This window comes from Leptolyngbya sp. PL-A3, from assembly GCF_039962325.1.
In the GTDB taxonomy this organism is placed as follows: domain Bacteria; phylum Cyanobacteriota; class Cyanobacteriia; order Elainellales; family Elainellaceae; genus Vacuolonema.
On sequence record NZ_JAMPLB010000028.1, the window covers coordinates 1 to 57,671 of the forward strand.

The 57,671-nt window shown below is 51.6% G+C and carries 51 protein-coding genes and 1 tRNA gene (1 of these 52 running past the window's edge); 26 read left to right on the top strand and 26 right to left on the bottom strand.

Annotation, left to right across the window (positions count from 1 at the left end; genetic code table 11):
• Positions 1–624 precede the first annotated feature (624 nt).
• Positions 625–1,686 (top strand): pentapeptide repeat-containing protein, encoded by a 1,062-nt coding sequence (locus tag NDI52_RS19805; protein WP_190770754.1) that lies wholly within the window; start codon positions 625–627, stop codon positions 1,684–1,686.
• 555 nt (positions 1,687–2,241) lie between these two features.
• Positions 2,242–2,382, top strand: a complete 141-nt coding sequence (locus NDI52_RS19810; protein ID WP_190770755.1) for a hypothetical protein — start codon at positions 2,242–2,244, stop codon at positions 2,380–2,382.
• 504 nt (positions 2,383–2,886) lie between these two features.
• Here NDI52_RS19810 and NDI52_RS19815 read toward each other — a convergent pair.
• Positions 2,887–3,036 carry a hypothetical protein gene (locus NDI52_RS19815; RefSeq protein WP_206758166.1) on the bottom strand — a complete coding sequence of 50 codons (150 nt, stop codon included), beginning with the start codon at positions 3,034–3,036 and terminating at the stop codon, positions 2,887–2,889.
• An 82-nt stretch (positions 3,037–3,118) separates the two neighbouring features.
• On the opposite strand from NDI52_RS19815, the gene NDI52_RS19820 reads away from it, so the two are divergent.
• On the top strand, positions 3,119–4,783 hold the full coding sequence (locus NDI52_RS19820; protein WP_190770822.1) for a HAMP domain-containing sensor histidine kinase: 1,665 nt from the start codon (positions 3,119–3,121) through the stop codon (positions 4,781–4,783).
• 51 nt (positions 4,784–4,834) lie between these two features.
• Here NDI52_RS19820 and NDI52_RS19825 read toward each other — a convergent pair whose 3' ends face one another.
• Positions 4,835–6,160 carry a recombinase family protein gene (locus NDI52_RS19825; protein WP_190770756.1) on the bottom strand — a complete coding sequence of 442 codons (1,326 nt, stop codon included), beginning with the start codon at positions 6,158–6,160 and terminating at the stop codon, positions 4,835–4,837.
• Between the two features lie 149 nt (positions 6,161–6,309).
• Here NDI52_RS19825 and NDI52_RS19830 point away from each other — a divergent pair, with 149 nt between their 5' ends.
• The gene (locus NDI52_RS19830) at positions 6,310–7,650 is read left to right on the top strand and encodes a metallopeptidase TldD-related protein (RefSeq protein WP_190770757.1); all 1,341 of its coding nucleotides are present in this window, start codon (positions 6,310–6,312) and stop codon (positions 7,648–7,650) included.
• Between the two features lie 397 nt (positions 7,651–8,047).
• On the opposite strand, the gene NDI52_RS19835 is transcribed toward NDI52_RS19830, so the two are convergent.
• Both NDI52_RS19835 and NDI52_RS19840 read right to left on the bottom strand, forming a co-directional pair.
• Positions 8,048–8,938, bottom strand: coding sequence for an ABC transporter ATP-binding protein (locus tag NDI52_RS19835; RefSeq protein WP_190770758.1), 891 nt, complete (start codon positions 8,936–8,938; stop codon positions 8,048–8,050).
• Between the two features lie 2 nt (positions 8,939–8,940).
• Positions 8,941–9,735: an ABC transporter permease gene (locus NDI52_RS19840; protein ID WP_190770759.1), complete on the bottom strand. Its 795-nt coding sequence runs from the start codon at positions 9,733–9,735 to the stop codon at positions 8,941–8,943.
• Positions 9,736–10,051: 316 nt separating this feature from the next.
• On the opposite strand from NDI52_RS19840, the gene NDI52_RS19845 reads away from it, so the two are divergent.
• Positions 10,052–12,010 carry an FAD-dependent oxidoreductase gene (locus NDI52_RS19845; RefSeq protein WP_190770760.1) on the top strand — a complete coding sequence of 653 codons (1,959 nt, stop codon included), beginning with the start codon at positions 10,052–10,054 and terminating at the stop codon, positions 12,008–12,010.
• A gap of 12 nt (positions 12,011–12,022) precedes the next feature.
• Positions 12,023–13,093, top strand: a complete 1,071-nt coding sequence (locus NDI52_RS19850) for an aromatic ring-hydroxylating dioxygenase subunit alpha (protein WP_190770761.1) — start codon at positions 12,023–12,025, stop codon at positions 13,091–13,093.
• A 227-nt stretch (positions 13,094–13,320) separates the two neighbouring features.
• Here the strand turns inward: NDI52_RS19850 and NDI52_RS19855 are convergent, their stop codons facing one another.
• On the bottom strand, positions 13,321–14,097 hold the full coding sequence (locus tag NDI52_RS19855; RefSeq protein WP_190770762.1) for an MliC family protein: 777 nt from the start codon (positions 14,095–14,097) through the stop codon (positions 13,321–13,323).
• Between the two features lie 330 nt (positions 14,098–14,427).
• On the opposite strand from NDI52_RS19855, the gene NDI52_RS19860 reads away from it, so the two are divergent.
• Entirely contained in the window at positions 14,428–15,870 is a 1,443-nt protein-coding gene (locus NDI52_RS19860; protein WP_190770823.1) for a protein adenylyltransferase SelO family protein, read from the top strand.
• 126 nt (positions 15,871–15,996) lie between these two features.
• Here the strand turns inward: NDI52_RS19860 and NDI52_RS19865 are convergent, their stop codons facing one another.
• The 4 genes from NDI52_RS19865 to NDI52_RS19880 form a co-directional block, all read right to left on the bottom strand.
• Complete coding sequence (locus NDI52_RS19865) at positions 15,997–16,188, bottom strand: NAD(P)H dehydrogenase subunit NdhS (protein ID WP_190770763.1); 192 nt, start codon at positions 16,186–16,188, stop codon at positions 15,997–15,999.
• 176 nt (positions 16,189–16,364) lie between these two features.
• Positions 16,365–17,624: a rod shape-determining protein RodA gene (rodA, locus tag NDI52_RS19870; RefSeq protein WP_190770764.1), complete on the bottom strand. Its 1,260-nt coding sequence runs from the start codon at positions 17,622–17,624 to the stop codon at positions 16,365–16,367.
• 14 nt (positions 17,625–17,638) lie between these two features.
• Positions 17,639–18,691, bottom strand: a complete 1,053-nt coding sequence (locus NDI52_RS19875; RefSeq protein WP_190789288.1) for an Mrp/NBP35 family ATP-binding protein — start codon at positions 18,689–18,691, stop codon at positions 17,639–17,641.
• Between the two features lie 189 nt (positions 18,692–18,880).
• Positions 18,881–19,468, bottom strand: coding sequence for an SRPBCC family protein (locus tag NDI52_RS19880; RefSeq protein ID WP_242035690.1), 588 nt, complete (start codon positions 19,466–19,468; stop codon positions 18,881–18,883).
• Positions 19,469–19,887: 419 nt separating this feature from the next.
• Here NDI52_RS19880 and hemF point away from each other — a divergent pair, with 419 nt between their 5' ends.
• From hemF to NDI52_RS19915, 7 genes are all read left to right on the top strand, one after another.
• Positions 19,888–20,931, top strand: a complete 1,044-nt coding sequence (hemF, locus tag NDI52_RS19885) for an oxygen-dependent coproporphyrinogen oxidase (protein ID WP_190770824.1) — start codon at positions 19,888–19,890, stop codon at positions 20,929–20,931.
• A 658-nt stretch (positions 20,932–21,589) separates the two neighbouring features.
• Positions 21,590–21,949, top strand: a complete 360-nt coding sequence (locus tag NDI52_RS19890; RefSeq protein WP_190770766.1) for an STAS domain-containing protein — start codon at positions 21,590–21,592, stop codon at positions 21,947–21,949.
• A gap of 130 nt (positions 21,950–22,079) precedes the next feature.
• Positions 22,080–22,787, top strand: coding sequence for a photosystem II biogenesis protein Psp29 (gene psb29, locus NDI52_RS19895; RefSeq protein WP_190770767.1), 708 nt, complete (start codon positions 22,080–22,082; stop codon positions 22,785–22,787).
• Between the two features lie 313 nt (positions 22,788–23,100).
• Positions 23,101–24,147: a class 1 fructose-bisphosphatase gene (fbp, locus tag NDI52_RS19900; protein ID WP_190770768.1), complete on the top strand. Its 1,047-nt coding sequence runs from the start codon at positions 23,101–23,103 to the stop codon at positions 24,145–24,147.
• A gap of 47 nt (positions 24,148–24,194) precedes the next feature.
• Positions 24,195–25,724 carry a glucose-6-phosphate dehydrogenase gene (gene zwf / locus NDI52_RS19905; protein WP_190770769.1) on the top strand — a complete coding sequence of 510 codons (1,530 nt, stop codon included), beginning with the start codon at positions 24,195–24,197 and terminating at the stop codon, positions 25,722–25,724.
• Positions 25,725–25,827: 103 nt separating this feature from the next.
• Positions 25,828–27,159 (top strand): glucose-6-phosphate dehydrogenase assembly protein OpcA, encoded by a 1,332-nt coding sequence (gene opcA / locus NDI52_RS19910; RefSeq protein ID WP_190770770.1) that lies wholly within the window; start codon positions 25,828–25,830, stop codon positions 27,157–27,159.
• A 350-nt stretch (positions 27,160–27,509) separates the two neighbouring features.
• A complete protein-coding gene (locus NDI52_RS19915) occupies positions 27,510–27,965 on the top strand; it encodes a GNAT family N-acetyltransferase (RefSeq protein ID WP_190770771.1) in 456 nt (151 codons plus the stop codon).
• A 132-nt stretch (positions 27,966–28,097) separates the two neighbouring features.
• Here NDI52_RS19915 and NDI52_RS19920 read toward each other — a convergent pair whose 3' ends face one another.
• The 4 genes from NDI52_RS19920 to NDI52_RS19935 all read right to left on the bottom strand — a co-directional run bounded on the left by NDI52_RS19920 (position 28,098) and on the right by NDI52_RS19935 (position 32,168).
• The gene (locus NDI52_RS19920) at positions 28,098–28,643 is read right to left on the bottom strand and encodes a DUF4340 domain-containing protein (protein WP_190770772.1); all 546 of its coding nucleotides are present in this window, start codon (positions 28,641–28,643) and stop codon (positions 28,098–28,100) included.
• 93 nt (positions 28,644–28,736) lie between these two features.
• Positions 28,737–30,296: a Gldg family protein gene (locus tag NDI52_RS19925; RefSeq protein ID WP_190770773.1), complete on the bottom strand. Its 1,560-nt coding sequence runs from the start codon at positions 30,294–30,296 to the stop codon at positions 28,737–28,739.
• Positions 30,297–30,326: 30 nt separating this feature from the next.
• Positions 30,327–31,127, bottom strand: coding sequence for an ABC transporter permease (locus NDI52_RS19930; protein ID WP_190770774.1), 801 nt, complete (start codon positions 31,125–31,127; stop codon positions 30,327–30,329).
• Positions 31,128–32,168, bottom strand: a complete 1,041-nt coding sequence (locus tag NDI52_RS19935; protein ID WP_190770775.1) for an ABC transporter ATP-binding protein — start codon at positions 32,166–32,168, stop codon at positions 31,128–31,130.
• Positions 32,169–32,732: 564 nt separating this feature from the next.
• Between NDI52_RS19935 and NDI52_RS19940 the strand changes: the two genes are divergently transcribed.
• A complete protein-coding gene (locus tag NDI52_RS19940) occupies positions 32,733–33,827 on the top strand; it encodes an acyltransferase (RefSeq protein ID WP_348256509.1) in 1,095 nt (364 codons plus the stop codon).
• 219 nt (positions 33,828–34,046) lie between these two features.
• Here the strand turns inward: NDI52_RS19940 and NDI52_RS19945 are convergent, their stop codons facing one another.
• From NDI52_RS19945 to lipA, 3 genes are all read right to left on the bottom strand, one after another.
• On the bottom strand, positions 34,047–34,187 hold the full coding sequence (locus tag NDI52_RS19945) for a hypothetical protein (RefSeq protein ID WP_190770777.1): 141 nt from the start codon (positions 34,185–34,187) through the stop codon (positions 34,047–34,049).
• A gap of 82 nt (positions 34,188–34,269) precedes the next feature.
• On the bottom strand, positions 34,270–34,629 hold the full coding sequence (locus NDI52_RS19950; protein ID WP_190770778.1) for a DUF6464 family protein: 360 nt from the start codon (positions 34,627–34,629) through the stop codon (positions 34,270–34,272).
• Complete coding sequence (gene lipA / locus NDI52_RS19955; protein ID WP_190770779.1) at positions 34,622–35,509, bottom strand: lipoyl synthase; 888 nt, start codon at positions 35,507–35,509, stop codon at positions 34,622–34,624. The genes NDI52_RS19950 and lipA overlap by 8 nt, the downstream gene beginning before the upstream one ends.
• Positions 35,510–35,778: 269 nt before the next feature.
• Between lipA and NDI52_RS19960 the strand changes: the two genes are divergently transcribed.
• Positions 35,779–35,852, top strand: a tRNA-Pro gene (locus NDI52_RS19960).
• 15 nt (positions 35,853–35,867) lie between these two features.
• Complete coding sequence (locus tag NDI52_RS19965) at positions 35,868–36,662, top strand: hypothetical protein (protein ID WP_190770780.1); 795 nt, start codon at positions 35,868–35,870, stop codon at positions 36,660–36,662.
• A 135-nt stretch (positions 36,663–36,797) separates the two neighbouring features.
• Here the strand turns inward: NDI52_RS19965 and NDI52_RS19970 are convergent, their stop codons facing one another.
• The 3 genes from NDI52_RS19970 to NDI52_RS19980 all read right to left on the bottom strand — a co-directional run bounded on the left by NDI52_RS19970 (position 36,798) and on the right by NDI52_RS19980 (position 39,051).
• Complete coding sequence (locus tag NDI52_RS19970) at positions 36,798–37,937, bottom strand: 5-(carboxyamino)imidazole ribonucleotide synthase (protein ID WP_190789291.1); 1,140 nt, start codon at positions 37,935–37,937, stop codon at positions 36,798–36,800.
• A 6-nt stretch (positions 37,938–37,943) separates the two neighbouring features.
• Entirely contained in the window at positions 37,944–38,459 is a 516-nt protein-coding gene (locus tag NDI52_RS19975) for a pentapeptide repeat-containing protein (protein WP_190770782.1), read from the bottom strand.
• A gap of 70 nt (positions 38,460–38,529) precedes the next feature.
• Positions 38,530–39,051 carry a hypothetical protein gene (locus NDI52_RS19980; protein ID WP_190770783.1) on the bottom strand — a complete coding sequence of 174 codons (522 nt, stop codon included), beginning with the start codon at positions 39,049–39,051 and terminating at the stop codon, positions 38,530–38,532.
• A 319-nt stretch (positions 39,052–39,370) separates the two neighbouring features.
• Here NDI52_RS19980 and NDI52_RS19985 point away from each other — a divergent pair, with 319 nt between their 5' ends.
• The gene (locus NDI52_RS19985) at positions 39,371–39,994 is read left to right on the top strand and encodes a 4Fe-4S single cluster domain-containing protein (RefSeq protein WP_199307699.1); all 624 of its coding nucleotides are present in this window, start codon (positions 39,371–39,373) and stop codon (positions 39,992–39,994) included.
• A gap of 210 nt (positions 39,995–40,204) precedes the next feature.
• Here the strand turns inward: NDI52_RS19985 and NDI52_RS19990 are convergent, their stop codons facing one another.
• From NDI52_RS19990 to NDI52_RS20005, 4 genes are all read right to left on the bottom strand, one after another.
• Positions 40,205–41,446: a ferrochelatase gene (locus tag NDI52_RS19990; RefSeq protein WP_190770784.1), complete on the bottom strand. Its 1,242-nt coding sequence runs from the start codon at positions 41,444–41,446 to the stop codon at positions 40,205–40,207.
• Positions 41,447–41,912: 466 nt separating this feature from the next.
• Positions 41,913–43,007 (bottom strand): FAD-dependent oxidoreductase, encoded by a 1,095-nt coding sequence (locus NDI52_RS19995; protein WP_190770785.1) that lies wholly within the window; start codon positions 43,005–43,007, stop codon positions 41,913–41,915.
• A 45-nt stretch (positions 43,008–43,052) separates the two neighbouring features.
• The gene (locus tag NDI52_RS20000) at positions 43,053–44,048 is read right to left on the bottom strand and encodes a homogentisate phytyltransferase (protein WP_190770786.1); all 996 of its coding nucleotides are present in this window, start codon (positions 44,046–44,048) and stop codon (positions 43,053–43,055) included.
• A 400-nt stretch (positions 44,049–44,448) separates the two neighbouring features.
• The gene (locus tag NDI52_RS20005; protein WP_190770787.1) at positions 44,449–45,291 is read right to left on the bottom strand and encodes a methyltransferase domain-containing protein; all 843 of its coding nucleotides are present in this window, start codon (positions 45,289–45,291) and stop codon (positions 44,449–44,451) included.
• 164 nt (positions 45,292–45,455) lie between these two features.
• Here NDI52_RS20005 and NDI52_RS20010 point away from each other — a divergent pair, with 164 nt between their 5' ends.
• The 4 genes from NDI52_RS20010 (at position 45,456) to NDI52_RS20025 (ending at position 49,483) form a co-directional block, all read left to right on the top strand.
• A complete protein-coding gene (locus NDI52_RS20010) occupies positions 45,456–46,790 on the top strand; it encodes a TrkH family potassium uptake protein (RefSeq protein ID WP_190770788.1) in 1,335 nt (444 codons plus the stop codon).
• A gap of 256 nt (positions 46,791–47,046) precedes the next feature.
• Entirely contained in the window at positions 47,047–47,742 is a 696-nt protein-coding gene (locus NDI52_RS20015; protein ID WP_190770789.1) for an NAD-binding protein, read from the top strand.
• A gap of 71 nt (positions 47,743–47,813) precedes the next feature.
• Positions 47,814–49,025, top strand: coding sequence for an anhydro-N-acetylmuramic acid kinase (locus NDI52_RS20020; protein ID WP_190770790.1), 1,212 nt, complete (start codon positions 47,814–47,816; stop codon positions 49,023–49,025).
• A gap of 11 nt (positions 49,026–49,036) precedes the next feature.
• Positions 49,037–49,483, top strand: coding sequence for a hypothetical protein (locus NDI52_RS20025; protein WP_190770791.1), 447 nt, complete (start codon positions 49,037–49,039; stop codon positions 49,481–49,483).
• A gap of 133 nt (positions 49,484–49,616) precedes the next feature.
• On the opposite strand, the gene NDI52_RS20030 is transcribed toward NDI52_RS20025, so the two are convergent.
• On the bottom strand, positions 49,617–50,129 hold the full coding sequence (locus NDI52_RS20030; protein WP_190770792.1) for a DinB family protein: 513 nt from the start codon (positions 50,127–50,129) through the stop codon (positions 49,617–49,619).
• A 689-nt stretch (positions 50,130–50,818) separates the two neighbouring features.
• Here NDI52_RS20030 and NDI52_RS20035 point away from each other — a divergent pair.
• Positions 50,819–51,970, top strand: a complete 1,152-nt coding sequence (locus tag NDI52_RS20035) for an NAD-dependent epimerase/dehydratase family protein (protein ID WP_190770793.1) — start codon at positions 50,819–50,821, stop codon at positions 51,968–51,970.
• 94 nt (positions 51,971–52,064) lie between these two features.
• On the top strand, positions 52,065–53,195 hold the full coding sequence (locus NDI52_RS20040; protein WP_190770794.1) for a glycosyltransferase: 1,131 nt from the start codon (positions 52,065–52,067) through the stop codon (positions 53,193–53,195).
• Positions 53,196–53,271: 76 nt separating this feature from the next.
• Here NDI52_RS20040 and NDI52_RS20045 read toward each other — a convergent pair whose 3' ends face one another.
• Both NDI52_RS20045 and NDI52_RS20050 read right to left on the bottom strand, forming a co-directional pair.
• On the bottom strand, positions 53,272–53,664 hold the full coding sequence (locus NDI52_RS20045) for a Mo-dependent nitrogenase C-terminal domain-containing protein (RefSeq protein WP_190770795.1): 393 nt from the start codon (positions 53,662–53,664) through the stop codon (positions 53,272–53,274).
• Between the two features lie 596 nt (positions 53,665–54,260).
• The gene (locus tag NDI52_RS20050; RefSeq protein ID WP_190770796.1) at positions 54,261–54,731 is read right to left on the bottom strand and encodes a GUN4 domain-containing protein; all 471 of its coding nucleotides are present in this window, start codon (positions 54,729–54,731) and stop codon (positions 54,261–54,263) included.
• Between the two features lie 667 nt (positions 54,732–55,398).
• On the opposite strand from NDI52_RS20050, the gene NDI52_RS20055 reads away from it, so the two are divergent.
• Positions 55,399–55,680 carry a 4a-hydroxytetrahydrobiopterin dehydratase gene (locus NDI52_RS20055; protein ID WP_190770797.1) on the top strand — a complete coding sequence of 94 codons (282 nt, stop codon included), beginning with the start codon at positions 55,399–55,401 and terminating at the stop codon, positions 55,678–55,680.
• Positions 55,681–56,277: 597 nt separating this feature from the next.
• On the top strand, positions 56,278–57,671 hold the 5' portion of the coding sequence (locus NDI52_RS20060; protein ID WP_190789292.1) for an iron uptake porin. The gene runs 205 nt beyond the window's last position; only the first 1,394 of its 1,599 coding nucleotides appear in the window; the start codon lies at positions 56,278–56,280; the stop codon falls past the right edge of the window.

A 57,671-nucleotide genomic window follows, 5' to 3' on the forward strand; every position in this document is an offset into this window, starting at 1 on the left:
CTCTAACTGCTCCAGGCTCTCCGTCACCGTGACTTGAAAAGGACGTCCTGTCATCGCCCATCACCTCAAAGAGGACTCTTCTAGTTTGGCGCAGCTTCATATTTGTTTGGTATTAGGTCACGGCTATTTAATAGGATGCGATACAATTCCAGATCCCCGCTGCAGATACAAAATTAATATCAATTTAGGATAAGTTGAAGTGCTAACTTTCGTATGCTTGGCACCTCAAATACCTTTTACTTGAGCTCAACTAAAGTTTAGAGGTTTTAGAAGAACCGACTGCAGACTTCGTTAACGATGATCGTGGTTCAACCCAATCACGATAGAATTGTTCGTTTACAGCCTCATTACAATCTTTTTGGGTTCATCTGCGAAGTATCGGTTTATGTTGAATGAAAAGCTTCGTTTCAAGGTTGTGCGATCGCCCCGATAACTCGTTGCTAACTCGTTTCTAAAGAATTAACCTCAAATGGCGCTGTAATGTTTCGCTATGGTTTTTTCCCGTTGAGTACATCGTCAGGCGTTTCGCTGCTCATGCAAAGCGGCTTTAAAGGGCTTGCTGTTAGAGTCATTTTCTTTCTGTCTCTTCCATATGCAGGTCATCACAAAAGGATAACGGTGTAAATGGCTGACCAGGAGCACCTGGAATTACTGAAACAGGGAACCGGGGTTTGGAATCACTGGCGGGAACAACATGCTGACGTTCATCCAAACCTCTACCAGGCTGTGTTGAACAAGGCCAACCTGCGAGAGGCCGCCCTCCACCATACCAACCTGCAAGAAGGCGATCTAAACCACGTTGACCTCTGCATGGCTGATCTGCGGCAGTCAAACCTGATGGGAATTCGGCTCAAGGAAGCACACCTTTATACCGCTGATTTGCGGGGAGCTAACTTGCAAGACTCCAGTTTGCTGGGGGCTGATTTACGGGAGGCAAACCTGGGCTCAGCTGACCTGCAGCGCGCAAATCTCAGTTCATCAATATTAGTTATGGCGGATTTGCACGATGCCAACTTGCGGGAAGCTGTCTTGCAGGAGGCGAAACTCAACTACGCCAACCTCAGCTATGCTGACCTATCCCTGGCTGATCTGCAGAAATGTGATTTTGGGCGGGCCGATTTGCGAGGGGCACATTTCTACACAGCCAATTTGAAGCGTAGTAATCTGTATTGCGCCAATCTCAGCCATGCTGACTTGCGAGAGGCCCTGTTAGTAGAGGCAAATCTGCGTGACGCTGATTTACGGGAAGCCAATCTAAACATGGCAATTCTCTCCTTGGCGAATCTTATTGGCACAACGCTCTACCATGCTGATTTGATGTTTGCCAACTTGAGTATGGCTAACTTATGTATGGCAAACCTCAGCCGGGCTAATTTAACCGGTACTACCTTGATTGGAACTAACTTCATTGGCTCCAATTTGTACCTGGCGATGATGCAAGACGCCAATTTGATGGAGGCCGACTTACGAGAGGCAACCCTGAATGAAGCAGACTGTAACGGTGCCAATTTGCAGAGTGCCAATTTCAGCATGGCCAACCTGACCTACGCCAATTTGCAAGGAGCGAATCTTCAAGGGGCAAACCTGCGTCAAGCTAATCTATGGAACGCTAATCTGAAAGATGCCAACTTGGAGGGCGTCAGTTTTCAGGGAGCTGTCATGCCAGACGGGCGCGTCCATTCCTAAAACCCGTTTGGAAATCAACTTTTTCCATCACTTTTCAAACAGTTTTTTAGAAGAAATCTCTCAGAAACTCGCAGCTTCTTTTGAATATGAGTGGGTGGAGAGCGATCGCCCTCCACCCACTCATTTGCTGAAGCGCTTATTTCTGCCTGTATAAAGTACACTCGAAACCGCCTCAATCCGAACTCAGGTTGATAGGTTTTATTGCAGCGTTTGAGATTACTTCTAAACCAACCTTACGTATTTTTGTTGAATGTGATGGGTATTACCCACCACATTCAACAGAAGTGTTTCAGGTATGGTGAGCTTACATAAGTTCTATCAAAACAAGTGTGAGGGGAGACAACAACTAAGGGGGGAACCCCTAGAGGGCGTGTGCCTCTTGCGGGATGACAACCTTCACCTGATACTGTCAGTGAGTTGAACCGCTGTACCAGTGGAATTACAGATACATCTAGGTGGCCGAACGAACAGTTGGTTAGTTGCCCGGATTGAGATCTGTACCTCTTTAGGTCAGCATTTGACTGGTTGCATCTACATCAGCATCTACTAACCATCATGAATAAGGTTCTCACGATCGCTACTCTCTTAGCTTCGATCGCTATGGGATTGCATGTTCTGACAGCAGGACACGGAACGGATTTAGGTCTACAGGCTAAAAACCCGCCCTGCTCCCCTGATTACGCAGAATGCCAGTAGGGGCTCCTTTAGCAAAGCCTTACTGTACTGCCGTCATGGTTCTGTCTGAAAAATTATAAGTTTGTCAGTCAAAACCATGACGATTCGCACAATTCGCAGCTGAGTACAGGGTCTAACCCGAGCTCTCCTGATTAAATTCTAGACGGAGGCTTCAAGGAGCTCAACTGCAACGGAGGGGAGAATCAGTAGCTTGGTGAGCATAGCTCTAACCCTTGATGTTTCCATTCAGGTTATTTCTAGGACTTTATTAAACGGTAAAAATATCGGAATTCTAATATCGGTTGCCCTAAACTTCGCCCAACTGGTAGGACAGTGAAAACTCTGGTTCTCTTAAAAATGTGCGGATCGTAGGCCTCTGTATGTGAATAAAGCTTAAAGATAGGCTAGTTGCCGTGCCGAATTACGATCCAGCTCCAGCAGACTGACAGTATTGCCTCAGGGCGATCGCCTGTTAGGATGCTTTACCTAAATTTAGAGTCATTCATTAACTCGAGTGATGAACTGTTAGGCTAGTGGATAGGCTTTGGCTCTCTGATCTAAGATCAGGTATGCCAGTGTCCAGCTATTCATCAGTGTGAAGAATAGGCCATCAGGGTTTGGTATCGTGACGTAAATATTCCGTCGCTTATGCGTCGTGAGACCGGTGCGGGGCATCTCCTATCTCCTTGCTCAACCTCATCCATGCACCCCCCCAGTGGTTTTGCCTAGAAAACCCTCCAAACGGCATCGCTCTTTTTTGGGCTCTCGGCCCTTTCAGCCCGTTAGCTTGCGCACGAAGCTGCTGGTCGGCTTTAGCGTGGTCTTTACGCTGGTCTTTTCCGGAGCTTTTTACTGGTTTTACAGTTTTACGACCGAGAAGGTCATCGCTCGGCTCCGCTCTGATATGCTTGCAACCTTAACAGGAGCATCTCAAGGGGTCGATGTACCCGATTTGATGGCCCTTTACCAGGATGGTGTTCGTAACGAAGAAGGTTTCTCTGATGACCCTCGTTACCTGGAATTGCTGTCCTGGTTTAATACGGTCAACAATATTGAGCCGAGAGCATGGCTGTATACCTATGCCATTGGTACGGCAAAAAATAATCGTCGGGTTGGGCCATCAGCGGTACACCCCAATGAATTAGAAATTATTTATCTTGTGGATGTTTGGGCCCTACATGATCCCGACAAGGCAGCCCATTTTCTGGAGCCAGATGAGGCAGGTATTGCGGCGCGGCGTGTACACCTGGGGGATACCTTCGAGTCGGATATCTATAAGGACAAGTGGGGCACCTGGATGTCGGCATTTGCTCCCCTGAAAAATCAGAAGGGAGAAGTGGTTGCGGTTTTAGGGTTGGATATCGAAGCCAGCTATGTCCGTCAGCTTCAGGCCGCCATTCGCCAGCGTTTTGTCATTGCCTATGTGGTCACCTACGGTGTTTTCTTTGCGCTGATTTATCTATTGTCAGGAATGATGACCCGGCATTTACGAGAGTTGACCCGCTCGGCGGAACATATCTCGGCAGGAGATTATCGGCGCAGTGTGCCCATTGAGCGACAGAGCCATTTCCCGGATGAATTGGATCGCCTGGCTCAGGTGTTTGAGGAAATGGTCGAGAGCATTCGGATTCGGGAGCAATTAATTCGGGAAGGGAAGCGAGCGCAGAATGAAATGCAGTCTGCTCTGCAGGAAGAGCGTGAACTCAATGAGTTGAAATCCCGTTTTATTTCGATGATTTCCCATGAACTGCGTACCCCGCTGACTGTTATTCGCACGTCGCTTGAATTGCTTGAACGCTATGGCCATGTAGCTTCTGCGGAGCAACAACAGAAGTACTATCAGCGGAGCCGTAATGCTGTAGAAACGATGAGCCAGCTTATCGATGACGTCCTGATGATCGGTAAGGGCGAAGCAGACGGTTTAGAGTTTACGCCGACTCGGATGGATGTGCGGCAGTTTTGTCGGGAGTTATCGGCAGAAATTCGTCAGAGTATGGGCAATTCCCATGTGTTGGTCTTTTCGAGCACTGGCTGGTATGGTGAAGCCTATTTTGATCCGAAATTGCTGCGTTCCATCCTGAATAACTTGCTGTCAAACGCGGTCAAGTACTCTCCTGCAGGCAGTCGGATTGACTTTACACTGTGCTGTCAGGATGAGATGGCAACTTTTGAAGTTCGCGACGCAGGCATCGGTATTCCAATGGATGATCAGCCGCGATTATTTGAAATGTTCCACCGGGCTAGCAATGTCAATGCGATTCGGGGAACGGGCCTGGGATTGGCGATCGTGCGGCAATGTGTCGTGTTACACGGCGGCACCATTACATTCAGCAGCCAGGAAGGAAAAGGAACGTGCTTTACAGTAGCGTTGCCAATTCTTCTAGAGTTGCCACAGCATCAGACTTTAGAGCAGTCCGTTTAGATGATATGGAATATGTGTGGCGACAAGTGACGGCCTATTCCATATTTAGTTCTAGAACAGGAAATTAATCTCTACGTCCCATTGATTGTCCTGGCGCTTCAGACGAATTTGTCGGATAAATTCTCGAAAGTAGAAGCGACGTTCGGCTTCTGACAGGTCCTGCCAGAACTGCGGGATAGAAACAACCTGGGCGATCGCCATAAGATTCTCGGGCGGCAACTGATCCAGTCGATTCTGCAATGCTGCCATCTCAGTCCGCAAATGATACGCCCGTAGCTCTGTGGTTTCTGTATCTAACACCCCGGTCTTTAACAGCTCGGGCAGCTGCGTTAGCACAGCTTGCTTTTCCTGAATTTGCTGTTCGAGTTGGGCCTTGATGCTGGCTCCGGAAGGGGGGCCACCTGGCCCCTGCAATGCCGCTACAGCAGGAGGCAGTGCTTCACATACCCGCTGAATCGTTCGCTCTAAAACGTCGCCGTAGGCCAGAGCAGAGCAGCGAGGCTGCTGGGTGCACTGCACTGGACGTAAGTATTCATAAACCTGAGCGCGCCGGGGGGCACTGACGCGGGTTGTGGTCATAGCAGAGCCACAGGTCGCACACGTCACCAGCCCTGCCAGGGAGCGGGAAGCACTGGCTGAACGAGAGGGAAGAGAACGGTTGCGGCGCAGTAGGCGTTCGATCTGGGCGGCTTCCTGTCGGGAAATTAGAGGGGCGTGGGTGTCGGCAATGACGTCACCATTTTGATAGGCCAGGTCGCCTCGATAGATAGGGTTAATGAGCCAGCGCTTGCCGGTAGAGACCGAAATGCGCTTGTTGTACTTCTGCTGCAAGTAGCGAACGCTGCCACGCAAGGATCCGTAAAGCAGAAAGTGCTCAAAAAAGTCTTTGACGACGGGAGCCGTTGTGCGGTCGAGGAGGTAGCGATCGCGTCCCCGTCGATACCCATAGGGAGCTTTCCCAGGAGGTGGCAAGGCTTTGAGACGATTACGGGCATGGCCTTGTCGAATCCGACGGCTGCGTTGCTCGGCTTGCAGCCCCTGCCAGAGAAGCCAAAGCTGAGGGTTATTGACGGGCTGTTCGGCCTCATCTGGGGCCAGGGAAACGGGAGTGATGCCACGTTCGGTGAGGGCTTGCAGGCGATCGCCCACCTCCGCCACGCTTTCTCCGAGGTCAGACCAGCGGCGTACCAATACTTGCTGGACAGGTTCAGTCTCGTGATCCTGCAGTAATTGGAGCCATTGCAATCGGGGGCTCTGTGCTCCAGGGTCATGGCTAGACCAGTCTTGGTAAATTTGGGCGACAGGTTGTCCCCAGTCCACCTGGGTGGCTGAGTCTTCCAATAGGGGATCGAAGTTGAGGTAGGCGACCACCTTCATGCAAGTCTTTCTCAAAAATAGTCGAGAGTATGAAGTGTTTTGCAAGGCTGTACTGAATCAATGACCGCAGCACTATAGGGGCCCTGAGCCTCCTCTACAATGGTAATTCAGGCCTAAAAGGGCGCTCTACCCACAGGAAATTTCGAACCATGCCCGAGTTGCAATCCCTTGAAACCAGTTTTGCCCATCTGGTGGAATCTCTCCAGGCACAACGGCAAACGGATGAAACGTTTACGTTGCGGGTGACGGGTGAACAAAGCCAGTTTATGCGTTTTAACCGGGCTAGAGTGCGCCAAACAGGGTGTGTGGAGGACTGTGATGCGACACTTACCTGGACCCAGGGGCAGCGAGTGGCTTCCGCAAGTTTTCCATTATCAGGTAATTCTGCAAGGGACTGGGAGACCGCCCAGGGGATGCTGAAGGTGTTACGGCAGGAGATGCCTCAGTTGCCTGAAGACCCCTACCAGGTACTGCCACAGGGGACGGCACGCAGCCGGGAAGTGCATTCCGGGGCATTGTTACCGCCGACTCAGGTAGCGAAAGCGGTGCTTGCTCCTGTCGTCGGTTTAGACTTTGCAGGGCTGTATGCCGGAGGGACGGTGCTGCGCGCCTATGCAGATTCGGCTGGGCAGCAGCATTGGTTTCTGACGGAGACGTTTTCGCTGGATTACTCGATCTATACGCCAGATGGCCAGGCCGTGAAGGGAACCTTGGCAGGGAGTCAGTGGGATGATGCGATCTATGCGGATAAGTTGGTGGATGCCAGCCACCAGCTGGAGCGTTTGAGCCAACCGCCTAAGATGATTGATCGAGGGCAGTATCGGACGTATCTGGCTCCGGCGGCGATCGCAGAACTCATCTCGATGTTTTCCTGGGGGGCGGTGAGTGAGTCAGCAATGCAGCAGGGGGCAAGTGCGCTGGCAGCTATGCGGCGAGATCAGAAGAAATTATCGCCCCGGTTTAACCTGAAAGAAAATTTCAGCCATGGGGCGGTGCCCCGGTTCAATGATCTGGGGGAGATGGCTCCGTTGGAAATGTCGATCATTGAGGAGGGGGTGCTGGTCAATACGCTGGTGAGTTCGCGATCGGCAAAGGAGTATGACAAGCAGTCGAATGGGGCGAGTGGGTCGGAGAGTTTGCGATCGCCTGAAGTTTCTCCTGGAACTCTTGCAGCTTCAGATATTTTGAAAACTCTGGGGACGGGGTTGTATTTGTCGAATTTGCATTATTTGAATTGGAGCGATCGCCCTTCTGGTCGGATTACAGGGATGACGCGGTATGCCTGTTTTTGGGTGGAGGATGGGGAGATTGTGGCTCCGATTGAGAATCTGCGATTTGATGAGAGCCTGTATCGGTTTTTGGGGGATCAACTGGTTGATCTGACGGATTTTCAAGAGTTTATTCCAGAGTTGACGACCTATGATTATCGGCACCTGGGGGGTGCGTGGTTGCCGGGGGCTCTGGTTGATGGTTTTACGTTTACGCTTTAGTGTTCTATGGCTTTACGTAACCTCAGTTCGGGTTAAGGGCTTTTTCGAGTGCCGCGCTTCGCGCGGCACTCGAAAAAGCCCATTATTGCGTGCGCGAAACGCACGCAATAATGGGCGGTTCGGCTTATTCCGAACTGACGTTACGTAATTCGGTGAGGACAGATTATTTGTGAAAAGGTCTGCGCTGCGGGGCTTTTCACAAATAATCTTCCTGAGTTTCGGTGCATAGGCTGGAGACCCTGCTTGGGGGCGCGTCGCCCCCCAAACCCCCTGACTGGGGGACGGCTGCCCGTCCCCCAGACCCCCTCGGCAAGGAGGTTTTGCAGGGGTGTTGTTAGGCCGCTTCGCATTGCTGGGGTTTTGAAGCAGACCCCGGTGAGGTGGTCGCCGCAATTGCTTACCCTTTCGTCACTTCCAAATAAATATGCTCTAGGCGGATGGGGTGGCGGGCGATCGCATCGAGTGGAACACCATCGAATTGGGCAATGATGTCTTTTAGTTCTAAATGTTGGGGGAGCCAGAAGGCGAGGTCGCTGCCGTAGCGGCGATGGGTGAGGTTGAGAGTTTGGGCTCGGGCGATCGCGGCTTCCTCATCGGGGGTTTGGATGGTGAGGATTTCTTGGGCGGGGATGAGTTGACGCAGTTCGGTGAGGGTGCCTTCCTGGAGGATAGTGCCTTGTTTGAGAAAGCCGATGCGATCGCACAGCCGCTCGGCTTCGTCGAGTAGGTGGGTGGTGAGGAGAATGGTCATCCCCTGCTTTTGCAGGGTGCGGATCAGTTCCCAGAGGTCATAGCGGGCTTCGATGTCGAGGCCGGTGGTGGGTTCGTCGAGGACGACGAGTTTGGGTTGGTGAATGAGGGCGATCGCCATACTCAAGCGGCGTTTCATGCCGCCACTCAGACGTTCGGCGATGGTGGTGGTGCGATCGCTTAAGCCAACGGATTCCAGGCAGAGCTGCACGCGGCGGCGGCGTTCTTTGCCTGAGATGCCGTAGAGCCGTGCAAAGAAATCGAGGTTTTCGGCGCAGGTCAGGCTGCGGTAGATGAGGTTTTCCTGAGGGGCGATGCCGAGCCAGGGTTTGGTACGCTCAGAGACGGGTTGGCCGTTGATAAAGATATGGCCTGCGTCGGCCTGAAGCAGATTGCTGAGGATGTTGATAGTGGTGGTTTTCCCGGCTCCATTCGGTCCTAATAAGCCATAGATTTCGCCGGTGGGAATGTGCAGGTTCAGATCCTGCAGGACGGTACGAGGCCCGTAGCTCTTTTTCAGCCCTTCAATTTTCAACATTTCTACAATCTCCGTTCCACCTGAAGCATGCGCAAGTATGAGAGCCAGCCTGCAAGCACCATAACTCCCGCAAAAATGGCGAGAAACCAAAAATGCTTAGAGATATCCGCGAAGGTAGTGCTATTGGCGGCGATACTCAGTAGCGCTTCATTCATGTGATAAATCGGATTCAGTTTTGCCAGGCGTAACAGGCTGTCGGGGAACAGGGAGGCCGGGAGAAAGGTACCACCCAGAATCAGCAGCGGGACGCCGAAGGTGGCGACGAGGGCATTCACGTCTTCGGTGCGGCGGGCCAGTTGGGTTCCTAAAATGAAGCCGACTCCTACGTAGGCGAGGATGCTGAGCAAGATGATGGTAACGCCCAGCCAGGGATTGCCCTGAAACTCGGAGCCTTGGGAGAGGGCGATCGCCCATACTAACAAGGTCTGCCCCAGCCCAATCACACTATGGGCCACGAAAATTCCCAGAAAGTAAGAAAATCCGCTGAGTGGGGAGAGAAACAATCGTTTTAGCGTGTGATGCTCTCGTTCAGCGACAACGGTAGCAACACTGCCGCCTAAGCAGCTAAAGAAGAGGGCGGCTCCCACTAAGCTGGGGGGAGCGGCGTTGGCAAAAGCATCCGCGGTACTAAGCTTTGCCCGTTCTTGCAAAATCAGGGCGTTCAGCACCAGTACCAGTGCCGGAAAAATGGCCCAAAAAATTAAGCTGCGACGGCGGTGGAACAGTTCTAACAAAATGCGCCGAGCGACTGCCAGGGATTCTGTCCAGGTTTTCCGCACGTACCCGCCCACTACCATCGCTACTGACCAATAAGGAACTTTGGCGACCTTTCCCACGACTGAAGTATATAAACCGCTCAGCTATAAGCTCCGATTGTGGGAAATGTAAAGCTGTCCTAATATTACAGAGAATTCACACTTCTACAATTGACTGTTTTGTCAATTCAGTTACATCTGCCTGGCTCTGGGTGTTCAACGAGGGTTACTGTCCTGAAAATGCTTTTTTCGGATCCCTCATTTTGAAAGCCTATCCTCTCTTCCCTGACTTAATTTTTCCCAGTTACGCTATGACTGGCGTAAATATCAGCACAATCTGCGCTTAGGCACTGTACTTATGGGTCGAATGTTCGATTCAAAACTGCTGCAGCCCCTCTCACGGCGAGCAGTTTTGAAACTGTTTGGGGTGGGAACGATTGGGGCGATGCTGAGCTACTCTCGCCTGGAAAAGCCCCAACCCTCCATTTATCGTCAAGATACGCTGGAGCTTCCCCACGGGGTGGGCCGTGATATGAAGGCGGTCGTCGTGGGTGGAGGCCTGGCCGGATTAGCCGCGGCCTATGAGCTGAGCCAGCGGGGAGTCGCCGTCACTCTGGTAGAGCGATCGCCTCAACTGGGTGGGAAAATTGCCAGTTGGAACATTGAAGTGGGTGGCGAACCCTTCCGCATGGAGCACGGCTTCCATGGCTTTTTTCCCCAGTACTACAACCTCTTCAACCTGGTGGAAGAATTGCGGATTCGAGAGAATTTCAAATCCCTCAATTTCTACTCCGTCGTTTACAAGGATGGCTACAGACCTGAAGTTTTCCGTCCCAGCCATTCGGCCTTCCCCTGGAACGTAATAGATCTGGCGGTTTCATCCTCGAACCGCTTGAAATGGGGAATCAATCTGGCTAAGATCAAGCATTTACAAGTCTTTCGGGAGATTACAGGCTTCAGCAACCCTGCGACTTACGATCGCTTAGACAATATTTCTGTCGCCGATTGGGTAGAGAGTGATTTTCCACAGGGGCTTTATGACCTGTACTTCTTACCCTTTGCGAAATCCAGCCTGAATGCACCGGATGCGTTAAGTGCCGGGGAGCTGATGCAGTTCTTCCACTTCTACTTTTTTGGTAATCCGGAGGGCCTTGCCTTTAATGGCACCTGTCAGGATATGGGTCGCAGTCTGGTTGACCCGATCGCCGCTGCAATTCAAGAAAAAGGTGGGCGTATCCTCACGCAGACCAGCGTTAGCGAACTGCGCTGGCAGGACGGAAAAATCGCTGGAGTTACCATCCAGCAGGGGACGGGGGAAACCAGCCATGTACCTTTCTGGGTGGAGCGTAACCCACTGTTGAGTAGTGAAGAGTTGGAGTACTTGGGGGCGGGCGATCGCCTCTTCGTCCTTCAACCGGATGGTAAGCGTGCTCTTTCCCTGACCTGTACCCATCAAGGCTGTAGCGTTCATAAAGAAGTTGTGGCCAACGGTAAAGGCTTCCAGTGTCCCTGCCATGGAGCCGCTTACGATGCCAACGGTACAGTTGTGCAAGGGCCGGCCGAGAAGAACCTGGCCCAGTATCGGGTGCTGAAGCGTGAGGGAGATCAGGTGCAGTTGGTGGCGATCGCTCCCCCTGAAGCGGTAGCAGAGGAAACTTTGGAGGCGGACTATTACGTGTTGGCCGCCGATATTCCTGGCATCAAGCATCTATTCTCCTTGTCGAAGGGAGAACCGGAAGCGGTTTTAGTGTCTCAGGTAGAGAAGCTACAGGTCGCCGATCCTTTTGCGGTGGCGCGCTTCTGGTTCGATCAGGATTTTGAGTGGGAGCATAGCTGGTTCACCTCCTTGTCGGGCTATCGCCTCACCGATAGCATCACCTTATATCACCGCATTCAAGACGATTACATTGAATGGGCAAACAAAACGGGGGGAAGTGTCGTAGAGCTACATGCCTACTGCTATAAGGAGAAGGAGTTTCCTACCCAACAAGCTCTGCTCAACACCTTTGAGAAAGAATTGTTCGAGATCGTACCCAGCCTGAAGGACGCGCAGCTTCTCCACCGCCAATTGGTGAACCAGAAAAACTTTGCAGGGTTCCCACCGGGAAGCTTCCGCGATCGCCCCACCTCCGCTACTTCTGTCCCGAATCTCATCTTTGCGGGTGATTGGGTGAAGATGCCGTTCCCCTGCGGTCTGATGGAACGGGCCGTAAGCAGTGGCTTTCTGGCAGCCAACGAAATTCTGCAACAGGAAGGCGCACAGCGGCGCACGATTTATACCGTACAGCCCAAAGGCATTTTGTCGATTTTGAGTTAGGGAGGCGTGATCATGCAAAGCCTGCAAACCGACAACTCGGACACTGCCCAATCCATAGGCCGAGCCGATGTGCGCCAGATGGGTATTAATCCTAACCACTGGTATGCCGTCGCTCGTAGCACTGAAGTGACCGATAAGCCGTGGGGTGTGGCCCTGTGGGACGAGCCGATTGTCGTGTTTCGCGATCGCACCCAAACCCTGCATGCCCTAGCCGATCGCTGTCCCCACCGCTTTGTCAAACTTAGCCGGGGTCAGGTGGTGAACGATACCCTGGAGTGTGCTTATCACGGCTGGCGTATCGATGCTGCTGGAAATACCGTCGAAATCCCCTATCTGGAAGAGAATCAAAAACTGCCAAACTGTCAGGTGCGGCAATTCCCCGTCAAAGAGCAGGATGGCTTTGTCTGGGTTTTTCCAGGAGATTCAGCTTTAGCGGCGACCAAGGAACCCTTGCCCATCCCCGAGTGGAATCACTTGAATTACATCGCCACCGTGTCGGTGATCGACTGTGAGGCCCACTTTTCTTACCTGATCGAGAACCTAATGGATATGTACCATGGGCACTTGCATCAGAACTATCAGGCGTGGGCTGATCCTAAATTGGAACGGTTGGAGGAGAATGGCGATCGCGTCGATGCCTACTATCAGGCTCAGAGCTACTATCGCATCGATAAAATCTGGTCGATCTCCCAACTCTTTTTTCCCAGCTTACGGCGGCTCCACCCCGAACTGCTGACTGTGAGTTACCCCTATCCCAACTGGTCTTCCACCCTTGGGGAAGATTTCAAAATCTACTGCCTGTTCAGTCCCACCGGGTTAACCCATACTCGCGCTTACCTGATCCACTTCACCTCACTGAATGCTTTTCACCGATTGCATAAGTTGCCAGATCGGTTCCGTCGATTTGTAAAAAATAGCCTGTTTGGTTCGGCTCAGAAGTTATTAGACGGCCTGGTGGAACAGGACGTCATTATGCTGGAGGATGAGCAGCAAGCTTACCTGAAACAACCCGAACCTGCCCGTGAGTTAAATCGCGCGCTCGTAAGCGTGCAGCGGCTGATTCGGACGCAATCAAGGGGGTAGCAAGCCACCTGTATCCCACGTGTAGCCCTCTTCTTGTCCCTCTGGGACGGAAAGAGGGCTACACATAAGGAGATTTCCAGATAAGAACTTCCCCATTATTTGGGAAAAAGGCGCGGCGAAGCCGCGCCTTTTTCCCAAATAATGGGGATATTGTTTCCCAGAAATCTCCTAAGCTATTTCGCGAGGGTGAAACCCTTACAAATGGCTATGAGCTACTAGCGCAAGGTTTACCACAAAGCATTCGGAGGTCTGGGGGTTGGCCGGGGCGATGGCGCAACGCCTCCTCCACCCTCTCGGACAAGGCAACCCTGGTAAGTTGGAAAACCACCAATGTCGATAGATGCCTGATTGGCCTGAGTGACAAGAACAATACGACCATCCGTATATTGAGTTCCTGCATTTGAGGGCACCTGGGAGAGGTAGTAGACATTCCCCTCCAGATAAAGTTCGGCCTGGCTTGAGTAATAATTCACCTGAAACTGCCGTCCGTCCTGGCAGGCATAGGTCACTGCACCTGGGACGGGTGTAGGAGTGGACGTGGGTGCTGGAGTCGAAGTTGAAGTCGGGGCCGGAGTTGGGGTTAGGGTTACAGACGGGCTCGGAGTTGGTGTGGCAGACGATGTTGGAGATGGGGTTGGAATGGGAGCTTGAGCCGTGCAATTACTGTAGGCTGCTACTTCATTACGCTCAATAAAACCCAACTCATTCTGGGTATAGAAGGTGTATTCTCCATTGCTATATAAGTTGGTATTGCTTTGCTGAGTGAGTTCGTAGCTCTGGTTGGCGTTAGGCAAGGTGAGAATCACAGCCGATTGAGACGCGTACTCGACTTGAAACTGGTTGCCGTCTGGACAGACAAAATTGATGGCCTGGGAACTGGGCGTATCAAAATTGGCACTATTGTTGGCCAGCGATCCAAACCGGGGAATAGCCTGCCGCCAAAGAGGAGCGGTTAGAATTGCCAGTACCGCCGCTGCAATGAGTCCAATCAAATTCCTTGGCATACTTCCCCTGCCTTTGATCCACTTTCAGAGTCACAATCTCAACTGAGACGGCAACACCGAACGTCCCAACCGCCCTCTAACAGTGCTGGCAAAGTTGAATTTTGCGGCAAGACGTGCACGAAAATCCCTCTTTTCTGAGACCCTTCCAATACCCTCTCAGTGTAACGATAGAATTGCCATGAACTGTTGCTGCCCAATTCTGCCGCTGTCTGGTGTTTGCAAGATAATACAGGCGTACACCAGGCTTATTACAAGACTACATTGGGCGATCGCCAATGCAACAAAAAACTCAGATTTCCTCCTTCCGGTTGAATTTCCCTCCATTCCGTTATCCCAACCATCATGTCTCACCCGTTTCTAACGCTGCCCTATGAGTCAGCCTTTGCTTCCCTGGGCGAAGAGTTCTATGACCTTGTTTCCGCTGCAACATTTCCGGAGCACAAGCTGCGATTCCGCAACGATGAAGTGTTGCCCTTGCTGAGCCTTAATCCCGCTGATGTAACAGACGAGCACTTCATTGAAGCCTTCGGCAAATTTGAAAGCGCAACCCCTTTTCTGGCCATGCGCTACCACGGCTATCAGTTTGGCGAGTACAACAATCGTCTTGGTGATGGCCGGGGTTTTCTGTACGGTCAGGTACGTGGCACCGATGGCGAACTGTACGATTTGGGGACTAAAGGCTCTGGCACAACTCCCTACTCTCGAGGTGGTGATGGGCGGTTAACGCTCAAGGGCGGTGTTCGAGAAGTATTGGCAGCCGAAATGCTACACCGTCTGGGAGTTCGCACCTCCCGCTGCCTGAGCCTGGTTGAAACGGGAGAAGCCCTCTGGCGCGGAGATGAGCCTTCGCCCACTCGCTCCTCCGTGATGGTGCGTGTTAACCGCTCTCACATCCGCTTCGGTACCTTCGAGCGGCTGCATCGAATTGAGCGGCCCGACCTCGTTCGTCAACTTCTGGATCACGTTATTGCCATCTACTATCCCCACCTCCAGGGGCAACCGGATGCCGATGCTCGTTTTTACGCTGAGCTAGTGCAGCGAGTCGCAGAATTAGCGGCCCAGTGGATGTCTGTCGGCTTCTGCCATGCGGTGCTTAATACTGACAACATGTCTATCACCGGGGAAAGCTTTGACTATGGCCCCTACGCCTTCATTCAGCGCTACGAGCCCAACTTCACGGCTGCCTATTTCGACTACTATGGCCGCTATGCTTATGCCAATCAGCCTGGCATTTGTAAGCTGAACCTGGAGATGTTGCAGGTTCCTCTCTCAATGGTCATTCCCCAGGCAGATCTGGAAGCAGGAGTGAGCCAGTTTGACGACCATTACATTGGAGCCTATCGCCAGCGAATGCTCCATAAGCTAGGCTTTGACACCCTGCCTGAAGAGCAGGCGAATGATCTGGTTTACAACACTCTCCAGTTCCTCCTGGAAGCTCCTATGAGCTACCACGATTTCTTCTTGATGCTACGCCAGCAGTTTTCCCCAGAGTGGCGATCGCCCAGCACTCCCATTCTTGAAAACCTGACCTCGCCAGACCAAGCTGAACCCTTTCCCAGCAGCTTCAAACCCTGGAAAGAGGCATACCAAAATGCTTTAAGCCAGCTTCCTGAAGCAGAAATGGCCGCTGTACAGCAACGATTAGCGGCTCATAATCCCGATTGCGTCATTATCCGTCCCGAAATTGAAGCGATTTGGGAACCTATCACAACCGAAGATAACTGGGAACCGTTCTACAACTTGCTCCAGCGGATTTGGAAATCGGTTGATTAGACCTCCTGCATAAATGGGTCTTTGAAGGCGTAGATCGTTGAGCGACCTCATTATGCAACGATTCACGCAAGAAGTAAAAAAGAGAGCGTGGGTATGAAGCCCTACGCTCTCTTTTTTACTTCTTTTTTACTTCTTGCGCCCTGCGGTTGCGTCTATCAACTCGATTTCTGACAGGTTAAAGGTAATGAGCTTGTCCCAATTACCTCCCTCAAATAAAACGGCTGCTTTGCCGTCGCTAATACGCTGCACCAGTCCCTGAAAACCGTAGTAGGTATCGTCACCGTTTATGACGCGTACTGCTGAACCGGGAAGAATCATGGCAGATATGGGTAGAAAGGGTTTTCACCTTCAGCTTAGTACGGAGCGCGCGATCGCTGCTCACCCATTTGTTAATAGCACTAATAAGAAAACCCCCAAGAAGAGAGAGTGTGGCTCTTCTGGGGGGGTCGTTTTGCTGGATGATGAGTGACCTCATTCAGTACAACAGTTTCCTGCTATTGAAATCGAATTCGATGGCGGAAGTTATAAACAGACTCCACCAGGCCGATCGCTATGAAGTTCGTCAACAAAGCCGATCGCCCATAGCTAAGAAATGGTAACGGAATCCCTGTAATGGGAGCTAGCCCGATAGTCATGCTGATATTCACCAGCACCTGAAACACAATCATCGACAGTACGCCGACCGCTAGAAGCGAACCGAAGTTGTCTTTCGAGTTCTGGGCAATAATGACAAGTCGCAGGCATACCAACCAGAACAGCCCTAGTATCACCAGGCCCCCTACAAAACCAATCTCTTCGCCAATGGCCGAAAAGATAAAGTCTGTGTGTTGCTCAGGAATGAAGTTGAGCTGTGTTTGAGTGCCCTGGTTAATCCCCTTGCCCCAGAGCCCGCCTGCCCCAATTGCAATACGAGACTGAATCAAGTGATATCCCCCACCCAACGGGTCTTTATCGGGGTCAAGAAACAGAATCAAACGATCCTTCTGATAATCCTTCAACATTCCCCAGGCAATATGACCCAGTCCCCCCGACAGAAGATTGACGACCCCTGCAAAAAATGCTCCTAACCAGCGCCAGGGGAGTGTCTTCCAACCGATAAAGATCATAAGTGCCACCCAGGCAAACCAGGCAGGCAGATACAGCCCAAAGACAATAGCTGCAACCAGGGGAGAAACCAGCAGAATGAGCCAGCCGGGATTCATATTGGCCCAGTACAGCATCCCCAGGGTGATCGCTCCAAATACCAGGCCTGTTCCCAAGTCCGGCTGGGCCATGATGAGTAACCAGGGTAATGCTGTAACACACAGCACTTTTACCATGTCCCACAAGGTTTTGCGTCCCTGCTCCTGAAGCAAACCGGCCAGGGTGATGATGATCCCCACCTTGGCAAATTCAGAAGGCTGCACGTTAAAGTTACCAACGGTAACCCAACTCTGGGCTCCATTCGCTGCCGTTCCAATGGCGATAACTACGACCAACGCCACATTGGTGATGGCATAAATTACCCAGTACAGGCGGCTGAGGGCATCATAGCGCCAGCGAGCGAGACTCATAGCAAATGCTAGGCCCACGCCTCCAGTCACCCAGTGCTGTGCCCAATCGGTTTGAGGCTCCTTTAACTCCACACTACGAATAGCCAACCCCCCAATAAAGGTGAGGGCTACGACCAGCAGTAGCAAGAGCCAATCTACTTCCTGCCACGGCTGGATAAGGGTTTTCCATCGCCATGGGCGAAGCGATCGCTGGGTAATCATCAGGGTTCTCCTGCTTAAGTCAGGGCGGCAACGGACACACGGGCAGCAATCTGTTGGGCTACTGCGGTAAGGGCACGGGCAGAGGCGGATTCGGGTTCGTCAAGAACGATGGGAATGCCGCGATCGCCTCCCTGCCGCAGGGCCATTTCTAACGGAATGCAGCCGAGCAATGGTAGTCCAAGTTCTTCACTCGTTTTCTTGCCGCCTCCGGAACCAAAAATGTCGTACTGGCGATCGGGCAAGTCCGGCGGGATAAAATAGCTCATGTTTTCTACGATGCCCAGCACCGGTACTTGCATTTGCTGGAACATCCGCAGACCGCGTCGGGCATCCTGTAACGCGACGTTCTGTGGAGTAGTCACAATTACAGCTCCAGCCATGGGTACAGCCTGAGCCAGGGTTAGCTGCGCGTCACCCGTACCGGGAGGCATATCCACTAGCAAGTAATCCAGTTCGCCCCAGTTCACTTGATAGAGAAACTGGCGAATGATGCCATTTAGCATCGGGCCGCGCCAAATTACAGGCTGATCTTTGTCAATCAAAAAGCCCATAGATACGAGCCGCACGCCATAGTTGAAGGCGGGCTCCAAAATATCGCCCTGCTGCACCTTCACTTCAGCATCCGCAAGGCCCAGCATCGTCGGGGTGTTGGGGCCATAAATATCTGCATCAATCAGGCCGACCTTGGCTCCCGCTTGAGCCAGAGCGACCGCCACATTCACAGCTACAGTGCTTTTTCCGACACCACCCTTGCCGCTAGAAATCGCCAGAATATTGCGAACGCCACCAATTCCCTGACGATCGGGAAGAGATTTCTGCTGCGGCGTTTCGGCGGTAATTTCTACCTCAACGGACTCAATACCAGGCAGGGTTTTAACTGCTCGTACACAGTCTTCCTTGATAAACTCGCGCAACGGACAGGCTGGAGTTGTCAGTACTAACGTGAACTTGACGTCACCGCCCGCAACCTGGACGTTGCGAATCATATTTAACTCAACAAGGCTCTTGCGCAATTCGGGGTCTTGAACCGGGCGCAGAACCTCCAGAATCGACTGGGTATCCACCATAGGTTTCTTATGTTCGCCCCGGCAGAGCCCGGTGGAACCGGGTTGGGGACGGGTTACATTGCTTAATGAATTCTACCCGTTTGGGGGCTGCTCGTCCGAAAGGAATATTTGGGGGAGTAATTGGTTTTTTGAATTATCGATAATCGGTAGTGTGTTGATGCTTGCAGGAGTCGCTTTAAGGTTGCCACGTTAGATGGCGATCGCCCCCTGAGCCTGACACCACACCAAAGAACCCACCCCCACCATGATCACCAGACCCGCAAACAGATCCGGGCATTTGCGTCGTTGATGGGCCGGCAACAGCATTTCTGCTTCCGCTCGCTCTGCGGCCTGGGCCAATTCCACGGCTACCCGTGCAGCATGGGGACGGATGATCGACCATACCAGCGGGGAAAGCCAACCCCGGAGGTTAACCGAGTAGGAAACCTGAGTGCCACAAACGGTAGATTCCACCCGGTAGGTAACGCGCTCCTCAATTCCTGGAAGGGCAAAAATCCGTACGCTTAGCATTTCCTGAGGTAGTACCCCTTCAACAAAGATGCGGATTGGAAACGGGAACAGACGGGTCACCGCTCGGTAAATCAAACCGGGCTTAGGAATGAGGCCTTTGGGAACATTCGTGCTGGCGATGAGGGGATGCCAGGACACATCTGCCAGGTTAATCACCTTTTGCCAGAGCACATCCACAGAGGCCGTACTAACCGCATAGAAGGTTTGCACCAGCGGGCGCACCCAGCCAGCATCCCGTTGTGACTGCTTAAACCAGAAGCCGAACATGAATTCACTCCTTCCCACCGCGCGGTGATGGACGAGGCGGGCAACGGTACCCCAAAGGCTGACCCTACCTCATCAAATATCCTATTTTAGTGCAGCCCTCAGGACGACGTTTTGCTATAGTCGCAAGAAAATTATTCCTACGAATCTATCCCGCTGCTGAAGTGGGTTTGACGGCATTTACCTCTATGGTTGAGGTCGCCTCAGATTCTCTGCAAAATGATGGGAATCATCAACATTCTTTACATTCTCTTTTGGTCGTATCGGTCTGTTGTCAGATACGAGATAGTCTAGATACCGGACTGGGGACGGCCCACCCCGTGGTTGCCTGAACAATGCGTTCAGCGTGGTTGCGGATGCTGCTATCCGACCCATCCTTAAAAACGCCACTTTTGAAAGGTCTTAGCCGGATTTCAGACGATATGACAAGTTCCTCTGCTCCTCAAGTTAATACCCCTGTCACGCCTGCTGCTCCGCCCGCCGACTCCAAGCAGCGGGTCAGCACGTTTATGAAGACCCTGCAAGACGAAATTTGCCAGCGCCTTGAGGAATTGGATGGTGGTCAGCGTTTTCTAGAGGACAGTTGGGAGCGGCCCCAGGGGGGCGGTGGGCGATCGCGCGTCATCAAAGCCGGTAACCTGTTCGAGCAGGGCGGCGTTAACTTCTCCGAAGTATGGGGCAACGATCTCCCACCCTCCATTCTGGTGCAACGCCCCGAAGCCGCAGGCCATGGCTTTTACGCCACCGGCACCTCTATGGTGCTACACCCCCATAACCCCTACATCCCCACCGTCCACCTCAATTACCGTTACTTCGAGGCTGGCCCTGTATGGTGGTTTGGCGGTGGCATTGACCTTACCCCCTACTACCCCTTCCGGGAAGACGCCTCCCAGTTCCACCAGACCATCAAGGCGGCGTGCGATCGCCACAACCCCGAATACTACAACGTCTTCAAGCCCTGGTGCGACGAGTACTTCTTCCTGAAGCATCGTCAAGAACCCCGTGGTGTTGGCGGTATCTTCTTCGACTACCAGGATGGCCGAGGCACCCTCTACCGTGGCCCTGATCCCCAAGGAATCGCCGCCGCCAAGAGCAACGAAATCGGCGAAGTCGCCCCTCGCTCCTGGGAGCAACTGTTTGCCTTCGTCCAGGAATGTGGCCGCAGCTTTATCCCCGCTTACGAGCCCATCGTGCAGAAGCGTCGGGATGTGGAATATGGCGATCGCCAGCGTGACTTCCAACTCTACCGGCGTGGCCGCTACGTCGAGTTCAATTTAATCTACGACCGCGGCACCATCTTCGGCCTCCAGACCAACGGCCGCACCGAGTCCATCCTGATGTCCCTCCCCCCCCTGGTTCGCTGGGAATACAGCTTTGCCCCTGAAGGCAACACCCCCGAATCCGAACTCTACGAGCTCTTCCTCAAACCCCAAGACTGGGCAAACTGGGCTCCCGGCAAATTCTAATCATGCAAACGTAGTTTGTACCTATCCGTAGAAGCCGCAGTTCTCTTGAGAACTGCGGCTTCCTTTATAAAAGCTGAAACCTTTATGGTAGAGGCATTGCATGCAATGCCTCTACCATAAAGGTTTCAGCACATGAGATATTTCTGGTCAAAATTACAGGCCCATCTACACAAAACTTTCCCAGCAGCGCAAAACCTAATTTAAAACCCACCGATGCGAAGCGCCACATTCACCTCCCACCAAAAACCCCTTAGCGCAAGGGGGTCTGGGGGACGGCGCCCCGTCCTCCAGTCGAGGGGTTTGGGGAGCGACGCGTCCCCAAGCAGAGCCTCAAACACCCAACCAGTACGCAACGCCCACAGCGCTTTACCATTGAATCAGCCACGGTTGTTTTTGTGAGAGCCACACTCCATGCGCCTCTCACAAAAACAACCAGATTTTAAGCACTTTTCATAGCAATATGAACAAATACTCATCTTCCCCCTCGCCACCAAAGCCTGGAAAAATCCAGCCTAAGGCGTGAACCTTGACCCCAAGTTTGGGCATACTAGGCGAGAGAAGAACTGGCAACTCTCCTCAAAATGGTGAAGCGACATCGCTGCCAGCTAAAGTTTGTGAGCCAGGTTATCAACGTTGCGGGAGTCTGGAAGAGACTGTCATGGACCAGAAAACACACGTCACGGACGACGGAAAAACCATCATCATTCTGACCCCAACAGGGCGGCTGGACATCACGACCGCGTGGCAGTTTCGCCTAAAGTTGCAGGAATGTATCTCACGCCTCAGCCCCCACATCGTGGTGAATCTGGGACAAGTCAACTTCATTGACAGCTCCGGCTTAACCTCTCTGGTGGCTGGAATGCGGGATGCCGATAAAGTCAAAGGCAGCTTCCGGATATGTAACGTACACCCGGAAGCTAAGCTAGTCTTCGAAGTGACCATGATGGATTCCGTCTTCGAGATTTTTGATACTGAAGAAGAAGCTCTGGAAGGTGTACCTCGCGAGATGACCCGATAAGGGACATCCGTCCACACCCCAGAGACGGGAAATTGAGATATCTCTGAAGAGAGGTTCTGGGTAAGATCCTGGAATTGCGGGGATTACCTGTGGAATAATTGAGATCTATAGAGATAGCCAGGCATTGACTGTGAACGAAGTCAGAACGGTCTCGGATACCAAGCGAGCCTTTTACAACGCCCATACTCGGCCCATCAATTCCATCTATCGCCGGATTGTGGAAGAACTGATGGTAGAAATGCATTTGCTGTCGGTGAACACAGATTTTCGTTACGACCCCATCTACGCGTTGGGCGTTGTCACGACATTTGATCGCTTCATGCAGGGCTACCGCCCCGAAACCGACAAAACATCAATTTTCAGTTCCCTATGCCAGGCAGTTGGCGGCAACGCTGACCAATATCGCCAGCAGGCCGAGCAACTGCGCTCTGAAGCCGCCTCGCTTTCCGTCGAAAGCTTCCAAAGCAATCTGCAGAACTTGGGTTCGCTGCATGGAGATGGGTTGTTCCCACAGCTGCGGGGCATTGCTGAAAACCCAAACTTCAAGTACAACCGGTTGTTTGCGGTAGGCCTGTTTACGTTGTTGGAGCAAATGAATCCGGCGATCGCCAAAGACGCCCAACAGCGTGATTCTCTCCTTGAATCCGTAGCTCAGCCCCTGAAGCTGCCCACAGACAAACTTCAGAAGGACCTGGAACTTTATCGCAGTAATCTGGATAAGTTTGCCCAGGCTCAAGTTGTGCTAGAAGACATTCTGAAAGCTGATCGCAAGAAGAAAGAAGAGCGCGCCAAGCAAAAAGACGCTGTTTCCTCTTCAGCGACCTCATCAGAGTCGTAGCAGGCTCCTGCAGGATTCTAAAATCAATCTGAAAACGGGTTAGAGAACACAGTTCTCCAACCCGTTTTTTTCGTATTGATGAGATGTGTGTGGTGTGAAACCCGCCGGGTATCACATCAATACATAAGTCTCATGCACAATCATTCGGAAGAGCGAATTTCTATAGATGACCTAAAGTAAACCCCCCTTTCCTGAAATGGCTCCCTAAGATAGGAGTCGAGAGGTACTGTCAATAGCCTCCCTTCGCATTGGTCAGTATCTCCATTTGGTCTGTACCCAGGCTGAAGTTGCTCTTTACTGGCACAGGAAGCCCATGCTTGACTCAGCACTTAACCATAAGTACGGCATTGAACGCGACTGCACTACGTTGTCGCGGCACGTACTACAACAACTCCAAAGCTTCTCCGCCGATGCCCAGGACCTCAGCGCCCTAATGAATCGCATTGCTCTGGCCGGAAAGCTAATCGCCCGTCGCCTTAGCCGCTCTGGGCTAGTCGAAGAATCTCTTGGCTTCACTGGAGGTACCAACGTCCAGGGGGAAGAGGTGAAAAAAATGGATGTTTTTGCCAACCAGGTTTTTATCTCTGTCTTTGAGCAAAGCGGCCTGGTGTGTCGGCTGGCTTCCGAAGAGATGGAGAAGCCTTATTACATTCCCGAGAACTGTCCCATTGGGCGTTATACGCTGCTTTACGACCCCATTGATGGTTCGTCTAACCTTGACATCAACATTAACGTTGGGTCGATCTTTGCGGTGCGGCGGCAGGTGGGCAATGATCTGGACGGTGAAGCGAAGGATTTGCTGAGCCATGGACGGAACCAGATTGCTGCCGGGTATATCCTCTACGGCCCCAGCACCATGCTGGTCTACTCCATCGGCACGGGAGTGCATGCCTTTACTCTGGACCCTAGTCTGGGTGAGTTTATCCTTTCCCATGAAAATATTCAGACCCCAGCTCATGGCCCGACTTACAGCGTAAATGAGGGCAACTTCTGGCAATGGGATGAATCCTATCGGGAGTTTGTGCGTTACGTTCACCAACAGGAGGGTTATACGGCCCGCTATGGTGGGGCGTTGGTTGGTGACTTCCATCGCATTCTATTCCAGGGTGGAGTATTTCTTTATCCCGGTACGGAAGCCAAGCCTGATGGTAAGCTACGTCTCCTCTATGAAACGGCCCCTCTGGCTTATTTGATGGAGCAGGCGGGTGGACGAGCCAGCACTGGCACCCAAGATATTCTCGACGTGGTTCCATCCCAAATTCATCAACGGACACCGCTGGTGATCGGTAGTCGGGAAGATGTGGCATTGGTGGAATCTTTTGTACAAAAACAACGGGCAGGGGCGAGTGCTGCCTCTTAGTCCGAGTTCTCCCCTTCTGGTCTATCTAAATCCTCAGGAGCGATCGCATGGTTACCCTGCTCGAAAACCCCCTTCGCGTTGGCTTACAGCAAGACCGCATTCCCGAACCGCAGATCCTCGTCATCTTTGGGGCGACGGGCGATCTGACCCAGCGCAAACTGGTACCGGCTCTGTACCAGATGCGTCTGGAGCGGCGGCTACCCCCCGAGCTCTCCATCGTGGGGGTAGCCCGGCGGGAATGGAGTACCGATTTTTTCCGGGAACACCTTCGGGAAGGGGTTGAGCAGTTTGGGGGTGGCATTCGCAATGAGGAAATCTGGAATGATTTTGCCAAGGGCCTATTTTACTGCCCTGGTAATATCGACCAGCCTGAGGATTACCAGCGGTTACGGGAGTTTTTAGAAGAAGTCGATACCCAACGCAACACCCGGGGCAATCGCGTCTTTTACCTGTCCGTTGCGCCCCGCTTTTTTGGAGAAGCAACCCAGCAATTGGGAGCTGCGGGAATGCTGGTCGATCCACGCAAGCAACGGCTGATCATTGAAAAGCCCTTCGGCAAAGACTTAACCTCAGCGCAAATTCTCAATCAGGTAGTGCAGCGGGTTTGTGCTGAGTCGCAAATTTACCGGATTGACCACTATCTGGGCAAAGAGACCGTACAGAATTTGATGGTGTTTCGCTTTGCCAACGCCATTTTCGAGCCGCTGTGGAATCGCCAATTCGTAGACCATGTTCAGATTACGGTGGCAGAAACGGTGGGGCTGGAAGGGCGCGCAGGCTACTACGAGACGTCGGGGGCCCTGCGTGACATGGTGCAAAATCATCTGATGCAGTTGTTCTGCCTGACGGCCATGGAACCGCCCAACGCCCTGCTCGCAGATAGCATCCGCAACGAAAAGGTGAAGGTGCTGCAAGCTACACGCTTGGCTGATGTTGAACACATTGACACGGCTGCTATTCGAGGGCAGTACATTAGCGGTTGGATGAAGGGGGAACAGGTCCCAGGTTACCGGGACGAAGAAGGAGCAACGCCTGTATCCACGACCCCCACCTTTGCCGCAATCAAACTGAATATCGACAACTGGCGCTGGAAAGGGGTGCCGTTCTACCTGCGAACTGGAAAGCGGATGCCCAAGAAGGTTTCTGAGATTGCTATTCAGTTTCGGGAAGTGCCTTTTCTGATGTTCCAGTCGGCTTCTAAGCAGGCGAACCCGAATGTATTGGCTATGCGGATTCAGCCGGACGAGGGTATTTCCATTCGCTTTGAGGTGAAGACGCCGGGGAACTCGTTAAGAACGCGATCGGTAGATATGAACTTCCGGTATGACACGGCTTTCGGTCAACCCAGTACAGATGCTTACAGCCGTCTGCTGGTGGATGCCATGTTGGGAGATCAGACATTGTTCACTCGGGGCGACGAAGTTGAAGCAGCCTGGCGTATTCTGACGCCGCTTCTGGAGGTGTGGGATGCTCCGGCAGCTCCGGATGCAGTTCCGTTCTATGAGGCCGGAACCTGGGGGCCAGTCGAGGCAGAATTACTCTTAAATCGGGATGGCCGTCGATGGCGTCGGTTGTAAGCTGAGCCATATCTATTATCCAGCAGGCACCGGGTTGCCGGAGAGAGCTGGGGTTCGAAGTTGCCGGAAACGCTTGTTAATCACTGAAGCTCCCACAAACGCTATGACTACTCCACTTGTTGCACTGCAAAAACCCAAAGATATTTCCGTTGGTGAAATTGAAGCCGAATTGAGTCAAATTTGGCTGAATCAGGCGGGAGATAACATATCTCCTGTGGCAACCCGCGCCACAACCTTCAGTATGGTGATCTATGAACCCGAGGAGTTTCAGCAATTGCTGGCGGCTTTAGGGTTCTACAATGGCCCAATTGACGGTATCCACGGCCCGTATACGAAAGCGGCTGTTCAGGCTGCCCAGAAAAACTTTGGTATGGAAGTGACAGGCCGGGTTGATCCCGATACCCTCCAGCGCCTACGGGATGAGGTGTCGAAGCTGCCTCCTGAGAAGCGGCAGCTGAGTAATCTCAATTCTCGAGGCTTTAGTATCAGCGATGCGATCGCCGCTCAAAATCCTTGCCGAATCATCACCCTCTGTCCTGAAATTGGCGGTACTGACAACGTTACAGCTCAGGTATCGGCCTACTGTCCCATTCAGAAAAATGGTCTGTCAGGGATGGTGTGCTGTGAATACATCACTCTGCGAGGGTCTAAGGAAGCGATTCATCGCATGGGTGACCTGGTGTCATCGCTGATGATTCCGGAGCTGCCTCGCTTTGTTTGGTGGAAAGCTACTCCCAATCCTGAGCAGGAGCTGTTCCAGAAACTCGCTAAACAATCTCACTGTTTAATTTTGGACTCCAGCTACTTCAGCGACCCTGAATCAGAATTCGTGAAGATGCACGAGCTGGTGGAGGAGGAAACCTATGTAGCGGATCTCAACTGGCATCGCCTTTCTATCTGGCAAGAACTGACAGCGGCGGCTTACGATCCCCCAGAGCGTCGTGAATCTTTGGTGGATATCGATCGCATCACTATTGACTACGAAAAGGGCAACGCGGCCCAATCATTCCTGTTCCTGGGGTGGTTGGCTAGCCGCTTGAATTGGCAACCGTTGACCTATACAGAATCCAATCAGGATTATGATCTGAAGCACATTACCTTTAAAGGGGCTAATGGCCGCATCGTTGAGGCAGAACTGGCCGCCATTCCCGTGGGCGACCCTGGTGAAATTGTGGGCGACCTGATCGGCTTGCGGATGGCCTCCACTAATCCCAACGCCAACTGCGCCACTATTCTCTGCTCTGAAACTACCGGCTGTATGCGAATGGAGTCAGGTGGCGGTGCTCAGTTTAGCCGGACGGAGCAAGTAACAGCTATGCCTGACCAGAAGGCTGAGTTCCTCATGGGCCAGCAATTACAGCGGTGGGGCCGGGATGTGCTATTTGAAGAAAGCCTGGCCGTTGTGGCCCAGATTGAGAGCCTGCGGCAGAAGTAGACACTGCATATTTTGAATGATGGGTTGTTTGAGGGCAAAGCTTTGCAGCGTCCTCAAACAACCCATTTTTAGCAACCAGTATTCGGGTGTACGAAAAGCTGGGCATTGCTGACTAGGGGATGCAACGCCAAAAACTACACCATCCGTGTGAAAAGCGATCGCCAAAACACATCCTAAATCCCCTCCCAAATCATGCCAGGTTCAGGAATCTAATCTTTGTACTGGCTATAGCCTTTGACTCAATTGCTTAGCCCTATCTTGCAGTATTCAAGTTGATTAAGTACAAGAGGTAGTGTGTAGCGCGTAGGCGTCACACACTACCTCTTGTACAAACATGAAAGGTGAGGTTTATGGAAATTCGTGAAGATGATCTAACGGGCAAGGCGATCGCAACCTTGCTCCAGGAACATCTTGAAAATATGCGCCAGATATCTCCACCTGAAAGCGTTCATGCCCTTGATTTGGAGGGGTTGCGATCGCCCAACATTACCTTTTGGTGCGCTTGGGAAGGCGATGAATTATTGGGATGTGGAGCATTGAAAGAGCTGGATGCCAAGAGTGGTGAAATCAAATCTATGCGTACGGCTAATACCTACCGTCGTAAAGGTGTTGCCTCAAAAATCCTTGAACACATCCTTCAAGAAGCGAAGCAGCGAGCTTACGATTGTCTCTATTTAGAGACAGGCTCCTTTCCAGAATTTGCTCCAGCGCGTGCTCTGTACACACGATACGGGTTTGAGTACCGGGGTCCCTTTGGGGACTACATTAATGATCCCAATAGTGTATTTATGACAAAAAAGCTTTAGGAGATTTCCAACAATGAAATTACCCCCAGGATGTTGGTGCTTTGCCCGCTTTGCGGGCAAAGCACCAACATCCTGGGTAGATTCTTATGCAGAAACCTCCTTAGATTCCATGCTTGAAAGGTGATAGCGAAGTTAGGGCTGTTTCCAGTCATTGAGAGGTCGGTTCAGCGCAACTTCAAAGTCTGGAGAAACCAAGGCAACCTTCAGTTCTTCTGGAAGTTCTTTAGGGGAATCAATTAGAGCGTAAAGATTAGCCCGGTTGAAGTTGTATGTGCCTAATACAAGCTTGTGAGCTTCGCCATTCTCCAGGGTGACATCGAGAGTGGCGTAGGGTTTATCTAGACCATAAGTGCCCAGCTTGTCGGAAGTGACTGTGAGGGGGCGATCGCTCTGTACCCCCGTTGCGAGCAAGTTCACCAGATACGCCACGTTTGCATCATTGGCTACTGCTTTATCAGGTTTGGTCATTTGCCAGACCTTGTTCTTGTCGCGTTCAAAGGCGAGCGATCGCCCATTCACCTGCACTGTCAGCGCTTTGACCTGCGCCTCTTCAAACCCAAACAAATCCGTTGTGCCAGCGGTCGCAGATTCCGTCTGAGGCTTCTGGGTTAATAGGGTTACAGCTCCTAAACCCAGTGCCACTCCGACTAGCAGTAAATTTCGACGTTGCAGTTTCATACGTCAACCTTCTTCAATTCATCCAGAATGCAACGTTAGCCATGACAATTTGGCATCCCTATGCAGGTTTGTTTCCTAATCACGTCCGGGCGCTTACCGTCGTCGCCACCAGATAGCCACAGCCAGAGCAAAGCCAAGGGCGGGCAGCAATCCCATCGCCACAACGGCCAGAGTAACTCGGCGCTCTGGCGATAGTACAATGCGCCGATTGGTAGGTTCTGCTGCTCGAATAGTGAGCGTTGCGTTCTCCTCCTGGCTCAGCCAGCTCATCGCATTGAGTAGCACGTCTCGGTTGAGTTGTTGGTTCACAAAACCATCCGTGATAAAGCTAGAGTTGCCAATCACCACTAAACGGGTTTCGGCGGGGGCCGCATTTGTTCCGTCCGGTTTCGCCGCTTTTGTCTCCACGGGGCGGGTAAAAGCAGCTCCTACCGTGAAGCTGCCGCGTGGTTCTGACTCTGGAGCCGGCAGCAGAGCCCCATCGCTCCCTACAGCTCGGGCTTCCGTTTCAGGCCCTGTAATCAGGAGTGGGGATGCCTGTACTCCTTTGGCTTCCGTAATCTGTAGAGGAATTGCTAGCGGGTAGAAGGAGATGCCGTTGCCTAACTGTTGAGTAATAGGGTGCTGGCCATACTGATTAATCACTGTGACGACACCATCGCGGCCGGCGGCGGGTTCAAAGAGAATGCGATCGCCCAACTCTATACCCCAGGGTTTTAACAGATCATCCAGTTTCGGATCGGTTTGGGGATCAACCAGCACCATCAACCCACGCGGCGTTTTCAGGAAGGAATTCAACGCTGCTTTTTCTTCCGGTAGCAAGGCCCGCTGTGGTCCTGCTAACACCAGCACATCTGCATCCTTCGGCACTTGAGCGTTGCTGGCTAGGTTCAGGGGGAGCGCATCAAAGTTTTCTCCCTGCAAGTTCTGTAGCGATTGGGATAAACCTCCCTGCCCAGCTTCCAACTGACGCTCGCCATGTCCTTGAATGAAGTAAACCTTGGGTTTGCGATCGCTTGTTACCTGTACCAATGCGTTGGTCAGCCGAGGTTCCGTCAGCCGTTGCTCGGGGGTAACGGTTTGCACCAATTGGCGGCGCTCACCCTGCTGCACGTAGACCTCGCCCAGGTTCTGCACCCCAAACTGTTGGGTTACACCGGGTTCCGCTTGAGGATCGACATAGCGATAGTCAAACTTCTCGGGGTTCTGGCGCTCATAGTTGTCTAGTAAGGCCCGATCCTGGGGATTGGGAATGGGGTCGAACAGATACACCTGGGTGGATTGTTGCAATCCCTTCACCACTTCCTGGCTTTGGGGAGCCAGGGTAAAAATTCGGTTTTCGGTCAAATCCAGCGTTTTGTTATAGCGGTTCGCCAGAATGTTGATCAGGAGGAAAATGGCGAGAACGGCTACGGTGGCGATCGCTGCATTCGCACCCTCCTGTGTAGAGCGCTGTTCCCAGGCGCCTTGCACATTATCCAGCCGGATGAGTAGCCAGGCCAGCAAGATGGCCAGTCCAATCCCAATCAAGCTCAGAGGCAAGGGCCCCCAACTGCTAGCTACCAGGCCAGCAGTCAGCCCCATCACGAGTAGAAACAGGCCGGGCCAATAAAGGTATCGAGTGTAGCGAGACCAGGACTTCCAGGATTTCATAAAGTAGGAAACGCAAGGATTAAGCAGAAATTAGGAGCGCTGATAGCGGAATGCCTGAATGGATTGAGCCGTGAGAAAAATGCCCAACAGAATATAGCTGGCAAATAGTACCAGACCACTCGTATTAAGCCGGCCCTGGCTGAGATCGGTGTAGTGCCTCACCAGGGAGAGATTGCCAATGATCTCACCGACTGGCCCAGTCAAGCTATTGGCGATCAGGTCGGTCACCCATAGCAGCAGCATCAGCGCAAATGTCAGAATGGCCGCCAGGATCGTGCTATCGGTGAGAGACGAGAGAAACATCCCCAGGGAGAGAACACTGGCTGCCATCAGCAGCAGGCCCACGTGCCCCAACACCATCACCCGAAATGAAGCAGGAGGGTTGGAGGCGCTAAAAACAATCGTTTCGTAAAGCATCAATGGCAGGGTCATCGTCAGGAAGAAGGTGACGACCCCTAGCAGTTTCCCCACAGAGACGGCCCAGTTTGTGACGGGGGATGTAGCCAACAGCTCCAGGGTGCCTCGCTTACGTTCCTCCGAGTAAAGACCCATGGAGAGCATGGGCAGCAAGAACAGGGAAAGTGACCCAATCAAATTTAGAAAAATACTGAGGAACTGGTAGGGCACATCAATAGGCGGTTCTGTTATCCCTGCCTGGTCGCGGAAGGCTACCTGGCTCAGTAGACCATCAGGGCCAAGTAGTACTACAACGAAGAAAAAGCCGCTCAGCAGCCAAAAAATAGCGGCGATCGCATAGGCGAAGGGTGAGGCAAAGTAGCTCTGTAATTCCCGCCGATAGATCGCCAGAACGTTATTCCAAATAATCCACATCTAGGCGTCCTCCTCAGATTCGGGGGATAGGGTGGGTTCGATGGGGGTCGCTATCGGCTCCGATTCTGACTCAGTGTCAGATTCAACATCCTCAGGGCTCGTTTCCTGAGTTGTAAGCTCCAGAAACACATCCTCCAGACTGATGCGAATGCGGCGCATTTCATAAAGGCCCAGCCCCGATCCCACGACTGCGGCTGATACCTGCCGTCCCAAATCATCAGGGCCATCAGTCATCACCCGCAAACGATAATGTCCCTCCGCTAATGACAAATCTGGCAGGCTCTCTACCGAACGGACTTCGGGCAGGTTCTTTAAAGTGGCTTCGACAGCGGCAAAATTGCCATCGACTTCCAATTCGTAACCGTTGCCGCCATACATCTCGGTGACCAACTGGTCAGGCGTATTGGTGGCTACCACCCGGCCTTTGTTGATAATGGCGACCCGGCTACAGGTCATGCTGACCTCAGGCAGGATGTGGGTGGAGAGAATGATGGTGTGATCGCCTGCCAAACTCTTGATTAAATTGCGAACATCAATAATTTGGCGCGGATCAAGACCTACGGTAGGTTCGTCCAGGATGATGACTGGAGGGTCGTGAACGAGGGCCTGAGCGATGCCGACCCGTTGCCGAAATCCCTTAGAGAGCTTACGGATCAAAACCTGGCGCTTTTCCTCCAGGTTGCAGCGCTTCAGGGCAGCAGTGACGCGGGTGGGGCGATCGCCCGCCGCTACGCCCTTCAACCGGGCTACAAACCAGAGAAACCCCTCTACAGTCATATCCGTATAGAGGGGTGGGGTTTCGGGCAGATAGCCAATGTTTTGGCGAACAGCCATAGAATTTTCATGGACATCAAACCCGGCAATGCGGGCAGTACCCTGGCTGGCTGGAAGATAGCCGGTCAGAATACGCATTGTTGTCGTCTTTCCCGCTCCGTTTGGCCCTAGGAAACCCAAAATCTCTCCCGACTCAACGGAAAAGGTGACATCCTCGATCGCCGAGGTGCTGCCATAAACTTTGCTTAAGTGATCCGCTTCGATCATGCGTAGTAGCGATAAGGGGTGGGTTTACGGGGGCGGCGGTGCTAGTGAGATGGCACAACCATACCCATCCTCTGGCACTATTCCAAGCCGTCGGGATAGGTTTGCCCAAATCTCTGCCATCCAGGACACTTCAGCATACCTGCTAAATTCCGGCTGTACCAAGGGAATACAAACAGGCAGAGATGCCAATAGAGCATTGTAGCCAAACTCAACACGTTTGTAGGATACGTCTAATGCTCCGTGGCACGCTGATGATTGAGGGTGCGTCCCATTTAAAGCTTATAAATGTCTGATAAATGTAAGTTTTTAAGAGATTTTCAGTAACGAAATGGCCTGGCAATGTAGTTGGCCTAATGACTTCATGGGCAGCCAACTATACTGCAGATTAATTTTATGCGGAAACCTTCTTAGTTCTGTAAAAGTGGAATGCATCTTTCCTCGTGAAATTCATGGTTATGGATATTAATGATCAATATTCCTTACTAGCCTAGTAATGTGTGATGAAGGGTTATGTAACTTCACCACACCTCCTCTTTTGTGCACTACCAAACTAGAAAATCTTGTATGAAATCTACATCTGGCGAACATTACGTCGCCTTTGATCATATCCGTGCCATTGCCCTATTTCTTGTTTTTGAATGGCACTTCATGCATGGGAATGGACATCCCGTTCCATTACAAGGCTCTCCATTTTGGGGGCCACTCGTACTTATTGATGAAGGGCATGTAGGTGTAGCCCTTTTTATGACATTAAGTGGCTACCTTTTTGCGAAGCTGTTACACAATAAAGAGTCAATCAATTATCGTCTATTTCTACGGAATCGAGTTCTTCGACTGTTTCCTTTGCTAATACTGGTAATGGTATTAAGTGCAGTTCTAAAAGCTTTTCAAGGAGAGGAATATGTTGTAGTACTTACTTTACTTACTTTTATTGAAGGCTTTATACTGCCGACCTGGCCGAATGGCGGTTGGTCAATTACTACAGAATTGCATTTCTATATTCTTCTTCCGATTCTTCGAGCTCTTAAGGAAAGATCATCATTATTCTTACTACTACTTATCGCTCTAGCATTTGGAATTCGAACTTTATTCTTTTCTATTCAAGGTGAGGTCCAGAGCATTGCCTACTGGACAATTTTAGGTCGAATTGATCAATTTGTACTTGGAATTCTTGGCTTCTATTGGAGTGGTTTCTTCAAAAAGAACCATGTTCTCATTGCATTTATCTCTGCTTTTTTCTTGTCAATCTACTACTGGTTCAACGTAAATGGGGGCTTTTCTATGCTTGAAGGATACCCCTCACATTCATCAATTTGGATTTGGCTACCAACAGCCGAAGGGATAACTTTCGCTGCACTCATAGCATGGTATGAAACTTCATTTACTCATCAGCAAGGCATCCTATCGAATACCTTATCTACAATTGGTGAGTATTCATATTCTCTATATTTATTGCATTACTTCTTTGTTTTTGATGTGGCAAAGTATATAGATAAACACCTATTGGATATTTCTGATTTCTATGTGGCACTACCAATTTCCATCATTGTTTTCTTAGCCATGGTTCCCATCGGAATGCTAAGCATGAAATTTATAGAGGCCCCCTTTCTGCGTTATCGAAAGCCGTATTACAAAACCCCCAAATCATTTCAACGCTGATAAGTGACCTAAATCAGCTTGAGAACTTTTTGTGGGTACTTGGCTTATCCCGGCTTGAGGTTAGGTAGGTGTAATTCAACATAGAATTTCAAAAAGCTGTGCCACCTGCAAGGCAGATGGCACAGCTTTTTGAAATTCTACATTTGATTGAGCTGAGCTAATAAGGGATTACAAGTAGCAGGTGAACCTGCTACACGAGCTCAGAGATGGGCTGTAGTTCTACCCCTGACTGCGGTTAACATGGTCGAGAATGCGGCGCTTCTTCTCCTCAGCAGATTGAGAAGTGCTACGGATGACGGTGCCGCTGGTACGGTTTACATGATCTAGAATTTGGCGCTTGCGCCCATCGTTGCTAGCCATAACTCCCCTTCGGAAAATGTTAGTCTACGCCTTGACTGTAGGGTAGCGATCGCCGGGGTGCGATCGCCCAAAAGGCAGAGCCTTAACTGTTTCGCTCATAATAGCGGCACCCGGCACAGGGGCCATCAGGGTTTACAGCACAGCGCACCAGCTCAGAGGATGCGTTGTAGCGACAGGTCGCATTTCCCATGACCCATCGCCCACCGACCCAGGTCGTTTCGGCAGGGCGTTGCACCGTTTGCACATAGAGGGCAATTTTATGCAAATGGTAGCGTCCGGCTTTGAGCTGGTAGCGATGGCGCCGTTCTAAGACCGTGTAGGTTTTGCCTTCCAGATCGAAATAGGCTCCTGGCTGAGGGTTCCAATCCAACTGTACCCGCCCCACCGTTTCACAGGAGTGGCTGAGAATGACCTCAGTGGGCAGTGTTGGAGTGTTATCCATAGATAGGCTTTACTCGGGGGTAACGTTCCATAAGCAGGCGCACTTGCTCGGCATGGTAAGAACTTCGGGTTAAAGGTGACGACACCACCTGCAAGAAGCCCATAGCCTCACCTTGTTGCCGCCAACGGTCAAACTGCTCGGGCGTGACAAACGTGTCTACACCCAAATGCTTGGCGCTGGGTTGCAGGTATTGCCCGATGGTCAGGATGTCACAATCCACAGCGCGTAGATCCTGCATAACCTGATAGACTTCCTCATCTGTTTCTCCAAGCCCTGCCATGATGCCGGATTTGGTGTAAGTCCAGGGGGCTAGTTCCCGAGCTCGGCGCAGGAGTTCGAGCGATCGCTCATAGTTGCCCTGGGGGCGCACCCGGCGATAGAGACGAGGGATGGTTTCGGTGTTATGGTTCAACACCTCTGGCTGGGCTTGCAAAATAGTGGTGAGGGCATCCCAGTTCCCGCACAGGTCTGGAATCAAGACTTCAATTGTGGTTTTTGGGGATACCTTTCGTATACCCTCGATGCAGCGTACAAACTGAGTCGCGCCCCCATCGGGTAGATCATCCCGGTTTACCGAGGTGATGACTACATGGTTCAGGTTCATCCGTCGTACGGCCTCGGCCAGGCGATCGGGCTCGGTTGGGTCAAGCGCTTTTGGCTTCTTCTCGAAATCAATATCGCAATAGGGACAGGCCCGAGTACAGGCTGGCCCCATAATTAGAAACGTGGCTGTCCCCGCGTTAAAGCACTCGCCAATGTTGGGGCAGGAGGCTTCCTCACAAACGGTATTCAGCTCCAAATCCCGCAGGATGTCCTTAACGTTTCCAACCCGTTCCCATTGGGGTGCTTTGACCCGCAACCAATCTGGCTTGACTGTCACGCTTGTTGTAAAAAAAACTTCAAAACTGATCTTAGCAGTCCAGCGGAATTGCATGGGTGTGTTGGGTGCGCATTGCTGCAGCAATTCTCAGTATGGAATTAGGCCTGAAAACCGCTTGCCGAAGGCAAGCGGTTTTCAGGCTTCAAAGCCAAGATTGCGCGCCCGTCGGGCGCGCAATCTTGGCTTTGAAGCTCATAATGAGAACTGCTGGCATTGCTGACTCAACACACCCACTTCTACCCAACTGTGATAACCTGGATCAGTGACTACGGGATGTAGCGCAGCTTGGTAGCGCACTTCGTTCGGGACGAAGGGGCCGCTGGTTCGAATCCAGTCATCCCGATTTTTCAGCTCCACTATGCGGATTGTTCAGCAGACTCCCACCTATTTAAAGCTGCAAGAGAACCGGTTGCTGACTCAGCTCTGGCGGGTGGCGATCGCCCTTCCCTTTGTCTTCTCAGGGCTGGCATCGATGGTCTTGTTGGGAGAGACGGCTGAGCTCATGTGCGATCGCACCACACCTACCGAGGTGAGCTGTCAGATTTCGAACCAAACTCTGCTGAGAAAGTCACAAACCCCCCTCCCTCCCTTAAAGGGAGCTGAAGTTGAAACGCGTAGCAACGCGCAGGGGCAAAATTACCGTATCTCCTTGCTGACCAGCGGCCAGCGTATCCCCCTAACCCAGGGATGGTCACCGTCTCAAGACGATAGGCAAATGGAAGTTGATGCCATCAATGTCTTCCTAGAGGATCCCTCCCAGCCGTCATTTAACCTGAAACAGGATGCTCGCTGGTTTGCCTATCCGCTAGGGCTTCTGTTCGTTGGCTTGGGGGGTGTTATTCTGGCAACGGGCTGGAACAAGGCCCACCCTGATCTTTGTACGTTTGATCGGCGCTCCAAACAGATTCAATGGCAGAGAACCATTGCGGGGTCAAGTGTAGATAGGCGAGAGCTGACATTTCAGGATGTGGAAGAGGTGCGTGTGTTTCGCTCAAAGGATGGGGAGAGCGATCGCCCTTACACAACCCGGCTCATTCTACAATCTGGCGAAATGCTGCCACTGATGTCAAGTGCTGATCAAAATCAACAATTAGAGCTGGCCAGTACGATCAACCGTTTCCTGGGTATTAATCCACGCCGTCCTCAAGCTTGAACAAACTTAAGATTTACGCGTTCTTGCTGTGTGTGGTGTGGAAAGCACATCATACACAGCAAGAACGCGTCAGCCCTGAAGTGGGTCAGTCCAGCATGTGGTGTGGCGCTCAGTGCAACACCACATGCTCGGCTATTACGAGGGATACCAGAGCTGTTCAATTTGCTGAGCGATCGCCTCTGCCTCCTGGCGTCCCTGGCCCTCTTGCAACACCACCGTGACGTGTCCTAGCTTTCGACCGCGCCGCGATTGGGTTTTGCCGTACCAATAGACATGGGCATGGGGAATTTCGGCTAGCTGAGCTCGTTGGGTGCTGTAGTCTGACTCGGAGCTTTCAAATCCCAGTAGATTGACCATGACTGCTCCAGCATTGTGGAGAGCGGGGCTGCCCAGGGCAAGGCCGCTCACGGCCCGCAATTGCTGTTCAAACTGCGAGGTTTCGCAGGCATCCAGGGTGTAATGGCCAGAGTTATGGGTGCGGGGAGCTAACTCATTCACTGAGAGTTGGCCGTTGGCTGGCAAAAAGAGCTCAATGCCCAGAACGCCGACATAGTTGAGTTGCTCAAGAATGGTTTGGGCGATCGCCCGTGCCTGGGTGTCTATGTCTCCACCCCATTCCTGGGTGACATAAACGCGACGACATACCTGATCGACCTGCTGCGTCTCCACGAGGGGATAAATGACGACGTCGCCAGTATGGGAACGTGCCGCCATGATTGCCAGTTCCTGCTCAAAGGGCACGAACTCTTCCAGTAGCCAGTGATCCGGTGCTGCGTCCTTCAATTTTTCCTGTAACGTGGCCAGATCTTTCAACACAAAGGTGCCCTGGCCGTCGTAGCCATGCCGTCGAGCCTTTAGCACAACCGGAAAACCAAATTGGCTTAAGGTTGCGTCATCGCTTTGCTCTGAAACTACTGCAAATTTGGGTGTCGGTACTCCCCAGGATTGCAAGGCCGATCGCTGGTCGTATTTATCCAGAATGGGTTGAATGGCGCTAAGGGGAGGATAAAATGTCACACCCTGGTCTGCCAGTTTTTGCAGCGCCGGTAGATCAACAAACTCATTCTCAAAGGTGATAACGTCGCACTGTTGTGCCAGGGTTGCCGTGGCACTAGCATCCGCGATCGCCCCCGTAACAACTCCTTGCGCGATCGCGACTGCCGGGTCTGCCTGACCTGGCGTTTGAATGACCAATTCTAGCCCGAGCTGGGCGGCCCCCGGAGCCATCATCCAGGCTAGTTGTCCGCCCCCAATTACCCCAATCCGTTTAGCCATGCTGCTTTAATCTCGACATCCAAGGGATTCCCGTGTAGGAATGCCCGTCTTGGAGTTTACCCCACTGGCGCTCTTGCAGAGGTCTTTGACCTGGGCACCATCTAACATGGCGTCGGTGAAGTCGGCCCCGGTGATGTTTACATTCTCAAAGGTGGAGCCCAGTAGGATGGCGTTATTCAGAACCGCATCACTCAGATCCGTATCCTTGAACTTGGTCTGATCCATCATGGCGTCGCTCAAAATTGCGCCGTGCATATTGGCTTGAGTGATCACCGATGCGCTGAATACTGCGCCCTCTGCATTGGCCTCTGAGAAGTTTGTTTCATCCAAATGGGCGTTAGAAAACTCTGCCTGACGCAGCCGTTGTCCTGAGAAATCCTGCCCATGCAATTCGGCGTTGCTATAGGAAAGAGGCGGGGCGGCGTAGGGGTTCGCCAGAGCTGGACTGACCCAACCCATCAGAATGATGAGTAGGAGGGAGAGGAGCGATCGCCAATTCAGCACAGGCAGGTTCAAGGACATAGAGGGCATTCCAAATATTGTTTGTGATCCTAAACGATCCATTCCGAAACGATTGGGCGAGGCCTTTCGGCTACAGCAGCTCTGGAGAAAAGAAAAAGGGCAGTGCTTCAGCAACTGGATCCGCGACCGTGTCCTGTCGCTTCATGGCCCAATATTGGCTCAGGAAATGGATTTGTCGCAGGCCCACCCAAAGGTTCAGTCCAGGAATAAACAGCCACCATACCGTCAACGGTTCTTTCATCCCAGCTTCTCGATATAGCTGGTTGACTGTGCGATACAGGCGAAATTGCACGACGTAGATCCACACGACACCCAGTAGCGACAGCCAACCGAACCATCCGGGCACATCAGGGTCCCAGGTGGCGAGGGCAGGGGGAATTGTGACACCCAACAGGAAGGGGAGGAGGGCGATCGCCCCCGAAAAATCCGAGCCTGTATAACGTTTCAGCTCATCCTGAATCACCCACTTGTAATAGCCGTAATAGATCAGGCCAGTAAGGGCCGAGAAGAGCATTACTTTCCACAACGGACGGGGTTGCCCCAACAGAGCAGCAGTCGAAGCCTCACGAACCTCAGCAACGGGGTTTGTCATGCGATACCATTCTGAGAAAACTATTTATAATTCTTAACAAAAATGGCTGTCTCGGCAAGGCAGATTTCTTTTTTGCATGTGTGTTGTGGGAGGTGTGTAAAGCACACCTCCCACAACACGTTTATTGCCAGAGCAATAGGATTTGCCATACGCCTCCTCACAAGTTCCTCACCTTTGATGACTAGTCTAAAAACAAGCATTGCTGAGGCGGAATATAGGTTGAGTCTAAAACTCTACGTCCCGCATTCAGAACCAGATTCTTGCCAGTAATGCTCAATGCGTTCCATTCTGAAGCGTCGGCTTTCCTAAGGAGGTTCGTATGCGTCGCCAAAATCCATCTATAACCCTGATGGAAATTCCGCCGGGTTACCTCAACATCATGGGCTATGTAGATGAGTCTGAGGTTAATGGGCCAGGATGCCGGGCTGTCATTTGGGTGCAGGGCTGCTTGCGGGAATGCCCTGGTTGCTTCAATACAGACTCTTGGTCATTTGAAGTGAATGAGTTAGTGTCGGTTGAATCCCTAGTGCATCGTATCTTCAGCAATCCCCGTAATGAAGGTGTGACGTTTTCTGGGGGAGAGCCTTTTTGGCAGGCTCCGGCTCTGGCTAGCCTGGCGCGACAGATCAAAGCGGCAGGGCTGAATGTCATGTCCTTCAGTGGCTTCCGTCTAGAGGAGTTGCAGTCAGAGTATGGCCCTGCTGGGGCCGCGGAGTTGCTAGAGCAACTGGATATTTTGATTGATGGTCCTTATGTGGAATCTCTGGCAATCAATCAGCCAGATTCGCCCGTTTCTTCAAGCAATGAGCGGGTGCATATTTTTAACCCGGAGCTTCGCGATCGCATCACCTGGGCCAGCGACCAGATCGAAGTCCACGTTTTCAAAGACGGCAGTCGCCTTGTCACAGGCTACCGAGGTAACCTACTGTTTGCCGAGCAATAGGCGATTTCAGTAATGAAATGACCTCTGTGATGTGGGTGGTTTGCCCACGAAGCAGGCAAATCACCCACATCACAGATAAAATCCTAGGCGGCTATTTCCTTAGCTGTGACAAAATTGAAGCTCCCCAAATTCTTCAAAAATCTGGGGAGCTGAGCGCTTAAGTCTGATTTCAGCACTCCTTAGTGAAGGAGCACGTTTCAACAACCCGGTTTAGTGGGTATGACTATGGCTATGCCCGTGTTCGTGGCTATGTCCATGGTCATGGCTATGACCATGACCGTTATCGTGGCTGTGGCCATTTCCGTGGTCATGGCTGTGCCCATGGTCGTGGGAATGGCTCTGGAAATGGCTGGCCTGTGCTGCTGCTAGCGATGGGTTCACGACCAGAGCATTGGCTGAGAGCAAATCGCCAATGTGGCGGTCGGCCCACCGCCCTGCCATCCGTAAGAATTCCGGTTGATCGTTAACACAGGGCATTTGGACAAAAGTGACATCTGGACGCTTGCGACGCAGACCATGAATGATGTGCTCTACATCCAGCAACGTCTCATGGTTCTCGGTAGCAAAGCCAATAGGCATAAAGACGATCGCCGTTGCACCCAATTCCATTAAGTTCTTGGCAGCCAGCTCAGCGTTGGGCTGCGTCCACTCAATCAGCGGAGTCTGGTGGTTCAGCCAACCTACCGAGATCAGCGGGTAGCGGTGAATGAGTTGCTCCCGCACCCGCTCATAGAGTGCTTGACTTTCATCAATCCCAGAGGTGAAGCCTTTGGCCTTATGGGGGCAGCCATGATTCATCAGCACAATCCCGATTTGCGAAGGCAGGTGGGCGACAGCCAGATCATGGGTGATCTTGTCTTCCACCATGCGCCCTAGAAGGGTAATGTACTCGGGTTCGTTATAGAAGGAGGGAATGTAGCGAATGCCTTTTACCCAGTGCTCAGTGCCCTGGTAAGTGCTAGCCAACGCGTTATTAACCTGTTCTACCGCAATACCGCTGGTAAAAATGGAATCCACTACCAGCAGAGGGTAGATCAGAATTTTGTCGAAGCCTTCGTTGCGGATTTGCTCAATCACCTGGTTGGGTAAAAAAGGCGCACAGAAGTTGAAAGCTTTGAAAACTTTGATGCGATCGCCCCATCGCTCCTTCAGTTCCTTCTCAATGCCTGCTCGCTGTTGCTCAAAAATGGCGTTGTGAGGAGAGATGAAGTGATCGTGCTGATGCTGCCACTCATGCAGATCAAACACCGCTAGGAGTTTGGCAAGAGGCGGATATAGCCAGGTAGGTACAGGAGCAAACTTGGCCGTCAGGAGATTCAACGCCTGCTCGTTGTAGTTGGCAAAATCGTCATAGCTTTCCACTTCACCGTAACCCATCAACAAAACAGCGACGCGATCGCTGCCAGAGGAAACGTTAGGGGACTGGTGTACTTGCTCAGGGGTCGCGACCACGGGGAACCCTCCAAATCGGTTTTTTTCGAAAATGTGCAGAAGCTTTGGAAAAAGAAGTGGAGCATCCATCGAAAGGTAGGCGCCCACAAGGATTACCCTACCACCCCCCCGCAGGGCATCTATGCCTTTCCTCGGATAGAGATTTCTCCAAAAACTCACGCTTTTCAAGGGTTTGGCAAGATGTCGGGATGTTATCTAAGGGGAAGGCAAAACTCATGTTTTCTTAGTATTTGCAATATTTTTTAGCCTTTGCCTTTCCTCTAATACCCATTCAATACAGCGCTTTGCGCTTGAATAAAATGCAGTTATTTTTGTGAGAGCCTCGCGCCGCGAGGCTCTCACAAAAATAACTTGTACCTCATAGGCTTGAAAAGTGCTGTATGCATCTGCAGATTAGGAAATATGAGCTTTCCAAAAAGAAGACGCCGCGCATTACGCGGCGTCTTCTTTTTGGAAAGCTCAATTGCTACTTCGTGTTGGCGTAACTGGCAAAGTCTACAGGCGCCAACGATCGCTGTTTCAGCCGAGCATTAATTGCCCAGGCTGCTGCTTCTCCAGTCTCCAGGGCCGCTTCCAGGTTGTCACCGCCGCACCAGTCTCCAGCGCAGACGATAGGCAGTGGAACCGCTGCACTGGGGCAGTTTTCCAACCCCTGGCGTACCCGCGCGTAGCGCCAGCGGTGAACTTGTAGTGCTTCAGGTTTCTCCAACCCGGGCAAAAAGGCTGAAGCTTCTTGCAACAGTGCCCGCCCAATGGGCTCCAGGGATGTTGCTTCCAGGTACTTTTGAGCAAAGCTGCCATTGCTTTGCAGCAGCACAACCCGACGGCCATCCGTATTCCGCTTTCGGCTCTCAAGGCTGAGCCAGCCTAGAGAAGGATGATCATCAAAATGCAGGGCATTCCAGGCAGGGTCATCGGGTGTTTCAGTCCCGCTGGGGTAGACTGCGATCGCCGTAATACAGGGATCAAACTGTACCGATTGCACCGACTCCAGCATTTCCGTTGGCAGTCCGTCTGCCAGGAGGGGTTCTAACAGACTAGCGGCTTGAGGGGCCGGCACGGCCAGCACCACTCCCCGCACTCGCAAGGGCAAAATCGCATGGCCGGGCATCGGCTCCAGTGTCAATGTCCAGCGGGTATTGGAATGGGTTGGGGTGAGCGCAGTAACCCGCTGTCCCCGCCACACGGTCAAACCTTCCGCTAGAAACTTGGCTACGGAGTTCATGCCATCCGGAGCTACATAATAGGGTTCGCTTCCTGGAGGTTTAATCTCGCCTGTAGCGCTAACATGGCGCACAGCTTCCGTCCAGGATTTCACAAGGTCACGATCGCGCAAAATCGGAATCAACTCTTCGGTGTAGGGACCCTGCGCTTCCAGATAGCGGGTACCGTGGTCGGCACTCACACCAGACAGGCGGCGGGTTGCCAACCGGCCCCCTACGCCACGGGATTTTTCCACGACCACGACGGAGTAGCCCGCCCGCTGGAGTTGTTGGGCACACACAATACCCGACAACCCGGCTCCAACTACCGCGATATCACAGGGCTTCGACGACACCATAGGGCAACGTTACGCAAAGAAAAATATCACCTTAACCGTTCAACTCTACACCGAACCCATGACCAAACAAAGGGCTGGGAAGATGAGATATTCCAGGAAAAACAGCTTCCAGATGAATTGATAAAACCGAGCGATCGCCCCTTTGTCTTTCAAATCCACCCGTTCACTGTGCCACCACAGCACCCCCAATAAAATCCCGTGAGTTATCATCAACCCCAGACCATTGACTCCCGATAATAGGGGAGCTACCACAATCATCCCGCCGTAACAGGCAGTCAGCACCCAACGCGACAGATTAAATACCGTTCGCTGGCCCAAACGAATGGTGAACGTGCTGATGTGGTATTGCCGATCGCCTTCCAGGTCAGGAATATCCTTAAAAATGGCGATGGCAAAGGTAAATACCAGAATGAACAGGGTTAATGCCCAGATAGGGGCAGGGAGGAATAGGCGATCGCCGATCCCCTGATTCCATTGGTGCTGAAAATGCAGGAACAATCCCAGGTTAACAATTAAACCGCGCACTGACAGGATGCAAAAGGATGCTAATGCCGGGAAACGCTTGAGCCGTATGGGCGGCAGAGAATATGCCGTTCCAATTAACAAGCTCAGCCAAACGGTACCCATCAGCCACATTCCCTGGGATGCAGATAGTGCCAATCCCAGCAGCCCCATCACTCCGATAATGCGACGAGCTTGGGTACGGGTAAACTCTCCAGCGGCCAGTGGGAGGTGTGGTTTATTGATGCGATCGATGGCAACATCTTCAAGCTGATTGAGGCCGACGATGTAGACATTGCCAGCAAGACAGGCCAGGAGTGTAAAAAGGATGGGAAAGGGAGCGGGATAGGAGTGGCGATCGCTCTCCAAAGCCCAGGCGATCGTCGCTAAACTCAGCACGCTGAGGGTTGTTCCGATGATGGTATGAGGTCGCGAAAACTTCCAGAAGGCGTAGAGCCAGCCGCGCAGTTCCGAGGGAGCAGAGGAGGAAAAGAATTTTTGGGGGGAGGTTTGAGGTTCAGGGGAAGCAGGCCGACGCATGGAACCCTTGGGTTACGACGCGATGATTTTACTCTGGAATCCCAGATCAGGAATCTGAGCAAAGATAGGGAAAATCTGTAATTTTCGGGATTTATGGGCACCTTAGATGCCGATAGCTCCTTGAGAACTCAAGAGAATAGTGGCTTTACATCCATCCTCTTGGGAAACATTTGGCGATCGCGACAAAATTTGTAGGGAAGACTCGTACGGGCAAGTTTTGCCCTTATCTCAACTGCACAACAGAGGGTTATCATTCAAAACCGCCCTCGCATGGATGTGCATCCAGAATGAGGGCGGATCTGGTCAGAAGGTCAACGACATGGGTAAGGATGGCCGACCAAACCCGCCCTCACAAACCATTACGGCCTGGAATGTGAGGAAATCTTGAAAAATAGAGGCATTAGCGAGTTCCTGTTAGCAGCCCAAAGCGTACTAAGCCAGTTTGATATCCCCGCTGCATCAATCCCAGAGATAATGCTGCCCGCACGGTCGTCCATCCGGCCTGTACCAACCCCACGAGAGCCGCAGGCGTAAAGGCCGAGTCAATCACTACATCCCAGAAGGGGGCAACAGCGGTTGACCAATCTTCCGTCCGAAGGTTCTGGAAGCCAGTAGATTGGGCAATCTCAGCATATTCTGGCAACGAGATCACATGGGGCAGACAGTACACTTCGTAAATCTTCGCTAGATGTTGTTCTTCCTCAACGGTGAGTGGCGCTTCGGGTGGAGCTATAGGTCGATGGCACCAGGTCGCCATTATAAAGCGTCCCCCCGGTTTCAATACCCGAAAGCATTCCTGCACAAACTTCACTTTGTCAGGCATGTGCTCGCCGCTCTCCAGTGACCAGACAAAATCAAAGGAGGCATCCTCAAAGGGCATGTGCAGGGCATCGGCGACTTCAAACTGAGCTGGAAGCCCGGCTGCTTTCGCCCGCTCTCTGGCCCGCTGAGCTTGCACTGGGCTGAGGGTAATCCCAGTTGCTTCTGCTCCAAACTTTTCGGCCAGGTAGAGTGAACTTCCACCAATGCCACAACCCACATCCAGAATCTTCTGGGCCTGAGTCACCTCGCCCCAACGCAACAGCTCATCAATCAAATCAATCTGGGCCTGGCGACGCTCCTTCTTCTGGCGACCATCGGCTCCGTAGTAGCCGTGGTGCATGTGCTCTCCCCAAATTCGCTCCCAAAGGCCGGAGGATTGGTCGTAAAAGTGTTGAATTCTTTGTTGCAGCGAGAGGGTCATAGATTACGGTTTAATTGTTCAGATAGGGCTAAGGATAAGGGTATTGGGTAAAATTCGCTGTTGCGAGAGTACCCTATGGGCGATCGCTTCCCCATCTTCCCAAAGGCTCAGCCCGATCCTCCTATGAGTATTTGCCCGTGAGTTTAATGTTCTCTGGCCCCGCCATGACCATCCCCCGGACAATTTGTCTGGGTTTTGCAGCCTTCATTGCTGTAGGGACGCTGCTTCTAATGCTGCCCATCTCTATCACTAGTGGGCAGTGGGGAGATTTCATTGTTTCCCTGTTTATGTCTACCTCGGCAGTCTGTGTAACAGGTCTGGCAGTGGTCGATCCAGGAACTTACTTTACGCCCTTTGGCCAGGCCATGCTGCTGCTTCTCGTCCAGATGGGTGGGTTAGGCTATATGACTGCTAACACGTTACTACTGTTAGTATTGCGGCGGCGTTTACGGCTGCGAGACAAGCTAGCTATTCAACAAGCTCTGGATAAGGAGGGATTGTCGGGAGCGAGGAATCTGGTGAAATCCATCATTGGGTTAACGTTGCTATTCGAATTGACCGGCACGTTCCTGATGATCCCTACCTTTGTTCATGACCATGGTTGGTCTAGTGGGCTCTGGTATGCCCTCTTCCACAGTGTTAGCGCATTTAATAATGCCGGGTTTGCTCTGTTTTCCGACAACCTGATCGGTTATGCAACATCTATCCCTATTAATCTGGTCATTACCTTTCTGATTATTTTTGGCGGGATCGGATACCAGGTCATTATGGAGATGTTTATCTGGATACGTGACCGTATTCAGGGACGGCCAGAACGGGTTGTATTGCCGCTTAATTTCAAGGTCGTCATCAGCACGACCCTGGCGCTTCTAATTGTTGGTACCCTGGCCTTTTTCATTGTGGAGTATCGCAATCCGGAGGTCGTAGAAGGATACAACACGGGTGAGCGTCTCCTCCTGGCCTGGTTTCAGTCAGTCGTACCGCGTACGGCTGGATTTAATACGATTAACTACGGCGATATGACTCAGTCGGGGCTATTCATTACAATCGCCCTGATGTTTATTGGCGCTAGTCCCGGTGGTACGGGGGGAGGTATCAAAACTACGACAGTGCGAGTGTTGTATTCCTGTACCAAATCGGTTTTACAAGGGAAGCAAGAAGTCTTGTGTTACCGCCGTCAAATTCCTATGAGCTTGATTTTGAAAGCGGTTGCAGTGTTATTTGGTTCGGCCACAACAGTCGTGCTGTCTAGTATTTTGATCTCTATTACGGATCCCGAACTTGAGTTCATCAAAGTTCTCTTCGAATCAGTTTCGGCCTTTGCGACGGTTGGCCTATCTACAGGAATTACCGCCACCGTCACTGTTTGGTCAAAGCTTGTCTTGATTGGCACGATGTACGTGGGACGGGTGGGGATTTTGCTCCTCATGTCGGCTGTTCTCGGAGATCCAAGCCCCAGTGCAATCCGCTATCCCGAAGAGAACCTATTAGTTGGATAAGTTTGGGATTAGCTTTGAGCGCGGATATGACGCTGCCTTTAAACGCTGAGCTCTAAAAATTGTGTCAGGATTTACGCACTTGTGTTGTGGGTGAGGTGCAAAGCACCTCACCCACAACACAAGTGCGTAAATCCTGTTTGTCTTGAATTGGGTTGAGCCCTTATCAGCTCTATATTTCGTACACGCCTCAAATTTGAATCTCTGAGGGTCTGATAGGCTGGAAAGGTCAACCTCTACATTATTCCCGGATTCAACTGTGAATCTGAACTCTTTGAACTTCTTCAAAAGCCTTCGAACTAGCAACCGCCAGTATGCTGTCATTGGGCTGGGGCGCTTTGGTCGAGCCGTATGTATGACCCTCCATAACCTGGGCTATGAAGTGCTGGGCATGGATACTGATGAGCGTCGGGTAGATCAGGCGATCGCCGATGAAATTGCTGCCCATGCCCTGCAACTGGACTCAACCCAGCCTGCTGCCTTACAAGAAGCAGGCGTGTTCGAGTTTGATACAGTCATCGTAGCCATCGGGAACTACGTCCAGGAAAGCATTATCACGACTCTGAATCTCAAGGAAGGGGGCGTGCCCCATGTGGTAGCGAAGGCGTCTTCCGAAGTCCACGGCAAGCTGCTGCATCGGGTTGGAGCCGACCATGTGGTATTTCCTGAGCACGAGATGGGGTGTGAGTTAGCGCGATCGCTCACCCGCCCTGGTATCCTCGATCGCTTTGAACTCGACCCCGACCACAGCATTGTGGAAGTGGTCGTGCCAAAGGAATTTGACGGTAAATCAATTCTGGATCTGGATTTGCGTTCGCGCTACGGCGTCAATGTTCTGGCGGTGTGCCACAATGACCGTTTTGAAATTAACCCCAATCCCAACGTGCGCCTTACCAAGGACTCCATTTTGGTAGTGGTAGGCTCCAATAAAGGCATCAACCAGCTTCCTGTTTAAGTCATTTCGTGCCCATGGGTACGAAAATAATTTTTTCTACACCTTCTCCAAGATCTTTTCAGAGGTTTGCTATGCGGGTAATTGGGCTGATCAGTGGAACATCCGTGGATGGGATTGATGCAGCCATGGTGAGTCTCGACGGCCCTCCCGATGCTCTGCAAGTTAGCTTTGTCGGGGGCGAAACGTTTCCTTACCCAGCGGCTGTGCGATCGCGCATTCTTGAGCTTTGTGGTGGTGCTGTCATCTCCATGGCCGAGTTCGCAGAATTGGATGAGGCGATCGCCCAGGCCTTTGCCGACGCTGCCCTGCAACTTCAAACCCGCTACGGCCCCGCCGACCTCATCGGTTCTCACGGTCAAACCGTCTTCCATCGTCCCCGTCCCCTCACCCTTGCCGATACCCCCTCGCTGGCCTACACCCTCCAACTGGGGCGAGGAGATTGGATTGCCTACCGTACAGGGCTGCTGACCGTTAACAACTTCCGTCAAGCGGATGTTGAGGCGGGTGGGGAAGGTGCCCCCCTGGTGCCTCCAGTGGACGTGGCTCTGTTGCGCGATGAAACGTGCGATCGCTGCATCCAAAACATTGGCGGCATCGGCAATGTAGCTTACCTGCCCTCTCGGCAATCGGGCAATGATACCTTCCTGGGATGGGATACCGGGCCGGGAAACAGCCTGCTGGATCTGGCGGTGCAGCAACTTTCCGGTGGGCAACAACGCTTCGATCAAAACGGAGCCTGGGCCGCTCAGGGAACTCCCTGTCAGCCCCTCGTCCAGCACTGGCTGGCCCATTCCTATTTCCAGCAGGTGCCGCCTAAATCTACTGGGCGTGAGCTTTTTGGCCCCGATTTTCTGGCTCGCTGCTGGCAAGAAGCTCAACCCTACAACCTGACAGAGGCCGATTTTCTGGCTACTCTGACGGAATTAACCGCAGCTTCCATTGCTGACAGCTACCGTCGCTTCCTCCCCCAACTGCCCGACGAAGTGCTGGTATGTGGCGGGGGAAGCCGCAACCCTTATTTGCTGAGCCGTCTGCAGAACCTTTTGCCGTCTGCCCTCGTCAAAACTACGGATGACGCTGGAATCGATGCGGATTTTAAGGAGGCGATCGCTTTCGCCGTCCTGGCATACTGGCGAATATCCCACTACCCCGGTAATTTACCCGCTGCCACCGGTGCCCGCCAGGCCGTTGTCTTAGGGGAAATTCATCTACCTCCTGGAGGCACCCATGTTAGGATGAGGAGCGTTCCGGAGCCATTTGGGGATCTCATCGGAACACCTTAGGACTTGTTGCCGTGTCTCACACGTTTTTGATCGAAGCGGGCCGCTGGACACTTGAAGGAAGTTGGCTAGAGCGGGACGGAATGCCCATCCCAGTAAAGGGCAGAATCCTGATTGCTTGGAGCCGAGATAACTGGTTCACGATGGTCACGAAGCTGGCTTTTCCGAATGCAGAGCGAGAGGAGATTGCTCTGCAATATCGGGGGCGGCTCAATGCGGGAGAGCGTCAATATACCTTTGTGTTACAACACAGCGTTCTAGGTCGCGTCGAAGGGGAAGGATGGATTGCACCGGAATCCATTGTGCAGCGATATTGGGTGTTAGGCGATCGCCAACGTCGCACCGGTTTTGAAACCCTCCACAAACTTACAGAAAATCGCTACTGCATTTCCAGCAGCATCATGGCAGGTCACTACCTCAACAGCACTATGGAAGGGCATGTTGAGCGTCAACCCGGCTAGTAGGCTGCGGCCTAAGTTTGCAACCTATGTTTTTGTGTAGGGTGCGAAGCACCCTACACAAAACAAAACTGGAAGGGGTGACCCGTTGCTGCTCGTCTCCTTTAGGGATGAGCAGCAACCTTGTCGAAGGATTTTAGCGACTGTAAAGCTCCAATTGAGGTAGCCAGGGCAAATCGGTTGCCCCAGGGTCGCGACCCATCTGATGTAACAGGGTCGTTAGTTGTCCACGATGGTGAGTTTGGTGGTTAAACAGGTGGGTGACCAGAAGCCAGGTGGGTAAAACCCGTGTTTTTTGATCTATCTGGCTGGTGTACTCCAAGGGCTGAGCCAGCCATTCATCTGAAATCAAGCCTGACCACTTCACTAAAAACTCGTCGGTGAGCTTACGCTCTTGCCAGAGGTCTTCGAAGTTGCTATACAACTCCTCTCCTAACGTCACCGGGTAGAGCGTCTCACCTAAGAAGCGGTTAAGCCAGACGCGATCGCCATACAACAAATGGTTCAATGTCCCATGGATGGATTGGAAAAACGCTCCCACATCCCGCTTTCGTTCTTCATCCGACAAAGTGGCACAAAGGCTATAGAGCTTCTGATTCATCCATTGGTTATAGGACGCCATAGTCTGGCAGTAGGTGTGGTCAATCATGGGGGAGAGATCCTTAAAACGGGATGGAAACTCTAGTGGCGACCTCTATAATTTGCATTCGAGACATGACAACGAAGATAGAGGCGAAGTTGTTCTAATAGGCTCAGGCTCTGGCATCAGGACGGGGACGCTTAATATCCCATGTCACTGTTTTTGGACGTTGTGCGATCGCCTATCACTATCAAAATTGGCTGTTACCTTGGCTTGTAAATTTAGATAGGGTTTAAGGCGTGGGCGCTTAGCGCCCACGCCTTAAACCCTATCTAAATTTATGATCAGTTGAACTAGATTGACGCAAGTCCATCATGTTTGAAAGCATAAAATTGTGTATTGTGTCTGAAGCTCAGGCCACACACCATAAACATGCCACCTATGGCAACCTTGGATTGGCATGACTATTTCTTAAACTTCTGATAACCACCCATCTTGATACTTTAATTTCTTATAAGGTCAATAATGCTTTGGATTGGTATTTAAGACGCTTCCCTTAAGTCTTTAGTCATACTTATAACCCATGCTAATCATCACTCAACTCCTCGAATGTAGGGTGGCATTATCACTCGACTTCTAGAAGAATTGACATGCATTGTGTTCCGGATCAGAAAGATCTGGATTCAAAACTCGATTGACTCAAAGGGGACACAAAGCTGATAGATTAAGCGGAGTATTCAATAAAGTGGCTGAAGCAGATGAGAGTCCTAGTAATTGGTGGTGACGGCTATTGCGGGTGGGCGACCGCTCTTTATCTGGCAAATCGTGGGCACGAAGTCGGCATTTTAGACAGCCTGGTCAGACGGCACTGGGATAATGAACTATGCATCCAGACCCTGACTCCTATCACCCCGATTCAGCAGCGTCTTCAGCGCTGGAAAGACCTAACCGGCAAGAGCATTGACCTGTTTGTGGGTGATCTGTGCAACCACGCCTTCCTGGAGAAGGCCATGCTTCAGTTCCAGCCCGACTCTGTCGTGCACTTTGGGGAACAGCGATCGGCCCCATTCTCGATGATTGACCGTGAGCACGCCGTTCTCACCCAAGTTAACAACGTGGTGGGTACCCTGAACTTGCTCTATGTGATGCACGAGCACTTCCCCGACTGTCACCTGGTAAAACTAGGGACCATGGGTGAATACGGTACGCCCAACATTGATATTGAAGAGGGCTACATCACCATTGAGCACAACGGTCGCAAAGATACCCTTCCTTATCCCAAGCAGCCTGGCTCTTTCTACCACCTGAGCAAGGTGCATGACTCTCACAACATTCATTTTGCTTGCCGCGTTTGGGGCCTGCGTGCCACCGACCTGAACCAGGGTGTGGTGTACGGTGTTCTTACCGAAGAAACAGGTATGGATGAGCTGTTAATTAACCGTCTGGACTATGACGGTGTATTTGGTACAGCTTTGAACCGCTTCTGTATTCAGGCCGCAATCGGTCACCCTCTGACTGTTTATGGCAAAGGTGGCCAGACCCGCGGCTTCCTGGATATTCGTGACACTGTGCGTTGTATTGAAATTGCAGTGAACAACCCAGCATCTCCTGGTGAGTTCCGCGTCTTCAACCAGTTCACCGAGCTGTTCAGTATTGGTGACCTGGCTAATATGGTGCAGAAAGCAGGTGCTGCAATAGGCCTCCAGGTGGAAGTGAACCACCTCGAAAATCCGCGTGTGGAGCTGGAAGAGCACTACTTCAATGCTAAAAACACTCGCCTGATCGACCTGGGTCTAGAACCCCACTTCCTGTCAGATTCGCTGTTGGATTCACTGCTCAACTTCGCTGTTAAATACAAAGATCGCGTGGACGAGAAAGAAATTCTTCCTCGCGTTAAGTGGAAAGGTTAAGTCCGTTTATTCAGATCCCCGGTTTCGTTAGAAACCGGGGATCTGTCGCGTTACCCGTCAGTTAGCTGTTCTGCATTCCCCGTTGTTGTCCCCTATGCGTATCGCCCTCTTTACGGAAACCTTTTTGCCCAAAGTTGATGGGATTGTGACACGGCTCAGCCATACCGTTGACCACCTGCAACGGATGGGCGATGAGGTACTGGTGTTCTCTCCAGATGGAGGGCTGACGGAATATAAAGGGGCCAGAATTAATGGTGTGCCAGGCTTTCCTTTACCGCTTTACCCCGAATTAAAGCTGGCGTTACCACGTCCATCGATTCGGCAAGCCCTGGAAGATTTTCGCCCAGATTTGATTCATCTGGTGAACCCGGCAGTATTGGGTCTGGGTGGTTTGTACTATGCCAAATCCCTGGAGGTTCCCCTTGTTGCGTCCTACCACACCCATTTACCGAAATACCTGGAGCACTATGGCTTAGGGATGCTCGAAGGATTGTTATGGGAGCTGCTGAAGCTGGCCCATAATCAAGCCATGATTAACCTGGTGACGTCCACCGCAATGCAGGATGCTCTGGAAACCCATGGAATCGAGCGAGTTGCTGTGTGGCAAAAAGGGGTGGATACTGAGCTTTTCGTGCCCGATTTAGCCAATTCTGAGATGCGATCGCACCTCACCCAGGGGCATCCCGAATCCCCTCTCCTCCTCTATGTAGGTCGCCTCTCTGCCGAAAAAGAAATCGATCGCATCAAACCAGTACTAGAGGCCATTCCAGGTGCTCGCCTCGCCCTCGTCGGTGACGGCCCTTTCCGGGCAGACCTGGAGAAGATTTTTGCTGATACCCCTACCTTCTTTGCCGGGTACATGACAGGTCAAACCCTGGGCTCAGCTTTTGCCTCTGCCGATGCTTTCGTCTTTCCTTCCCGTACAGAAACCCTGGGTTTGGTTTTGCTAGAAGCAATGGCGGCTGGTTGCCCGGTAATTGCCGCTAATGCTGGAGGGATTCCCGACATTGTGACAGATGGGGTAAACGGATACCTGTTTGATCCAGAAGATGAGGAGGGGGCGATCGTCGCTACCCGACGCCTTCTGTCCAATCCCGAAGAAAGGGAAACTCTCCGCCGCAACGCCCGCCAGGAAGCTGAGCGTTGGGGTTGGGCTGCGGCAACCCAACAACTGCGTGGGTTCTATCAGGAAATTTTGATGCAAGCGATGCCTACAGCTGCTTAGATGGCGTAAGGCTATAAAAAAGGAATGTTCACGGTGAAAGGTTCCGTGAACATTCCTTTTTTTGCTCTTGCAGTTATTAGCAGTAGGGAGTGATATCTTCTCCGCACTCATCGGCCAGATAACACAAAGCTCGGAAGCGCAAGGCAATCAACTCTTCATACAACGGGTTGAGCTTGCACAGGGGAGGAATATGAAACAAAGTCCGACCAAATAGCCGAATGGTTCGTTCAAATGGGCATTGAGAAGGAATCAGTTGGCAAATCTTGTGGGCACGCTGCTCTTGGCGTACATCCAGGTCACCCAACAGTTGACGCAGGGGTTGTAGTACATCCACACGAGGCATGGATGGGAGCACTTGAGTTGACTTGGTCTCCTTTGCGGGCAATGCACTGGAGGCAGGTAACCAGACCCAACTCACAAAGTTTGAATCAGAGGCAAGCAGTTCTGCGGGCTTTTCAGAAGCATTCATGGCCTTTTCCTTTTGAACCATTCTGAGCGGTATCTCTGGCTGATATCAGGATCCACATCATGCCGATGGGGCTTTCCGGAAGCTTTATGGGGATCACATGGTTTAATCCCCTGATGGCACCAGTTAGGTCTGGGACGCTTGTAAGATGGGGCATTCAAGTGATGAAACCTTGCCATGCAGGTGAGCGATACATCACTGCCTGCATGACACTCTGATCCTGCCTGATCGCCGCTTTTAACCTGTGGGTAGAACCACCCAACTTTCAAGCGGTTTCCCCAACCCTTCCGGGTGTTCACGCATGTCCAGGCTCATCTGCATCCATGGTTACTAATTGGAAAGGATTTACGCATTTTGTTGTGTGCCGTAAGTTACACATACAAGATTGAATAAAAGGCGTACATCTTCATCTAATTTTGTTGCCCCTACAAAAACTTGATTGCTCATAGAAAGATAAACTGGAACGCCAATCTATAGGTTGGTATTCCAGTTCATCTTCCTATAAGCAATACCAAAAAACTAAATTTGAACATAAAAGTGAGAGCGCTACGCAATGCGTAGTGCTCTCTTTATAAGATGCAGAATTTGGAGAAACGATATTAAAAAGCTGCTGGGGTAGATGCGCAGTAATCTAACTGCTGAATCAGACTCTGAACGGTATAAATCCCAAATTGTTCACCCATGTGGGGAAGATGACCAACAGGAGCTTCTGACTTGAATGTAAGTTCCTTATGTGGCTTCCAGTAATTCTGTTTGAGGAGGTGGTTAACACGCCAGCCTACCTTGCTGCCAAACTGATTCCAAGCTTCAGTTTTGTCGTAATACTTTTCCTGGCAAGCATTCCAAATCTGCCGCTGCACCGAAAAACCAAACCGCTTGCGGCTATAGCGTAGCCAGAGCTGATCAGTATTTTGCAACACGTCACATGGTAACTGATTTACCGCAAGACGTTGCTGATCATTGGGATTTAATCCACAGGAAGTATAAAACAGTTTACGGGTCTCAAGGTCGGCCAATCGCCAAAGCCCTGATTTCAGATACTTCTCAAGCTGTGCGTAATCTTCATCCATGGCTTACCTCCAAGAAACTCCGTGATGAGACCGATGCAATTCTGCGTGAAGTTTGCCCAAAAATACTGAAAACTTAATCTTCCGTGATTGTCTCCTTGCACCATACAATACCAGCCTGGATTGGTCATCCTGTTGTGCCCGCTTTTAGAGATTAATATTTCATCCTTCTCAAGCCTGAAACTCCAGCTCTGAAAGGCGTTGGCCACAACCTAACCTGAAACTTTCAAAAATTTGATTATTTCGCTGCAGTTTCCAAAAACCCTATGTTATATTCCATTTAAGCCTCTGGTACGCCAGAGAGCGGTTCTCAATAACGATGTCCTTTAGTAAACCAGGAGGTGGTGCCCATGCAAGATAGTAGTAAACGGATGGGTGATCAGGTTGTAGTACATCGGCTGTGCGCCGAGGCCGTTCTCTAAGGATTGGCTTTAGCAATCAATAGACCTATCTAGAGCTTGCTGAGTCGGACTTTGAGATCCTCTCGGCAGTCAGATTCAACTTGAAAGCCCGCTACACCGCCCTCCTGCTTGTGCCTTTCCTCGGAAATGGTATCTTGCGGGAGGGCGGATAGTTTTTAAAGGGAATTGGTTTTGAGGATACGTGATATCTGCAGAATCATCCCTTTTAATGAGGAATGAACAAGTATGGCTGATAGCAGGGTATGTCCATGGCACAACTACTCACTGATACTGAGATTCAGGCCCATCTAGAGCAACTGCCGGGTTGGGAGCTAGAGGGGAAAGCCATCCGTAGTGTGCGTACCTTTAAGGGATTTGTTGAGGCGATCGCTTTCGTCAATCAACTTGTAGAACCTGCTGAAACTGCCGGCCATCATCCTGACCTCTCCATTTCCTACAACAAAGTCATCATTCGCCTCACCACCCATGATGCCGGAGGACTGACAAAGCAGGACTTTGACATGGCTACCGTTATTTCGAGCATTGCTTGATATGCGTCTGTTCAGGAATCAGCTATTAGTTAAGACCTCGTAGTAGGATAAAATCTGAATTTTTTTATGGAAGGTGTGTCAGAGCCCGCCTTCCATAAAAAAATCAGGTTTTATCTAGTAGGCTACGGCCTAAGTCCGTAACCTATTTTTCTGTGGGGGTTGCTTCGCACCCCCACAGAAAAATAGGTTATATATTTACGCCTCAGCGTACTAGTTTGTAGTTTTTAGCCGTATAAGGCATGAGCTAGATTCGTCACAGATTTTATCCTATCTCTCTGGATGAACGAAGTTGAATATTGGGTGTAACTTCCACAATATTGCTTAGTAGTTGGGTACTTTTTGTGCTAAGTACCTCGAAGATTTTTTAGCATTTTCAATATCTTGTACCTAGTCTGAAATAAGCTACATTGCTTCTTTTGTCTTCCTTATAACGAGAATCCAAAATTCTGAATCAGAATTAGAAGCTATGTTTCCGGGGACACATACTTATTCGATGCACAAATAGTAAATTTACCTAGGCTACAGGTTTGCATAGTTCTGCAAGGCTTTGCTATGGACTCCTTTAGCCTCGTATTACAAAGGTGTGAGGACAATTTAATGGCTAAGTTACTGTGGAAGTCCCTGCTGGTTGCACCAGCGGTATTAGGGGCTGCTCTGGTTTCCTCTGTGGCATTCGCCCAAACTGCTCCTGAAGCGAACAGCTCCACAGAGCTGGCAACACTCGATCGGGTGATGCAGTATAGCAATGAAGGTCGTGGAGCGGGTGAACTGGCTCAGGTGACCTCTGTTACGCAATTTTCTGACGTCAGCCCCAGCGACTGGGCCTATGAAGCACTGTCTTTCCTGGCCAACTCCGAAGACCAGGGTGGACTGGACTGTTTGGAAGGTTATCCTGACGGTACCTACCGTGGTAACCGAGCTCTGACCCGTTACGAATTCGCAGCTGGTTTGGCTGCTTGCTTGGATGCGATCGCAGGGGCTCAGCTGGATGCAGAGCAACTGGCTCGGATTGAAGCACTGCAGCGCGAATTTGCGGCAGAGCTGGCTGCACTTCGGGGTCGTGTAGACGCTTTGGAAGCAGCAGTTGATGAGTTGGAAGCGAACCAGTTCTCTACCACGACTCGTTTGCGTGGTGAAGCTATCTTCGCTGTTACTGACATTTTCGGCGGTGATAACCTCAATATCGATGATTCAAACAACCTTGTTTTAGGCGATCGCGTTCGTTTGAACTTTGATACCAGCTTCACGGGCGACGACCTGTTGCGTACTCGTCTTCAGTCTGGTGACTGGTTTACAGGTTCCAATGGTCGATTTGTTGGCGTTCCTACTCCTGCAGTTCCTGAGGGGATTCAAAGAGAGCAGACGGACCTGAGCTTTGATTCCAATACCGATAACGATATCGTCCTCAACGATTTTTACTACCAGTTCCCTCTCGGTGGTGCAACCTTCACTATCGGTCTGAACACGACCACAATTTCGGATATTGTCACCACCGTGAGCCCATTTGATAGTGGCAGTCAGGGCTCTGTGCTGAACTTCGGCTATAACCCTATCTATGACCTGGGTCGTCAGGATGAAGCTCTGGGCGTGACTTATGACTTTGGTGACAGCTTCCAGATTGGTGCAGGTTACCTGACTGACCAAGCGTCTGATCCTCGCCAAGACCAGGGCTTGTTCAATGGCGACAGCACCTTCTTTGGGCAATTGACCTTCGATAATGGAGATTTGACCGTTGCTGCTACCTATGTCAATGCCTATGTCGGTAACAGCGATATCAGTGGAGCCGCTGGGGATGCCATCTTCAATGGCTATGGTTTGAGCGCTAACTTTGTCCTGGGTGACGTATTCAACATCGGTGGCTGGATCTCCTACATCGATGGCGACACCTTCAACAACGGCAACGTTGGTCAAGGTGAGTACTGGACCTATGCAGCTACCCTGGGTATTGAAGACCTGGGCATCGATGGTAGCTTGCTGGGTCTGATTGTTGG

Coding starts and splice junctions, on each gene's coding strand:
- NDI52_RS19805 (WP_190770754.1), top strand. CDS start 625: ATGGCTGACCAGGAGCACCTGGAATTACTGAAACAGGGAACCGGGGTT.
- NDI52_RS19810 (WP_190770755.1), top strand. CDS start 2,242: ATGAATAAGGTTCTCACGATCGCTACTCTCTTAGCTTCGATCGCTATG.
- NDI52_RS19815 (WP_206758166.1), bottom strand. CDS start 3,036: ATGCCCCGCACCGGTCTCACGACGCATAAGCGACGGAATATTTACGTC.
- NDI52_RS19825 (WP_190770756.1), bottom strand. CDS start 6,160: ATGAAGGTGGTCGCCTACCTCAACTTCGATCCCCTATTGGAAGACTCA.
- NDI52_RS19830 (WP_190770757.1), top strand. CDS start 6,310: ATGCCCGAGTTGCAATCCCTTGAAACCAGTTTTGCCCATCTGGTGGAA.
- NDI52_RS19835 (WP_190770758.1), bottom strand. CDS start 8,938: ATGTTGAAAATTGAAGGGCTGAAAAAGAGCTACGGGCCTCGTACCGTC.
- NDI52_RS19840 (WP_190770759.1), bottom strand. CDS start 9,735: ATGGTAGTGGGCGGGTACGTGCGGAAAACCTGGACAGAATCCCTGGCA.
- NDI52_RS19845 (WP_190770760.1), top strand. CDS start 10,052: ATGGGTCGAATGTTCGATTCAAAACTGCTGCAGCCCCTCTCACGGCGA.
- NDI52_RS19850 (WP_190770761.1), top strand. CDS start 12,023: ATGCAAAGCCTGCAAACCGACAACTCGGACACTGCCCAATCCATAGGC.
- NDI52_RS19855 (WP_190770762.1), bottom strand. CDS start 14,097: ATGCCAAGGAATTTGATTGGACTCATTGCAGCGGCGGTACTGGCAATT.
- NDI52_RS19865 (WP_190770763.1), bottom strand. CDS start 16,188: ATGATTCTTCCCGGTTCAGCAGTACGCGTCATAAACGGTGACGATACC.
- rodA (WP_190770764.1), bottom strand. CDS start 17,624: ATGATTACCCAGCGATCGCTTCGCCCATGGCGATGGAAAACCCTTATC.
- NDI52_RS19875 (WP_190789288.1), bottom strand. CDS start 18,691: ATGGTGGATACCCAGTCGATTCTGGAGGTTCTGCGCCCGGTTCAAGAC.
- NDI52_RS19880 (WP_242035690.1), bottom strand. CDS start 19,468: ATGTTCGGCTTCTGGTTTAAGCAGTCACAACGGGATGCTGGCTGGGTG.
- hemF (WP_190770824.1), top strand. CDS start 19,888: ATGACAAGTTCCTCTGCTCCTCAAGTTAATACCCCTGTCACGCCTGCT.
- NDI52_RS19890 (WP_190770766.1), top strand. CDS start 21,590: ATGGACCAGAAAACACACGTCACGGACGACGGAAAAACCATCATCATT.
- fbp (WP_190770768.1), top strand. CDS start 23,101: ATGCTTGACTCAGCACTTAACCATAAGTACGGCATTGAACGCGACTGC.
- zwf (WP_190770769.1), top strand. CDS start 24,195: ATGGTTACCCTGCTCGAAAACCCCCTTCGCGTTGGCTTACAGCAAGAC.
- opcA (WP_190770770.1), top strand. CDS start 25,828: ATGACTACTCCACTTGTTGCACTGCAAAAACCCAAAGATATTTCCGTT.
- NDI52_RS19915 (WP_190770771.1), top strand. CDS start 27,510: ATGGAAATTCGTGAAGATGATCTAACGGGCAAGGCGATCGCAACCTTG.
- NDI52_RS19920 (WP_190770772.1), bottom strand. CDS start 28,643: ATGAAACTGCAACGTCGAAATTTACTGCTAGTCGGAGTGGCACTGGGT.
- NDI52_RS19925 (WP_190770773.1), bottom strand. CDS start 30,296: ATGAAATCCTGGAAGTCCTGGTCTCGCTACACTCGATACCTTTATTGG.
- NDI52_RS19930 (WP_190770774.1), bottom strand. CDS start 31,127: ATGTGGATTATTTGGAATAACGTTCTGGCGATCTATCGGCGGGAATTA.
- NDI52_RS19935 (WP_190770775.1), bottom strand. CDS start 32,168: ATGATCGAAGCGGATCACTTAAGCAAAGTTTATGGCAGCACCTCGGCG.
- NDI52_RS19940 (WP_348256509.1), top strand. CDS start 32,733: ATGAAATCTACATCTGGCGAACATTACGTCGCCTTTGATCATATCCGT.
- NDI52_RS19945 (WP_190770777.1), bottom strand. CDS start 34,187: ATGGCTAGCAACGATGGGCGCAAGCGCCAAATTCTAGATCATGTAAAC.
- NDI52_RS19950 (WP_190770778.1), bottom strand. CDS start 34,629: ATGGATAACACTCCAACACTGCCCACTGAGGTCATTCTCAGCCACTCC.
- NDI52_RS19965 (WP_190770780.1), top strand. CDS start 35,868: ATGCGGATTGTTCAGCAGACTCCCACCTATTTAAAGCTGCAAGAGAAC.
- NDI52_RS19970 (WP_190789291.1), bottom strand. CDS start 37,937: ATGGCTAAACGGATTGGGGTAATTGGGGGCGGACAACTAGCCTGGATG.
- NDI52_RS19975 (WP_190770782.1), bottom strand. CDS start 38,459: ATGTCCTTGAACCTGCCTGTGCTGAATTGGCGATCGCTCCTCTCCCTC.
- NDI52_RS19980 (WP_190770783.1), bottom strand. CDS start 39,051: ATGACAAACCCCGTTGCTGAGGTTCGTGAGGCTTCGACTGCTGCTCTG.
- NDI52_RS19985 (WP_199307699.1), top strand. CDS start 39,371: ATGCGTCGCCAAAATCCATCTATAACCCTGATGGAAATTCCGCCGGGT.
- NDI52_RS19995 (WP_190770785.1), bottom strand. CDS start 43,007: ATGGTGTCGTCGAAGCCCTGTGATATCGCGGTAGTTGGAGCCGGGTTG.
- NDI52_RS20000 (WP_190770786.1), bottom strand. CDS start 44,048: ATGCGTCGGCCTGCTTCCCCTGAACCTCAAACCTCCCCCCAAAAATTC.
- NDI52_RS20005 (WP_190770787.1), bottom strand. CDS start 45,291: ATGACCCTCTCGCTGCAACAAAGAATTCAACACTTTTACGACCAATCC.
- NDI52_RS20010 (WP_190770788.1), top strand. CDS start 45,456: ATGACCATCCCCCGGACAATTTGTCTGGGTTTTGCAGCCTTCATTGCT.
- NDI52_RS20020 (WP_190770790.1), top strand. CDS start 47,814: ATGCGGGTAATTGGGCTGATCAGTGGAACATCCGTGGATGGGATTGAT.
- NDI52_RS20030 (WP_190770792.1), bottom strand. CDS start 50,129: ATGATTGACCACACCTACTGCCAGACTATGGCGTCCTATAACCAATGG.
- NDI52_RS20035 (WP_190770793.1), top strand. CDS start 50,819: ATGAGAGTCCTAGTAATTGGTGGTGACGGCTATTGCGGGTGGGCGACC.
- NDI52_RS20040 (WP_190770794.1), top strand. CDS start 52,065: ATGCGTATCGCCCTCTTTACGGAAACCTTTTTGCCCAAAGTTGATGGG.
- NDI52_RS20045 (WP_190770795.1), bottom strand. CDS start 53,664: ATGAATGCTTCTGAAAAGCCCGCAGAACTGCTTGCCTCTGATTCAAAC.
- NDI52_RS20050 (WP_190770796.1), bottom strand. CDS start 54,731: ATGGATGAAGATTACGCACAGCTTGAGAAGTATCTGAAATCAGGGCTT.
- NDI52_RS20055 (WP_190770797.1), top strand. CDS start 55,399: ATGGCACAACTACTCACTGATACTGAGATTCAGGCCCATCTAGAGCAA.